Source organism: Hymenobacter polaris (assembly GCF_012927305.1).
Taxonomy (GTDB): domain Bacteria; phylum Bacteroidota; class Bacteroidia; order Cytophagales; family Hymenobacteraceae; genus Hymenobacter; species Hymenobacter polaris.
The window spans coordinates 2,278,571-2,336,241 of record NZ_JABBGH010000001.1 but is presented as its reverse complement, the minus strand read 5'-3'; the positions used below and the strand labels follow the sequence as shown (position 1 = coordinate 2,336,241).

Here is a 57,671-nt window from a genome sequence, read left to right as displayed (position 1 = left end):
GGCCAGCTGCTACATGCAATGAGGAGCCGCGCGAGGCAGTAGCTACCAGCTTGCCGGCCCAGCTAATTGCCGCGCACCCCGGTCCAGTCCTGCACGTAGCAGCGAGCGGAGCGGTCGTGTACGCTAACGCCGCCGCGCAGGCCCTGGGGCCCGCTGCCCTCCTGCCCACTGGGCCGCTGCTGGCTTTGCCCTGCGTAACCCAGCGCCAGCGGGCCACCCAACTGGTGCAAGTGGCCGGCCACTCCTACACGCTGGATGCTGTTCCCGATACGGCCGGCCTTGGCCTTACCCTGTACTTGACCAGCCGCCAAGCCCACTGCCACGCCGAGCAGCAGCTGACGAAGCAGCGCGACCACTACGAAACTATCCTGAACGCCTTGGCCGTAGAGGTAGCCGTATTCGACGACCAGTACCGGTTCTGCTTCACCAACTCCGCTGCCATTAAGAACCCAGCCGTGCGCGCGTGGGTAGTCGGCAAAACGAATGCCGAATACAGCGCCGAGCGCCAGCAATCCGCCCTGGTGGCGGCTGAGCGCCAGCGCCGGTTCGAGGAAGCTGCCCAGGCCAGAACCATCATCCAGTGGGAAGAGACGCTGCCGTCGGGAAACGGCCCCCAGCAGTGGTTGCGAGTTATTCAACCGCTCTTTCACCCCGATGGCACGCTGCGTTTGCTAGTGGCCACGGGCACGAACATCACGGCTCGCCACCAAGCCGAGCAGCAGATGGTAGAGCAGCGCGCGTTCTACGAATTCGTGCTAAACCAATTGCCTTGCGACATAGGAGTATTTGACGCGCAGTATCGCTATTTATTTGTAAACGAACGGGGTATTAAAGACCCAGGCGTGCGCGATTGGGTCATTGGCAAAGACAACTTTGAGTACTTCTCCCGTACGGGGCGCCCCTACAGTATGGGGGAAGAGCGCCAGGCCCGGCTAACGCAGGCTGCCCGCGAGCGGCAGCTCGTAATGTTTGAAGAGAGCTTCGCGAACCCTGATGGAACGCGCCACTTGCTACGCTGCCTGCAGCCCGCCTTTCATGCCGACGGCTCGCTCCATATGATTGTGGGGTACGGGCTGGATATCACCGAACGAGTTCGGGCCGAGCAGAGCCTGACGCAGGCCAAGCTAGCCGCCGAAGAATCGGCCCGGGTGAAGGAAGCTTTCTTGGCTAATATGAGCCACGAAATTCGCACTCCCATGAATGCCATTCTAGGCATGAGCCAGCTGCTAGCCAAGACTCCCTTGGCGGCTGAGCAGCTCGGCTACCAGCAAGCCATTGCCACTTCGGCCGAAAATCTGCTGGTTATCATCAACGATATACTAGACTTATCAAAACTGGAAGCCGGTAAGCTAGCATTGGAGCTGATTGGGTTCACGCCGGCCCACTTGCTAGCACAAGTCGAGCAGACGCTTACGTTTAAAGCGGCTGAAAAAGGCTTAAGTCTAGTAACCGTACTAGACCCGCAAGTGCCTTCCGTGTTGCTAGGCGACCCTCACCGCATCCGGCAGGTCCTGCTGAATTTGGCCGATAATGCTATAAAGTTTACGGCTAAGGGGGCCGTTACGGTGCAATGCACCCTGCGCCCAGCGGCGGCTGACGCGCCAGCCGATACTGCAGCCGTCGAGTTTTGGGTAAGCGACACGGGCATCGGCATTGAGCCAGAGTACTTGGCTACCATGTTCACGAAATTTAGCCAGGCCGATTTATCCGTGACGCGGCGCTTTGGGGGAACGGGCCTAGGGCTGAGCATCTGCCGCGACCTAGTGCGCCTGATGGGCAGCGACATTGAGGTGAACAGCCGTAAGGATAAGGGCACGACCATGCGCTTCACCCTGCGCTTGCCCACCGGGTCGCTCCAATCCGTTACGCGCCGCAAACGACCCGTCGATGCTGCTGTGTGGCAGCAGCAACTGACTGGCAAACGAATATTGCTCGTGGAGGATAATTTATTTAATCGCCAGATTGCTAAATCCTTTATGACGCAGCGGGGTGTACTGGTTATGGAAGCCGAGCACGGCGCCCAAGCCGTAGAGCTGGCCCGGCATCAGCCCTTCGACCTAATTTTAATGGACGTGCAAATGCCGGTCATGGATGGGTACGTGGCGACGGCGGTGCTGCGCCAGCAGCTAGGCCTCACCATCCCCATCGTGGCTTTGACGGCAAATGCCATTGCTGGGGAGCGGGAAAAGTGCTTGGCCGCGGGCATGAATGGCTACTTAACCAAGCCTTTCCAAGAAGAGCAGCTGCTACAGCAACTAGTTGATTCGCTGACGATGGTGCCTGCTACCACGCTAGTGGCCGCCCCCTTATCCGTGCAGATTAGTCCGACCTTATACAGCATCGATGACCTGCTCAAAGCTGGTCAGGGCGACGCGGATTTTGTCGTTTTCATGCTGCACACCTTCTTGGAAAGTTGTGAGGAAGCAGTACGCGACCTGCATACCGGGCTTGATACGGCCGATTTGCCCTTGCTAAAAACTACGGCGCACACGCTCAAGCCTAGCCTGCAGCACCTCAACGCGTGGCAGGCGCTGCCTCCCGTGGAAAAACTAAACAAGTGGGCGGGTGATTTTGAATTAGCCCCGCTGCAAGCGTTAGTTGACTTGGTTAAGCAGTTGCTACTGGAAGTGAAGAACCAGATGCTGCTTGATTTGGAGCAGAACTTGGTGATGACGCGCGTGCTGGCCGCGTAGCTACGCAGTGCCCGTTTACTTAACAGACTTGTTCCCAAACAAAACTTCCCGAAAAGAACGTCCTGCTGAGCTTGCCGAAGCATCTCTCCCGCGTAAGTAATCCTAACGTCAAAAGTTAGTTACGTGGGAGAGATGCTTCGGCAAGCTCAGCAGGACGTTCTTTTCGGGAAGTTTTGTTTGGGAACAAGTCTAATGCTTACCACCTAGCACTCCAGCAACCGCTTAAGGGTTAACTAAACAGACAACTTTCATTTCGCAGGGGAAACCGCCTCGCAAACGTCTCCTGCCTTATAGAAGCCTTCAAATAGGCTACTTCAAGGCTGAGCCGGGGTTATAGAAGTTGGCTATAAATGGGGTGGCATTGCCAGCTGAATGCGGCGTAAGTACAAATAATCTGCTGATTCAGTCTTATGACTCGGAAGTGCGGCAGGTAAGCGCCGCACTAGCAACAGTGCGTGTAGTACCGGCGTAAGCTTCGGTAATCAACTCCATCGGCTGCGCCAGCGTTGTTGCCCGCCAACTGCCCCTAGGCCCTGCTGGCGTACCAGCTTACGCGCTTAGACGCACGCAACCAACTACCAACCATGCAAGAAGAACAAAATTTCAGCCGCCGCCAAGTGCTCAGTGGCCTGGGTGCCGGCTTGGCTGCCGCTGCCGTAGCGCCCGTGCTGTCGGCCGAAGCCGCCCCTGCGCCGCCCGCCGCCGTGTCCCTCACCAACCCCACCACTAAATATCCGCGGCCGCCCTTCAAGGGGCAGTCGCAGCCTTTTCCGGGCTTGGCCAGCCAGATGGACCCTAGGCCCGACCACGGCGAAACCAGCTACAAGGGCTCGGGCCGCCTGCAGGGGCGCAAGGCCCTGATTACGGGCGGCGACTCGGGCATGGGCCGCGCCGCCGCCATCGCCTACGCCCGCGAGGGCGCCGACGTGGCCATCAACTACCTGCCCGCCGAGGAGCCCGACGCCAAGGAAGTAGTGGCCCTCATCAAGGCGGCTGGGCGCAAGGCGGTGGCCATTCCGGGCGACTTGCGCGACGAAGCCTTCTGCAAGCGCTTGGTTGACGAGGCCGTGCGCGGCCTGGGCGGCCTCGACATTGTGGTGAGCAACGCCGGGCGCCAGCAGCAGCGCGAGTCGATTCTGGACCTGACGACCGAGGACTTCGACGCGACGATGAAAACCAATATCTACGCGCCGTTCTGGATTATTAAAGCCGCGCTGCCCCACATGCCGCCCGGCTCGGCCATCATCGCCACCACCTCCGAGCAGGCCTACGACCCCTCGCCCAACCTCTACGACTACGCCCAAACCAAGGCGGCCACGATGAACTTCGTGAAGTCGCTGGCCAAGCAGCTGGGCCCCAAGGGTATTCGGGTGAACGGCGTGGCGCCCGGCCCCATCTGGACGCCCCTGCAAGTGGCCGGCGGCGCCACCCAAGACAAGCTCAAGGAGTTTGGTGGCAGCACGCCCCTAGGGCGCCCCGGCCAGCCCGCCGAGCTAGGCAGCATCTACGTGCAGCTGGCCGACCCCGGCGCCAGCTACGCCACCGGCCAGGTGTATGGTGCCGCTGGCGGTGGCGGGCAGCCGTAGGGCTTTATAATGAAGGATTAGCAGTTAAAAAGACGGTCATGCTGAGCTCCGCGAAGCATCTCTACCGCGTCGTTCGGGTGACGTTTGGTAGAGATGCTTCGCGGAGCTCAGCATGACCGTCTTTTTGTTTTGCATAGCCAACCCTACCCTGCTAATCAGGGTACACCCGCGCTACTAAAGCGAGCTGACTATGGAAGAACGGATAATACGGTTTCTGGACCTGTTCCCGGATGAGATAACGACGCTGGTAGTCATCGGGGCGGCGCTGCTGGGCGGGTGGCTGATTAAGGTGGGGCTATTAGCGGCCCTGCGGGTGTACGAGCGGCGCACTGGCTCGCTGGCGGCGCGCTCGGTGCGGCGGCACCTGGGGCGGGCGCTCACGTTTTTTGTGCCGCTGCTACTGCTGTCGGTGGTGCTGCCGCTGGCCCCGCTGTCACCCAAGCCCTTCGAGGTCGTGCGCCGCGCGGTCGAGATTTCACTTATCATCAGCTTTGCCTGGGTGCTGGTACGCACCGTATCGGTGCTCGAAGACCTGGTGCTGGACCACTACCACCTCGACCAGGACAACAACTTGGCAGTGCGTAAGCTGCTGACGCAGTTGCAGTTCGTAAAAAAGATAGCCGTGTCGCTCATCTTCTTCGTGGCGGCGGCCCTGGTGCTGATGAGCTTCGCCACGGTGCGCCGCATTGGCACGGGGCTGCTCACCTCGGCGGGCATTGCCAGCGTTATTGTAGGCTTTGCGGCGCAGCGCTCCCTAGGCAATTTGCTGGCGGGCTTCCAGATTGCCTTCACCCAGCCCCTGCGCATCGACGACGTGCTGGTGGTGGAGGGCGAGTACGGCCGGGTGGAGGAAATCACCTTCACCAACGTGGTTATGCGCCTCTGGGACGAGCGCCGGCTGGTGTTGCCGCTCACCTACTTCATCGAAAAGCCGTTTCAGAACTGGACGCGCACCTCGTCGCAGCTCACGGGCACGGTGTTTCTGTACCTCGACTACTCGGTGCCAGTAGAGGCGCTGCGCACTGAGCTGCAGCGCCTGCTGGCCGCCAGCCCGCACTGGGACCAGCGCACCGGCGTGCTGCAAGTAACCGACGTGAAGGAGCACACCCTGGAGCTGCGCGTGCTGGTGAGCGCCGCCGACGCGCCCACCACCTTCGACCTGCGCTGCGAGATGCGCGAGAAGCTAGTTGCCTTCGTGCAGCAGAACTACCCCGAATGCCTGCCCAAGACGCGGGCGGTTTTGGGGTGAGTTAAGAGTTAAAAGTTAAAAGGGAAGAGTTAAAAAGGCGGTCATGCTGAGCTTGTCGAAGCATCTCTACCAAACGATACCCTAGGGACGCGGTAGAGATGCTTCGACAAGCTCAGCATGACCGCCTGTTTTAGCTTTTAATTCCTAACTCACCCTAGCCCCCTAGTTGCCGCCAGCCCCTCAGCAAGATACCCACGTCGCGGCCCGGCTCATAGCTCTGGGCGTAGAGTCGCTCCAATCGGAAGCGTGTCGGAAACTCAAGCTGCTTGGTGTGCGAAGTCACGTCGGCGGGCGAAAGCACGGCGGGGTGGGCGCCAGCTTCGGGCAGGTAGCGCAGGCCCACCCAGTTGCGGCGGCCTAGTAGCACCTGCCAAACGCTGGGCAGCAGCCCGGCCGGGCGATGCTGAAAAAGTAGCAGCACGGGGCTGCTGACCAAGATGCCCAGGCAGGCTACCACATCCAGCACGCGCTTGCTGCGCCGGTTGGCGGGCCGAAACAGGGGCCAGGCCTGGTCGAGGACGTAGTAGTCGCCGTTGGCATCCTTGCGGCTGCTGCCGATGATGTAGTCGCTGCCCGCCGGCAGAATGCGGTACGACACCGGGGGCCGGGCCGGCAGGCGCTGCATTAGCTCAATGATGGTGGCGGCGGGCAAGTCCTGGCCACAAAAAATCAGCTCCGTGAGGCTATAGAGGCGCAGCAGCTGGGGCAACTCGGGCAGGGTGCCCAGGCAGTCAGGGTCGGCCGGCTCGGCTAGTTCGGTAGGCGCAGGGGCTTCGGCAGGGGAGGGGGGGCTAGGGGCCACGCGGCCCACCACGGTGGCCGGCACGCGGGCGGCGGCCAGCAGCTGCCGGGCCCGGCGCGCCTCGGCGGCGCTGCCCACGATGGCCAGCGTCTTAGGCTGGGTTTCGCTCAGGCGCCAGTGGCCGTGGCGCAGCCAGTGCGAAAGCAGGCGCCGGCCCACCAGCGCCGCCACTGCCCAGGCCCCGCCCAGTACGATGAGCGCCTTCGAGAAGCGCCAGTTATCCAAGAAGTTAGAGACGGCCGAGATGAGCACCGTGCCCACGGCCACGCCGCGCACCACCCGGCCCGTGCGGGTGGGCAGGTCGTAGCCGCCGCTCAGCCACACGGCCGCCAGCCAGGCCGCAATGTAGGCCGGCACCGCCACCAGCATGTACTGCGGCGGGTAGGGCATACGCACGTATTTCTGGTTGACTTCCCAGTACGTTTTGAGAGCGTACATACCCGCGTAGAGCAGGCCCGCATCGAGCAGCACCGGGGCGGCGGCGGTAGCCAGGCGCTGCCCTAGGGCGGCCCCCGCCCGCAGCCAGATGGCCGTGTTCAGCAGGGCTGAGAAGGTGCCCGCCCGGCCCGGCGCGAAGTGCTTGCGGGCAAAAATGACCATGGCCCGGTAAAACACCAGCACGTAGTTGACGCTGGTGCGCCGGGTGCTTTCGCCCTTGTAGTGCAGCACGCGCACCGTGGGCAGGTAGTAGTTGCGCCAGCCGCCCCGCGTCAGGCGGTACGAGAGGTCAATGTCCTCGCCGTACATAAAATAGTCCTCGTCCAGCAGCCCCACCTCATCCAGCGCCGCCTTGCGCAGCCACATGTAGGCGCCGCTCAGCACGTCAATCGGGTGGGTGTCGTCTTTCGACAAAAACCCCAGGTGGTAGCGCCCAAAGCGGCGCGAGCGCGGCAGCAGCGCCGCCAGGCCCGTCACCTTGTAAAACGCCACGGCCGGGGTGGGCAGCCCGCGCTTGCTTTCGGGCAGGAAGCGGCCCTGCCCATCGAGCATTTGCACCCCTAGGCCCCCGGCGTCGGGGTGGGCATCCATGAAGTCGCAGCAGCGCCGAAAGGCGGCTTCCTCCACCAGCGTGTCGGGGTTGAGCAGCAGCTGGTACTGGCCGGTAGCCAGGCGCAGGGCCTGGTTGTTGGCCCTGGAGAAGCCGGGGTTATCTTGGTTTTCAATAAGATGCACTTCCGGGAAGCGCGCCCGCACCATGGCCACCGAGCTGTCGGCCGAGTGGTTGTCAACTACGAACACCTCGACTGGCTCGCCCAGCACTTGCGCCGCCCGGCGCACCGACAGCAGCGCCTGCTCCAGGAAGTAGGCGACGTTGTAGCTGACGATAACGACGGAGAGCTTCACCACGGGAAAGCGAAATTAGGGGCCCTAGGGCAATGCACCCCGGCCCCTTGGCGCGGCGGCTAGGCTTTGCGCAGCACCCACACATCCTGGCTGGCGCCCTCACCCAGCCAGCGGCCCGGCTCGTGGTGCAGCACCAACAGCCGCTCGCCAAACAGCTGCCGCAAAAAAGCCGGGGGCTGAAAGGCAGCAAACACCCGGTGGCCCTCGCGCACCTGGCGCCGCTCTACCAGCTCGCCCGCCGCGAAGCGCGCCTGCTCGGCGGGCAGCAGAATAGGTTGAAACGCGGCGCCGTGAGTGGTGAGCAGCAGCACCCCGCCCGGCCGCAGCACCCGCAGCAGTTCGGCCAGCCAGCGCGCGTGCCCGGCGGCCGAGAGGTGCGTGAAAATGGAAATGCCGTAGGCGGCATCCACGGTATTATCGGCCAGCGCCAGCGGCGGGCTTATGCCATTGTGCAGAAACGTGATGCCCGGCAGGTGGGCCCGGCACCAGGCTACCGACTGGGCGTTGACGTCGGTGCCGGTGAACTGGCACCCCTGGCCAATGACCTCGGGCAGGTGCCGCACGACGCGGCCCGGCCCGCAGCCCCAGTCCAGCACGTGCTGGCCCTGCAGGCTGGTGTAGGGGGCCAGCTGGCTTTTTACCCACTCCGCCGTTTCGCGCCCGCCCTCGTAGTAGTTGCGGTAGCGCAGCTTAAACGACTCGTACATGAGGTAGTCGGGCGGCAGGGCCACGGTAGGCCGGGCTGCCCGAAACGCCTGATTTTCGCGGCGATAGCGCGTGCGCAGCACCCAGAAGCGCAAGTTATCGGCCAGGTGCAGCAGGCGCGTCCGCCGCAGCCAGGTGCTGAGGGTGGCTTTGTTCATGGGGCCAATATCGAGGTAAAGCGCGCTGGCCTACGCCAAGCCCGGCTGCGGACCAGCCGGCGAGCCCACCCCAGCGCGGGGCCAAGCGTCCACCTAACGCACCTGGCGCTGGCGCTCTACTATCGAGCGGCCTAGGGTAATCTCATCGGCGTATTCCAGCTCGCCGCCCATCGGAATGCCGCGGGCGATGGTGCTGATGTTGACGCCCTCCACATCGCGCAGGCGGCGCGAGAGGTAGAAGGCCGTGGTGTCGCCCTCCATGGTGGGCGAGATGGCCAGAATCACCTCGCGCACCTCCGAGTTTTCGGCCGCGGCGCGCTCTACCAGCGAGTCCACCTTGAGGTCGGCCGGACCGATGCCCTCAATGGGCGAGATGACGCCGCCCAGCACGTGGTACACGCCCTGGTACTGCCCGGTGTTTTCGATGGCGATGACGTCGCGCACGTCAGCCACCACGCACACCGTGCTGTGGTCGCGCAGCTTATTGGCGCAAATGCTGCACTCCGCGCTGTCGGAAATGCTGTAGCAGGTGCCGCAATAGGTGATGTCGAAGCGCATTTTGGCCAGCGCCTCGGCCAGGTTGGCGGTGGTGTCGCTCTCAGCTTTCAGCAGGTGCAGGGCCAGGCGCAGGGCCGTCTTTTTGCCGATGCCCGGCAGCCGCGACAGCTCTACTACGGCATTCTCGATGAGCTTAGAGGGGAAATCCATTTTTTAATGGGCAGGATGTGAGAATGTGCTAGATGTGAAAATGAACGTGGGAGTGCGCAAATGCCCAGCTGGGTATCTGCCATTTTCACATTTTCCACATTCCATCCATCTGCACATTCTAAACAATATCGGCCGAAATGCCGCGGTCGTGGATGGCCGAGCAGCGGGGCTCCAGCTCCTCAAACGTGCCGTTCTTGACGGCGCACTTGCCCTTGTAGTGAATGAGCAGCGTGCACTGCTCGGCCTGCTCGGGCTCGTGGTTGCAGACGTCAATCAGCGTCTGAATGACGTGGTCGAAGGTGTTCACGTCGTCGTTGTACACGACGAGCGTGCGCAGTTCCTGCTCTTCATCGAGCAGCAGCACGTCATCTTCGTAGTCAATTTGCGGACGGGTAGCGGGGAAAGCCATGGCACAAAAATACGCCAGCCAAAGCCGACGGTAGCACTTGTTAACCCTTGCGCCGATGGTTTCGTTTCGCGCCGCCAGAAAGTAAGCAACGGGTAGGCGGGCGGTGGAGCCTATGGGCCGAAAAGCTAGCCTGGCGAACCAGTCCTGAGCTTCTCATCTCCCTGCTACCTAACCGCCTGCCTACCCGCTGCTGCTTACTTCTGCCGGTCGCCGCCCGTGAATTGCAGCATCCAGCCAGGATACTCGGGGGCGAGCTGGCTCACCTCATCCAGCTCCTTTAGCTCGTCGGGCGTAAACTGCACGTCCACCGCCGTGAGGTTGTCGTCGAGCTGGTTCATTTTCTTGGCCCCAATAATCACCGTGCTCACTACCGGCTGGTGCAGTAGCCAGGCCAGCGCCAGCGCGGCTACCGTGCTGCCCTTGGCCTCAGCCAGCGGGCGCAGCTTGTCGAGGACGTTGAAGGCCAAGTCTTTATTGACGGGCGGAAAGTCGAAGCTGCCGCTGCCGCGGCGGCCTTCGCCCTGCTGGTTTTCGCGGGTGTACTTACCGCTGAGGAAGCCACCGGCCAAGGGGCTCCACACCATGAGGCCCACTTGCTGGTCGAGCAGCAGCGGCACCAACTCGCGCTCCAGGTCGCGCCCGGCAATGGTATAGTAGGCTTGCAGCGACACGAAGCGCTCCAGGTGCTGGTAGTGCGAGATGTCGAGGGCCTTCATCAGCTGCCAGGCGGCCACGTTGCTGGCCCCTATGTAGCGCACCTTGCCCTGGCGCACTAGGTCGTCGAGGGCGCGCAGGGTTTCCTGCAGCGGCGTGAGCGGGTCGTAGCTGTGAATCTGGTAGAGGTCGAGGTAGTCGGTGCCCAGGCGCTTGAGGCTGGCCTCGGCCTGCTGCATGATGTGCTTGCGCGTGAGGCCGCTGTCGTTGGGGCCGTCGCCCATCTTGCCACGCACCTTGGTGGCCAGCACCAGGTCGTCGCGGCTCACGCCGAGGTTGCGGATGGCCTGGCCGGTCATTTCTTCCGACTGGCCTTCGGTGTACACGTTGGCCGTGTCGATGAAGTTGACGCCCGCGTCCAGCGAACGCTTAAGCAGGGCGTCGGCCCCGGCTTGGTCTACGCCGTTGATGGCGGCAAAGCGCCCGCCCTGGCGGCCGAAAGTCATGGTGCCGAGGCACAGCTCCGATACTTTCAGGCCGGTATTGCCTAGGAGGTTGTATTTCATGGAAAAAGGTAGGGGAGGGAAAAGCCGGTAGCTACTTGCGCCCCAGCCTAGGGTAAACCGCCCAGCCGCCGCAGGGTTGCGGCCGGGCCGGGCGCCGTAAGTTTGCTGGGTTCGCTTGCTTGCCGCCATGCCCCCGCCCTCCGCCGAGTTTAAGAAGGCCCTAGGCCGCCTGTCCGAAAAGGAAAAAGAAGCCCTGGTGCTGCGCGCCGTGCGCCGCGACGCCGAGCTCTACGACACCTTCCGCTACGAGCTGCTGGCCGACGTGACGCTCGAAAGCCTCTACGAAGCGGCGGCCGACCGCATCCACGAGCTATTTCAAGTAGCCGTGACGGGGCGCCTGCTCAACCGCAGCCTGGTGAAGGCCCTGCGCGAGGCCAACCAGGAGGCCGCCCGCGCCCGCCGCATCACCAAGAGTAAGCAGCTGGAGGTAGACCTGGGCATGTATACACTGCGGCTGATTATGGACAACTACTCGGGCCAGTTTGACAGCCCGTACCCCGGCTTCTTTACCTACACCGCGCGCCTGGCCACCCGCCTGGTGGGCCTCATCACCAAGAGCTTACACGAGGACCTGTGGCTGGAATACAAGGGCGAGCTAGACGGCTTTCTGCAAGCCCTGTACGGCCGCAAGCGGGCTAGGGAACTGAAATTTGAGCTGCCGCGGGAGCTGGTAGTAAATGGGTAATAAGCACAATGAAAAAGGCAGTCATGCTCATCTGGCGTCCGCTTGTCGAAGCAACTCTACTACGCAAGTAATCCTAACGATTGGAGTTGGTTACGCAGTAGAGATGCTTCAACAAGCGGACGCCAGATGAGCATGACCGCCTTTAGTACCCGTTACTCCCATTGCCCATGCCCACTTGGCCCCGCATTCCGCGCTGGACTACCCTGCGCCAGTCCCTGAAGATGGCCCGCGACCCCATCGGCAACCTGAACCGGCTGCTGGCCGCGCACGGCGACACGGTGCGCCTGTACCTGGGCGGCGTGCGCGACTCGGTGGTGACGCGCGACCCGGCCCTGGCCCAGCACATCCTGCAAAAAAGCCACCGGCGCTACGTCAAGTCCGACCTCACCCACGGGCTGCTGCGCTACCTGGGGCGCGGCCTGCTCACCAACGAAGGCGCCGACTGGCTGCGGCAGCGGCGGCTCATTCAGCCCGGCTTTCACCGGCAGCGGCTGGCGGGCCTCACGCGTCTGATGCGGGCCGTGGCCGACGAGTGGGTGGCCGAGCTGGAGGCGCAGGTGGGCCCTAGGGGCAGCGCCGTGCTCGACGTGCACCCGGCGGCCACGCGGGTGGCGTTTCGGGTGGTGGCGCGCTCGGTGTTTGGCAGCAGCCTGGGCGAGGAGCAGCTGCAGCTGCTCAGCGACTGGCTGACGGCCATTCAGGCGTTTTACGTGGGCACCATCCGGCAGCCGTACTTGCGACCCTGGCACTGGGTGCGCGGCCGCTACGACCACCACGACGAGCTGGCCCGCCGCCTGCGCCAGCTGGTGCTGGCCGCCGTGGGCCGGCACCGCGCCGCCACGGCCGCCGCCCACCCCGGCACCCCCGCGCCCGACGACCTGCTGCAGATGCTGCTGGAGGCGCGCTACGAAGACACCGGCGCGGCCATGCCCGAAAACCAGCTGCTCGACGAGCTGAACATCTTGCTGGTGGCCGGCCACGAAACCTCGGCCAACGCCCTGGCCTGGGCCTGCTACCTGCTGGCCCGCCACCCCGAAGCCCAGGCGCAGCTGCTGGCCGAAATTGAGCGCGAACTACCCTTAGGGCGTGCGCCCGAGTTTGAGGACCTGTCGCGTCTGCCCTACGCCTTACAAGTGGTGCAGGAAACCATGCGCCTCTACCCGCCCGCCTGGGTGCTCGACCGGGTGGCTACCGAGGCCGATGAGTTTCAGGGCCAGGCTATTGCGCCGGGCACGCTGTTTTCCATCTACCTCTACGGCCTGCACCACCACCCCAGCCTGTGGCCCGAGTCCGAGGCCTTTCGGCCCACGCGCTTTGCGCCGGGGGCCGCGCCGGCCCCGCCCGCTTTTGGCTACCTGCCGTTTGGCAGTGGGCCGCGCCTGTGCGTGGGCAATCAATTTGCCCTCACCGAGCTGCAGCTGGTGCTGGTGCAGCTGGTGCGCCGCTTCCGCCTGGCGCTGGCCGAAGAAGCCGCGCCCACCCTAAACCCGCTGGTGACGCTGCGCCCCGGCGGCGAGCTGCCGCTGCGCTTCGAGCGGCGCTAGGCACCAGCCAACGGCCGGGCCAGGCCCTGCGTAAAGGCGGGCAGTACGCCACCTACCCCGCTGTTTCATGCGTTTTTACCTGCCCTTGCTCGCGCTGGCCGTACTCGGCTGCACCGCCAATACCAACCCCAACGACACCCCGCTGGGTACTGCCCCAGCCGCACCCGCGCCGGCTATGCCCGCTACGCCAGCCGTTGCCGACTCTAACCAGCCCGCCAGTGCGCGCAATACCGTGGCCGCGCCGCAGGGCGTTGCCTGGCCCATGCCTTTTGCGCCGGCTGCGGGCCTAGGGTGCACGCGCGTGGCCAAGCGCGCCGTCACCATCCGGATGCGCCCCGGTGCCGGGGCCGCGCAGTTTGGGCAGCTGGCAGTAGGCGACAAGGTGCGCCTGGCCGCCCGCACCGCCGACGGCTGGGTAGGCTTTAACCCCGGCACGGCCCAGGCAGCCAACGTGGGTATTTTCCGGCTGCGCTGGGTGCGCGCCAGCGAGGCCTTTGCCCCCAGCGACAGCTGCGCCCGATTGCCCGTGGTGCAGGCACCGCCGCCCCTGTGCTGCCTGCTGATGGCCGCCCGCGCCACGCCGGTGCATCCGCACCCGGCCCCCAGCACGGCGCGGCTAAGCATCATTCCGGCCGGCAGCTACGCTCAGGTGGTGAAGACCGCCGTGGGCCCCGGTAAGTGGACCGAGGTGCTGGTGCCGGGCAGCACCGCGCACGGCTACGTAGCGCCAGGCGATGTCAATTTCAGCGGCGACTGCCAGTAAGGGAAGTTAAAAGTTAAAGGTGATGAGTTAAAATCTGCCTGTCTGAATTTTAACTCATCACTTTTAATTTTTAACTCATCACTCCTCACTTCACCAGGTCGGCGTATTCGGCGTGTTGCTGAATGTATGATGCGACGAAGGGGCAGGTGGCGACGACCCGCATAGCGTGCTGGCGGGCGTAGTCGAGACCGGCTTTGGCCAGGGCCGAGCCTACGCCCTGCCCTTGCTCGCCGGTAGGCACCTGAGTATGTACAAAATCAATTACTCCCGGCGCGGGCAGCTCGTAAGCGAGTTCGGCCTGGCCGTCGGTGAAGGTGTGCTGGCTGGGATTGTGGTGAATGCTCATGGAAAGAAGTTGGTGGTGTGGTAGCGCTCCGCTATACGGCTGGCCGGGCGCCGTAGCCAACCCCGGCCGGCAACTATCTGGGTGCGAGCAGCCTGCCTAACCCAAGCAACCCCAGTTGCTAAAAACCAGTAAGCACCAAGCCGGGCCTGCCCGCTTCCTCCCACGCTTTCCCATCTCTCTTGCCATGAGCACTGCCGAAAATGACCCCCGCCCCGCCGACCAGCGCGAGGCTGCCGACCGCGCCCACCTCACGCCCGATAAGCAAGCCGACCAGGCCGAGGCCGGTACCCCGCACTACGGCGACTTCGGCAAGCCCGGCACCCAGGCGCCCCCCACGCCCCGCGATGGCTCAAATGACAACCCCGACGAGTTCAGCGAGTTGCGCGATGCCAATAAGTCGGTGCCCAAACCCGATAAAGATGTGCCCGGCGCCTACGCCACCGACTCGCCCAATGCCAACCCCACCAGCCAGCCCGGCCACGTAGTGCAAAACCGTGACCCTCAGGCCGTACGCCATGCCCAGGGCGACACCGCCGGTGAAGCGCAAAAAGAAGAGGACAACACCCGCCAGGCCTGGGCCCAGGACGACGAGCGCTACGCCGGCGGCCACGCCAAAGCCTCGTGGACCGAGCAAAACGACAGCGAACACGATAATAGCTAACCACTTATTCCTATGGCAACTTCCCCCCAGCCGGCCCCCGGCAATAACGGCGATAACGTACCGGCCGACGACAAGCGAGCCGCCGCCACCCTGACGGTTGACGTGCAAGCCGACGAGAGCAATGCCCACACCGCCACCGAAAAGGAGTCGGACGCTTTTTTGAACGCCCAAACCAACGGCCAGACCTACGACGAAAATGAAAGCGGCCAGGCCGGCCCTGACGAGATGGACGACTCGCGCCGCTCGGAGTACCAGTCCCCGGTAGGCAAGGCCCCGGCCAGCGCCGACAACCTGCCCGACCAGCTCACCCACCCCAGTGAAGCCGGCTACACCCTGCCCGAAATGCAGCACCAGGGCCGCACCCTCACCGCTGAAAGCGACGACCAGAAGTAAGCAGCCCGTTTGAGAAGACCAGCCCCTAGCCCTCCGGTTAGGGGCTTTTTTGTGCAATTAGGGGCCTAGGAGCATCGGTAAGAAAACTGCTTGCCATGCTGCTCCTACGCCCCTCTCGCCATTATCATCGCCCCTTGCTGCTACCGCCCGGCTGAGTGGCCCTAGGGTGGCTGCTGCTGGTCGGGTGCTTGGCGCTACAAGTGCGCTGGCGGCAGATGCGGCCGGTTAATGTGCTACAGATTACAATGCCGCCTATGAAGCCTAACGCTTCCTTACTGGCCTATTATCGACCATTTGGTCGGATAGATACAGCTGCTGAATACAATCCTTATGTTGATAGCGGTGACAGGGATGCCCAAGCAAGAATCAACCATATGCGTCCTTGGCACACCGTTGATTTTGGCGGGCAACCATTGGTTGATTTTTTCAATGCCCAAGCAATCGAATCTGCCATCCGGTTAATCAACGCCGACTCCAGCCGCGCGGGCGGTGTACGCATCCGCTTTCGGGCCGGCACTACTTACGCCAATCTGGTAAAGGTGCTGGATATGATGAACTACACAAACCAGAAAAAATACTGGCTTGATAATCGGCATCAACCCGCGACGTTCTATGCAATAACCCTACGGCCGCCAACTTTAGCTGAGCGTCGCCAGAACTCAGCTATGTTCCTCGGAATGATTGACAAGTCAGCGGACTTCACCTATGTATTTCCCCCGCAAACATTTTCCCAGCAACTCAAGCAGTTAAACTCACCCTGGCGCCGACCGCAGGTATTGTTAGCCAGCGCAGTTGGGGCGCTGCTGCTGGCGCTGTTAACAGCCACTTTGATAGCCGCCCGCCTGGCAATTCGTTGAGGTGATGCCATCTGCGCGCTAGTTTTACCGCCCCATGCCCGCCTTGCCGCCCGACTTGCGCCGCGCCCTTTTTGCCCTGCCCGAGAAGGAGAAAGACCAGCTGCTGGCCCGCCTCGTGGCGCAGGATGCAGTGCTGACCGAGCAGCTCGCCTACCGCCTGCTTGAAGGCCCCGACGCCCTCGAGACCCGCCGCGAAGCCCTGCGCCGGCAAGTGGACGACCCCGTGCGCGGCTTCCACCAAACGCCTAACGACCTGCTCGTTATCCTGCGGCAGCTGCAGGCGCGGCTGGCCTACCACGCCCGCATTACCCAAGACGACTGGGGCGAGCTGGAGCTGAGCTTGCGGCTGCTGGCCAATGTATTCGAGCACCAGGCCGCCGCCGTAGCGCGCCTGCACGGCCCCACCCAGCCGCTGCTCCAGCACCTGGTGCGCCGTACCCAGGAGGTCCTTAAGCACGCCCAGCGCCTGCACCCCGACCTGCACCTGGAGCTGGCCACGGCCGTGCAAGCGGTGCTGGCGGGCCTGTATGCCAGCGGCGCCGCCCCCCTGGCGCGCGAGGCCGGGCTGCCCCACCACTGGCCAGCAGCTACTTAGGAGGATTACCGGTCAGTGATTCCTAAAGTGAATCTGCAAGCAGTATCTGGTAGGGGCGGGGCTCGCCCCTACCAGATACTGACCCTAAAACTGCCCTAGGAGGCTAGGAAACGCCGCGCCCTACTGGTAAGCAGCTGGAGCCAGGAGGCAAGCCAGCTAGGGAATTATTGCCGCTGATGATTATCCGAGCTTATCTTTACAATCCTATTTTTAGTGGGCTTTAAATTATTATGAGGCAATTATTTACTTTAATAATACTACTTGGATTAGTCCCGGCAGCCTGGGCCCAAGCCATGCCGCCCACCGAGCCCGGCCGCCTGCTGCTCAAGCTGAAGCCGGGCGCCACGCCCGGCGCCAGCCTGCCGCTGCTGGCCGGGGCGCTGCGGGCCCTAGGCGCCACCAGCCTCACGCAGAAGTTTCCGCGCAGCCTGCCGCCCAGCCCCGAGCAGCCGGGCAGCGTCGATTTGCGCCTGGTGTATGAGGTGCAGGTGCCGCCGACGGTGCCCCTAACCCAGGCCCGCGCCCAACTGCTGGCTACCGGCGGGGTCGAGTACGTGGAGCCGGCCTACGTGCGCCAGCCCCAGTACCAGCCCAACGACCCGCTGGCCGACTCGGCCGGCACCACCCCGCAGTACCACCTCAAGCTAACGCAGGCGTACCGGGCCTGGGACTTCACGCGCGGCGATACCAGCATGGTAATCGGCCTCACCGACACGGGGATGCGCGTGAGCCACGAGGACCTGGTGCGCCAGCTCAAGTATAATTACGCTGACCCCATAAATGGCCTCGACGACGACCACGACGGCTATGTGGATAACTTTCGGGGCTGGGATACCTCGCACGGCAACAACGACCCCGCGCCCGAAGACCCCACCGTGACGCACGGCTCGACGGTGGTGGGCATTGCCGCCGGGCAGGCCAACAACGGCCTAGGGGGCGCGGGCGTGGGCTTCAACTGCAAGTACCTGCCGGTGCAGGTGTTTCCGAGCGACGGCACGGGCACCTTTGCCGGCTACGAGGCCATCGTGTACGCCGCCGACCACGGCTGCCGGGTCATCAATATGTCGTGGGGCGGCGAGGGCGGCTACTCGCGCTACGAGCAGGACGTGTGCGCCTACGCCGCCATCAACCGCGACGCGGTGCTGGTAGCCGCCGCCGGCAACTCGGGCCGCACCGCGCTGTTTTACCCCGCCAGCTATGACTACGTGCTGGCCGTGGCGTCTACCGATGCCGCCGACGCCAAGGCCAGCTCTGCCACCTACAACTACCGCATCGACCTGGCGGCTCCCGGCATGAATATCCGCAGCGTATTCGGGCGCGGTAGTGCGTCGGCGGCGGGGCCCGTTGACCAGGACTACTGGGTTGGCTCGGGCTCGTCGTTTGCCTCGCCGCAGGTGGCGGCGGCGGCGGCCCTGGTGCGGGTGCGCTTCCCGCAGCTCACGGCCGAGCAAGTGCGCGCCCAGCTGCGCCGCGCCGCCGACCCCGCCCTGTACCAACTGCCCGCCAACGCCGCCTACGCCGGGCAGCTGGGCGCGGGCCGCCTCAACGTGGCGCGGGCGGTGGCCGCCATCAGCCAGCGCGAGGCTCGGGTGGTAGCCAGCACGTTCGCGCCCAGCCAACCCACCGGCTACAACGCCGGCGACACCCTGCAGCTAAGCGCCACGGTGCGCAACTTGCTGCTGCCCATCAGCGGGTTGCAGGTAACGCTGACTTCCCTTTCACCCTACCTGGTGGTGCGGCGCGGCAGCTACCCTGTGGGCAGCCTGGCCACCCTAGGGCAGGCCAGCAACGCGGCGCAGCCCTTCCGGCTGGCTGTGGCCGCCGCCGTGCCTACCAATACCGTGGCCACCCTGCGCTACCGCCTCACCGCCCCCGATGGCTACCAAACCGACCAGTACCTGGACGTGCTGCTAAGCCCCGATTTTGCGCAGCTCGACGCCGGCGACTTGGTTGTGAGCCTGACTGGCCGGGGCAACATCGGCTACGAAAACCCCAACGGCACCGGAGGCCTGGGCCTGGGCTATAAGCAGGATGCGCAGCTGCTGGCCGAGGGCGGCTTGCTGCTGGCCACCTCGCCCACCCGCGTGGCCGACCGCCTGCGCGCGGCGCCCGGCACCACGCGCCAATCGTTTTACGAACTGGGGGCCCTGCGCCGCCTGCTGCCCGGCCCCCGCGCCGACCAGCAGTTTACCACCACCTTTCGCGACTCGCTGCCCGACCCGCAGCGCCCGCGCTCGGTGGGCGTGCGGGTGCGCGAGCGGGGCCAAAGCTGGGCCAGCCCCGCCGCCCGCCGGGGCGTCATCCTGCTCGACTACGTGCTGCGAAACCTGACGGCCGACACCCTGAAGCCACTCTACGCCGGCCTGTTTATGGACTGGGACCTGCCCGGCAGCGCCAACCGCAACGTGGCCCGCTACGACTCGGTGCGCCGCTTAGGCTACTGCTACGACCCCACCGATACGCGGGTGTACACCGGCGTGCGGGTGCTGAGCGCGCAGCCCGCCAGCGCCTACGCCATTGATAATAACGCGGCCAGCGGCAGCCCCCTCTACCTGGGCGATGGCTTTAGCCCCGCCGAAAAATACCTGGCCCTGAGCGGCGGCACCACCCGCGCTACTTGGTCGGCCGGCCCCGGCGACATAGCGCAGGTGCTGAGCGCGCGCGTCGCCCGTCTGGCCCCCGGCGACTCGGTAGCCGTGGCCTTTGCCTTGGTGGCCGCCTCCACGCTGCCCGCGCTGCAAGCGGCCGCCGACGAAGCCCAGCGCACCTACCAGCAGGTGCTGGCTGCCGCGCCGCCGGCGGCGCCCGCCGGCTGGCAGCTGTACCCAAACCCCACGGCGGGGCCTTTGCGCGTGGGGTTGCCCCTAGGGGCCGGCGCCGTGATGATGGAGGTGCTAAACGAGCTGGGCCAGCTGGTGCGGCGCCAGGCGCTGCCCGCCGGGGGCGGCGAGCTATCGCTGGCCGGGCTGCCCGCCGGGCTGTACTGGCTGCGCGCCACTGGCGGGGCCGGCACGCCCCTGCGGGGCCGCGTGGCTAAGTACTAGCCACCGCCCTCACTTGCCCTGGCCGGTGCGCACGCCGAGCGTGGCGGTGCCGCGCAACGGGGTGCCCGCGCTACTCAGGCCCTCGGCTACAACTTGGAAATCGCCGGTGGCGTCGGAAGTGAAAAAGCTGAGCTGAGCCTGGCCGCTGGCATCGGTGCGCACCTCGGGCACCCAGTACAGCGTGGTGTAGCGCGGGTCGGGTGGCGGGGCGGGGGCGTCGTAGCGCGGGGCGTAAAACTCGCGGGCGCGGTAGTAGCCCGGCACCCGCACCGAGAGGGCGCCCGGCCGCGCCGCGCCGAAGCCCGCCTGCGCATCGAGCGGAGTAGGAGCGTTGCTGCGGCGCGAATGCAGGGCAATAACCCCGCCGTAGCCCTGAATGCCGAACAGCCCCGCCGCGCTTTGGTTGAGCACGTCAATTGTCTCAATCTCGCGCACCGGATAGCTGATAAATGTTTCGGCCGGCACAATAGCCCCGTCAATCAAGTACAGCGGCTCTACAAAGCCAAAGCCGCCGGTGTCTTGGTTTTGCATGGAGGCCGCTTGGCGAATGTTGATTCTACCGCCCGATACGGCCACGCCCGCCACGCGCCCTTGCAGGTATTGTAGCACCGAGCGGCTGTCGCCGGTGCGGGCCGCGTCGGGCACTTGCAGCACCACCGCGCTGGCAGTCGAGTAGGGGCGGGGGTGGGTATCGGCCGTCAGGCGCTGGCCGCGCACGCGCACGGTGCCCAGCGCCACGGTGCCCGCCCCCAGGTGGTAGCGCTGCTCTAGGGCCCGTTGCTGCTGGCTGCGGCGCACGTAGTCGGCCAGGGCGCCGGGCGCGGTAGCGGCCTGCTGCACGTCGGGCAGCGGGGCGGCGGGCGGTGGCGCCAGCAGGCGCAGCGTCAGCGGGGTCGCCCCCTTCGCCGGGGCCACGCGCAGGAGCACCGCCGTCGTATCCAGCCCGTCGAGGCCCCGAAACCGGAAGCGCCCCGTCGCGTCGGTTAGCTGCTGGCCCTCGCGGGGCGGATTGCTTTGCAGGTAAAATACCGTCTGCCCGGCGGCGGGCTGCCCGGCGGCCGTCAGCACCTGGCCGCTCACCCCTAGGCTCTGCTCCAGCGCAAACTCGCGGCCTGGCAGCTGCCCGGCCAGCAGCTCCTTCCACACGAAGCGCCGCCAGCCCTGAGTGAGCAGCAAGTCATTAAGCGCTAGCTTAATTTCGGGGGTTTGGGGCTCGCGGAAGTAGTAGCTGGGGTCTTCCAGCGTCCCGCCCAGGTCGGCGCCGAGCAGCAGGTGCGAGACGATGGTGGGGCCATCGGCGCCCAGGGGCGTGGCGGCCGCCACCGCCACCGAAAACTGGCCCGCCACCGGCTGGCCCGCCACGTCGGTGGCGGCCAGGCGCAGGCGCACGGCCTCGCGCGGGCCGTAGGCCGGCTTGTCGGCGCTGAGCGTGAGGTGGGCGCCGGGCGGGTTGGGCGTGAAGACCAGCCGCTCGCACTGGGCCACGCCCTGCGCATCAAACAAAGTAATTTGGGCCAGGCCCGGCGCAAACTTGGCCTTGGGCAGCCGGGCCACCACGGGGGGCGCGCCGCCTAGGGTAGCCTGGGCTGCAAAGGCCACCTGGCCGCGCACCTGGGCCAGCAGCAGGGCCGGGCCGCCGGGGGCCGCGCCCGCAGCCACTTGCTGGCGCATCGTCACCACAAAGTCGGTGGGGGTTTCGGCTACGTGCAGGGTGTAGCCGGCTAACTGGCTGGCCGGCAGCGGGTACTCGGTTTGCCGGCCGCCGGGCAGCGTCACCACGGCCCGGTAGGCCTGCCCCGCCGCGGGCGTGAAAGCAAAGGAGCCCATGCCGGCGTGGCGGCTGGCGAAGCTGACTACTGGCCGCCCTTGGGCATCGAGCACGGTGCCTTGCACGGCCACACCACGGCCGTGCGCATCCACCGCTTTCAAGCCCATTTCGCTGGGCTGGCCGGCTACCAGGCTGCCGCCCTCCGGAAAGAACTGCACGTCGATGTTGGCGGCGGGGGGGCCTAGGGGGCTGCTGCCCGCCGCGCTGCTAATGGCCAGGGGGCGCGTGAAGAAGAACGCGGCGCCCGCGTTGCGCATCCAGCTGGTGTAGGCCCGCAGCTGGTAGGTGCCGGCGGGCAGCGTGTCGGGCAGGGCCAGGTCGCCGGGCGCTAGGCCGCCGCGCAGGCGCAGGGTGCGGCGCGCCTGTACCTGCCCCCGCGCCGAAAGCAAGTCTACGTACAGCACCTTGCTCAGGGTATCGGGGCGGTGCGAGTCGGCCTCCACCACGTAGGCCTGAAACCAGATGGTTTCGCCGCTGCTGTAGCTGGGCCGGTCGAGGTGCAGGTAGGCTTTTTCGGGCAGGGTAGTGCCGTAAAAGCTCAGCAGGCTTTTCACTACCCGTTGAAAAAGGCCCTCCTCGGCCGGGGGGCGAAGGGCCAAGGCCAGCGAGCAAACGAGCAGGCCCAGCAGCCGGCCGCGCCAACGATACAGAGGTGCCAAGGGATAGCAGCAAAAAGGGTGGGCCCTAAAGGTAGCAGCCAGCCGGGTGCCCTAGGCCCCACCAGGCGCTAGCAGGGGCAAGAGCCGCCGCCGCCGGAAATAAAAGTTGTATACTGCTAACTCATACTTAGTTTTAAGCTGCCATGCGGTTTTTCTCTTTGCCAGTGTTCGTGTTGCTGGCCCTGCTGCTGGGGCCGCAGCTAGCCCCGGCTCAAACCGGCGCCAGCACGAGCGGGCTAGTACGCGATGCCCGTACCCAGCGCCCGCTGGCCTATGCCAGCGTGTTTCTGGCCAATACCACCTACGGCACCACTACCGACTCGACGGGGCATTTTGTGCTCGACGGCGTGCCGGCCGGGCAATATGAGTTCACGGTGTCGCACGTGGGCTACGAGCTGTATAAGCAGGTGCTCGATTTACCGGCTGCCGCGCCGCTCACCCTGGCCCTGCGGCCGGTGGCCGTGTCACTGGAGGAAGTAACCGTGCGGCCCACCAAAAACCGGCCGGCTGATTTTCAGCGGTTCGTGCGGCAGTTTCTGGGCAATAGCACCCTGGCGCAGCAGTGCCGCATCGAAAATCCGCAGCAGGTGGTCGTTTCTTACGATAAAGCCGCGAACGAGCTAACGGCCCTGGCGCCCCGCAACTTGCAAGTAATCAACCAGGCGCTGGGCTACCGCATTATCTACCACGACTTTAGCTTCAAGATAGATTACCGGGCCAACCGCGTTGTGTTTGTGGCGGCCCCGCTGTTTGAGGCGCTGCCTAGTGCCAGCCCCAAGCAGCAGCGGCACTGGGAGGAAAACCGCCGCCGGGCCTACGCTGGCTCGCTGCCGCACTTCCTGCGCAGCGTGCGCGAAAATCGCCTGGTGCAGGAGGGTTTCCTGGTGCGCCGGCTGGTGCTAGCTCCCAGCTCCGAGCAGTTGCAGCAGCAACTAACCCAGGCCAGCGACTCGCTGGTGGCGGTGTTTGCCGCCGGGCCCGGCGTAACGGCCCGCGTGTATAAGCAGCCCGTGAGCGCCGCCCAAATCTGCCGCGTCCAGGCCAACCCCCCGCGCACGCTGCTCCGCTTTGCCGATGCCCTGCAGGTAACCTACCAAAACGAGCAGCCCGACCCCGTGTACACTGCCTACACCAGCCTGGCCGCTGGCCGCGCCCAAGTCGACGTGAGTGCTAGCCGCGTGGCAGGCTCGCGGAGTAGCGCCCCCCTAGGCCAGGCCGCCGCCCGTCCCGCCGCGCTCGAGGTGTCGGAGCTGCGCCTGCTGGGGCCCGAAGCCCTGATTTTGCCCACCGGTAACCTGCGCAACCCGCTTAGCGTGCAGGTCGATGGCTACTGGGCCTTCGAAAAAGTAGGCGAAGCCCTGCCGCTCGACTATGCCCCTGGCCTCACTAACCAGCCCTAGGGCACGCAAAAGGCCAAACCCGTTTAGGGCTTGGCCTTGGCTGTTGAGGGATGGCTCGGGGCGAGGTGCCACCGGCAAGCAGGAAAATTACATGCGGGCGCTGTCCTTCGCCATGCCTTTTTTCATGCCTTTGTGGTCCATTTTCATAGCCTTGCGGTCCATCTTCATTTGGTCGCGGTCAGCTTTCATGTCGCCTTTGCGGGGCTTGGTGTAGGCCTTCATGCGGTTGCCCTGCTCATCTTTGCCCTTCACTTTCATCTTGCCATCGCCCGGGTCCACTTTGGTTTTAATGGTCATGCCATCAACCACCTGCTTGGTCTTGTCGCCGCCGTCTTCTACTTTCACGGGGGTGGTTTGGGCCAGGGCAGCAGTGGCAGAGAACAAGCAGATAGCTACGGCAGAAAGAATCGTCTTTTTCATGGTGTAGGGTCGGAAAAAAGGTTTGGCCGCTATACGCGGGGCGCGGGGCAAAAGGTTGTACCCTCGTGCTGGTGCCCAATGCAAAAGCCCGGCCACGTTTTGCGTGGCCGGGCTTTTGCATTGGTGGGGGCCGTGTCGCACGGGCCTAGGGCCGGCGGTTCACGGCATTCAAATCTTCAAACGCCTGCTTGAGGCGGGTAGTGATGGTTTTCTCGCCCTCGCGCAGCCACACGCGCGGGTCGTAGTACTTCTTATTGGGCGAGTCGGGGCCGCTGGGGTTGCCAATCTGGCTTTGCAGGTAGCCCTCGTTCTTCACGTAGTAGTTCTTGATGCCTTCCCAAAAGGCCCACTGCAGGTCGGTGTCCAGGTTCATCTTGATGGCGCCGTAGCTAATGGCCTCGCGAATTTCCGCCTGGCTCGAGCCCGAGCCGCCGTGAAATACAAAATCAATCGGCATTTCATCCTCCAGCACGTACTTCTCGCGGATGTGCTTCTGCGAGTTGCTCAAAATGATGGGCTGCAGCTTCACGTTACCGGGCTTATACACGCCGTGCACGTTGCCAAACGCCGCCGCGATGGTAAAGCGCGGGCTCACTTCGCTCAGCTGCTCGTAGGCGTAGGCTACCTCCTCGGGCTGCGTGTAAAGCTTCGAGCTATCGACGTTCGAATTATCCACGCCGTCTTCCTCGCCGCCGGTCACGCCCAGCTCAATTTCCAGCGTCATGCCAATCTTGGCCATGCGCTCGAAGTACTTCTTGCTGATTTCGAGGTTTTCCTCAATCGGCTCCTCCGACAAGTCGAGCATGTGCGAGCTAAACAGCGGCTGGCCGTGCTCGGCAAAGTATTTCTCGCCCGCTTCCAGCAGCCCGTCAATCCAGGGCAGCAGCTTTTTAGCGGCGTGGTCGGTGTGCAGAATCACGGGCACGCCGTAGGCCTCGGCCATGAGGTGCACGTGGTGGGCCCCCGAAATGCCGCCCGCAATGCTGGCCTGCTGCTTGTCGTTGGGCAGGCCCTTGCCGGCAAAAAACTGCGCCCCCCCGTTCGAGAACTGAATGATAACCGGCGAGTTAAGGTCGCGGGCGGTTTCGAGCACGGCATTCACGGTGTCGGTGCCCGTCACGTTCACGGCCGGCAGGGCGTAGCCGTGGGCCTTGGCGTGGCGGAAGAGTTCCTGCACTTCATCGCCGTGCAGCACGCCGGCGCGCAGGCCGGTGAGGGTGGAAGTTGCCATAGTAGGTAGTGGGCGCGGGCAACGAGCCCGCGCATCCGCAAAGAAAACAGCTAAGCGGCAGTTTTAACTCCTTCGGCTAGGCGGTAAAGCAGTGCCAACCTGATAAAAAAGGCAAAACAGAGTAATCAGCTATTCTAGTAGTGGCAGCTCGCCGCTTGCCCGCTAGGGGCTGGGGGAGGGCCTAGGGCCCGGCGAGGCGTATAGTCCCAGCGGGAGGCAGTCCGGGTTTTTGCCGCTGCCAAGCTTGCAACCCAGGCAGGCTGCTGGCTTGGCAGCAGTGCGCTGGCGCATTAAATGACCCGCATTGGCGGACGTGCCTAAGTAGGAAAATAGTTTGATTTTCAATAAAGATTAAACAGTTAAGTTATTATAAAACAAAATATTAAGCTAGGTTTTTGAAAATTCGGTTTTGATTGGTGCTTGATAATTTTTGGTTGGTTGAGCAGCCCTCTTGCTTTGCTATACTCCGCAGCGGTCTGCTAGCTGGAATCGATTGCATCGACCCAGCGGCCGCTACCGGCTGCTGCCCTGCTCACCACCAATTCTCCCACCCATGCCGGTACTGCTACCGCTGCCGCCGCCCGCGCGGCATATTTCCACGGCGCTGTTTCTCGCCACCCTAGGGCTATTCTCCACGAGCCGCGCCTTGGCCGCGCCGCGGGCCGTTGCGTCACCTGTGAGCTTCACCGTCCGCCCGGCCCCGGCCGCCGATGGCACCGTGAACGGGCGCGTGGTGGACAAGCAGGGCGAGGGCCTGCCGGGCGCCACCGTCATTATTGAGGGCACCAGCCTGGGCAACAGCACGGCCACGGATGGTACTTTCTCGATAGCGCATGTGCCGGCCGGGGCGCACACGCTGGTGGTGTCGTCGGTGGGCTACACCACCGTGCGCCGGCCCATCACGGTAGCCGATGGGCAGAGCCTGCGCCTGGACGTGCAGCTGGCCGACGACGCTACTTCCCTCAGTGAGGCGGTGGTGGTGGGTTACGGCACCACCCGGCGGCAGGACGTGACCGGGTCGGTAACAACCGTCACGGCCAAGGACTTCGTGAAGGGCCAGATTACCTCGCCCGAGCAGCTGGTACAGGGCAAGGTGGCCGGCGTGCAGATAACCACCGGCGGGGGCGCGCCGGGCGAGGTGAGCACCATCCGCATTCGGGGCGGCTCGTCGCTGAACGCCAGCAACGACCCGCTCATCGTGATTGACGGGGTGCCGGTGGACAACCAGGGCATCAACGGGGCCGGCAGCCCACTGACGCTGGTGAACCCCAATGACATTGAGAGCTTTACCGTGCTCAAGGATGCCTCGGCGACGGCCATCTACGGCTCGCGGGCCTCGAACGGAGTAATTATCATCACCACCAAGAAGGGGGTAGACGGCGAGAAGCTGCGCGTAAACGTCAGCTCGCAGGTGTCGCGGGCCACCAACTACGGCAAGGTGCAGGTGCTCGACGCCGACGCCTACCGGGCGCTGATGAACCAGGCCATCGCCAACGGCACCATTCCGGCTAGCAACGCGCAGTTTCTGGGGCCGGCCAACACCGACTGGCAGAACGCCATCTACCGCCCGGCCTGGACTACCGACAACAACGTGAGCTTGACGGGCAGCGTGCGGCACATGCCCTACCGGGTGTCGGTGGGTTACCTCGACCAGCAGGGCACGCTCAAAACCGGCAACCTCGGCCGCTACACGGCGTCGGTGGGCCTGTCGCCCAGCTTCTTCGACAACCACCTGCGCCTCAACGTCAACGTGAAGGGCACCTCGGCCAGCTACCGCTTCGCCGACCAAGGGGCCATCGGCGGGGCCATCCGCTTCAATCCCACGCAGCCCATCTACAGCGGCAACGACAGCAAGTTCAACGGCTACTTCGAGTGGCTGGACCCGGCCAACGGCGTCAACCCCTACCCGCTGACCGACCGCAACCCGGTGGCCCTGCTCAACGACAAGCGCGACCACAGCACCGTGCGCCGCAGCATCGGCAACCTCCAGCTCGACTACAAGGTGCACTTCCTGCCCGACCTGCGGGCCAACCTCAACCTGGGCTACGACATCTCGCGCAGCGCGGGCAGCGTCGATGTGCCGGCCTCGTCGTCCATCGCCTACACCTTGCAGGGGCTGCAAAACCACTACCGGCAGGAGAAGAACAACAAGCTGCTGGAAACCTACCTCAACTACAGCAAGCAGCTGGGGGCGCACCACGTGGAGGCGCTGGCCGGCTACTCGTACCAGGACTTCTACACCTACAGCCCGTTCTACTTCTCGCTCACGGCCGCCGGCACCCGCCTCGACCCCACGGCCCCAGCCCAGAACCCCTTCAAAACCCAGTACACCCTGCTCTCGGTGTACGGGCGCCTGAACTACAACTACCAGGAGCGATACCTCTTCACCGGCACTTTCCGGCGCGATGCTTCCTCGCACTTCAGCCCCAGTACCCGCTGGGGCAACTTCCCGGCGGCCTCGGTGGCCTGGCGCATCAATAAGGAGGCGTTTCTGGACGGCAACAGCACCGTGTCGGAGCTGAAGCTGCGGGCCAGCTACGGCATCACCGGGCAGCAGGACATTACGGGCGTGGCCGGCGACTACCCCTACCTGGCTAAGTACACCATCGGCGCGCCCCAGGTGCGCCAGATTTTCGGCCGCGACACGGTGTATACCTACCGGCCGGCCGCCTACGACCAGAACCTGAAGTGGGAGCAGACCACCACCTACGACGTGGGCCTCGACTACGGCTTCTTCGGCAACCGCCTCACCGGCACCGTGGACGTGTACGTGCGCAACACCGACGACTTGCTGGCCGTGATTCCGGTACCGGCCGGCTCCAACCTCTCCAACACGCTGCTTACCAACATCGGCAGCCTGCAAAACAAGGGCGTCGAGTTTGCCCTCAACTACGACCTGGTGAAGAAGGAGCGCCTGAGTTGGTCGGTGAACTTCAACACCACCGTTAATCGCGGCAAGATTACCAGGCTCAGCCAGGTGCAGGACCCCACTTACCTGGGCACGCCCACCGGCGACTTGGGCAACTTCCAGTTTGCGCAGATTAACGCCGTGGGCTACGCGCCCAACACGTTCTTTCTGTACCAGCAGAAGTACGACGACAACGGCAAGCCCCTGCAAGGGCCCACGGCCAGTCCCAGCCCGGTGCAGTACGTGGACCAGAACAACGACGGCATCATCAACGAGCGCGACAAGGTGTACGGCAAGTCGCCGGCCCCCAAAGTCATCCTGGGCTTCAGCTCGAACCTGCGCTACGACAAGGCCACGCTCGCCTTCACGGTGCGCTCGAACCTAGGGCAGTACGTGTACAACAACGTGAACGCCGGCCAGGGCAACTACTACGGCCTGAACACGGGCCTGCAATACTCGGCCAACGTGGTGCCCAACATCTACGCCACGAACTTCAAGTACGGCCAGCCCTTCAGCGATTACTACCTGGAAAACGCCTCGTTCGTGCGCCTGCAAAACGTGACGTTCGGCTACGACTTCGGTAGCCTGCTGCGTGAGGGCACCACCCTGCGCCTGACGCTGGCCGGCCAGAATCTGCTGGTACTCACCGGCTACTCGGGCCTCGACCCCGAGCGGGCCTTCGGCATCGACAGCAACTTCTACCCGCTGCCCCGCACCGTTACCCTAGGGGTGAACGTGGGCTTCTAACGTCTTACGCGCTTACCTCCCGATATGAAATCCCACCCTGTACTGCGGCGGCTGGCCCTAGGCCTGCTGCTGAGCGGCGGCCTGGCGGCCTGCACCAAGGACCTCGACCGCTCGCCCTTCTACGACCTGAATACCGAGTCGGTGTATAGCGACCCGAACAACTACATCAAAGTGCTGGCCAAGCTCTACGCGGGCTTCAACCTGGCGGGTCAGGGCACCACCGGCTCGCCCGATGTGTTTGCTGGCGCGGGCAAGGACGAGGGCGAAACCTCATACCTGCGCGCCTGGTGGTACTTGCAGGAGCTGACCACCGACGAGGCCGTGGTGGCCTGGAACAGCGGCCCGCTGCAAGAGCTGAACACCGAAACCTGGTCGTCGAGCAACGACCTGATAAACAACAGCTACACCCGCATCTTCTACGAGGTGGCGGCTTGCAACGAGTTTATCCGCGAGAGCAGCGACGACAAGCTGGCCAGCCGCAACATCACCGGCGCGGATGCCGACGCTGCCCGCCTCGACCGGGCCGAGGCGCGGTTTCTGCGGGCGCTGGCCTACTACCACGCCCTCGACATGTACGCCAACGTGCCCTTCGTGACCGAGGCCGACGCGCCAAGCAAGAACCTGCCCAAGCAGATTAAGCGCGCCGACCTGTTTACCTACGTCGAGAGCGAGCTAAAAGCCATCGAGCCGCTGCTCACGCCCGCCCGGCAAGGCCCCTACGGCCGCGCCGACCAGGGCGCCGCCCAGACCCTGCTGGCCAAGCTTTACCTGAACGCGGAGGTGTACACGGGCACCGCCCGCTACACCGACTGCCTGACCTACTGCAACAAGGTGTTGGCCGCCGGCTACAAGCTGGCCCCCGAGTACCGCCTGCTCTTCTTGGCCGACAATAACACAGCGGCGGCCTCTGAAATCATCTTCCCCATCGAGAGCGATGGCCTGGTGTCGCAGACCTACGGGGGCACCACCTACCTGATACACGCCGCCGTAGGGGGGCGCATGATTGGCAGCACTTACGGCATTAGCAGCGGCTGGGCCGGCAATCGCACCCGCCAAAACCTGCCGCTGCTGTTTCCGACCGCTGCCAGCGGTACCGACAGCCGATTCATGTTCTTCCGGCCTGGCCAGCGCCTGAACGTCGATACGCTGACCGTATTCAGCAACGGCTACGGCGTCACGAAATGGAAGAACGTGACCTCAACCGGCGTACCCGGCCACGACCCCACCGGCACCTTCGTGGACACCGACTTCCCGATGTTTCGCCTCGCCGACGTGTACCTGATGTACGCCGAGGCGGTGCTGCGCGGCGGCCAGGGTGGCTCGCAGGCCCAGGCCCTTGCTTACGTGAACGCCCTGCGCGACCGCGCCTACGGCAACGCCAGCGGCGGTACCGACGGCCGCATCGCGGCCAGCGACCTCACCACCAGCTTTATCCTCGACGAGCGCGCCCGCGAGCTGTACTGGGAGGGCACCCGCCGCACCGACCTCGTGCGCTTCGGCCGGTTCACGGGCGGCACCTACCTCTGGCCCTGGAAGGGCGGCGTGGCTGGCGGCAAGGCCCTTGATGGCACCCGCAACATCTACCCCATCCCCTCCACCGACATCGTGGCCAACCCCACGCTGACCCAGAACCTTGGCTACTAACCCCCTCCGAAACTCCGGAGCCTGGTACGGCCTGCCCCCGTCTGGTATGGGACTCCCAGGCGGCTGGCGCACCGGCCGGTAAATCCAGGCTTCGGGGTTTGGGCAACCCTACCCCCTAGCCTCCTCCCCCGCAGGGGAGAGGGCTACCATCTGCTTTCTCCCACCTTCACCCATTTCCTCCATGAAAAAAATAACTACCCTTACCCTGGCCGTCACCCTCGCCACGGCCGCGCTGAGCGTCCGTGCCCAGGTTACGCTCGACGGCACCATCACGACGGCCGAAATCGGCACCACGGCCGGCAAGTACCAGTCGCTCGGCAAGTTCACGACTTCGCACATCCCCGTAACCGGCGGCCCAACGGGTTTTGGCAACGCGGGGCTGTTGCAGCTGTACGGCGCGAACAGCGCCACCAAGCTCTACATCGGCATCGCGGGCACTATCGAAACGGGCGGCAATAACTTCCAGCTGTACATGGACTTGCCCAACAAAACTGGGGTGCCCGTCGGCACCGGCCTGCCCAGCATTGCGGGCGCTTCGACGGTGTTCGGCACCTTTTCGGGGGGCAGCATCGGGGGCACCAAGCTCGACCTGGAGGCCGATGCCGCCATTGCCACCACGGGGCAGGGCGACGTGCAGGCCGCCATCTATAAGTCGGCCACTTCGGCGGTGGCCAAGTCGCTGGGTGGCGGCGCGGCCATCCTGCTCGACGGTACGCCCAACCCCGTGTACGACGCCACCGGCGACTACGCCCTCTTCGCCAATACCCGCGTGGCCTACAAGCAGTCGGCCACTGGCCTCAGCGGCAACCCCGGCAACGCCAACGGCGGCGGGGCCGGCTCTTACGCCCTGGAATACGAATTTGACCGCACCGCCCTAGGCCTGCCTTCGGGCGCCTCGATTGTGAAAGTATTTGTGGCCTACGTGAGTGGCGACGCCTACTGGTCGTCCGATTTTATTCCCGAAACGGTGGGTAACGGAAAAGACAGCGGTGGCCTTTATAACATCGGCTTCTCGCCCGACTTCACCGACCAAACCCGATTCCCCGGCACCCAGGCCGCGAGCGTCAATGTGCTGGTGCTCAGCAGCCGCCAGGCCGACGAGGCCGTGGTAGCCATGAGCGTATTTCCGAATCCGGCCGAGAGCCGCGCCACCGTAGCCTACCAGGTGCAGGGCGCCGCGCAAGACGTGTCGGTGCGGGTGCTCGACCTGCTGGGCCGCGAGGTGCGCACGCTGCTGAGCGCCAAGCAAACTCCCGGCTTCCACGACCTGGGCGTGCCCACCGACAACCTGGCCGCCGGGGCCTACCTGGTGCGCGTGCAGGTGGGTGACAAGGTAGCCACCCGCCAGCTGGCCGTCACGCGCTAGCGGTGCGGGTTTACCTCACCCCCTAGCCCCCTCTCCTTGGGGAGAGGGGGAACTAGCTCTAAAAAGCTAGCTGCTAGAAATTAAAGCTAAAAACTAGTTCCTCCTCTCCCCAAGGAGAGGGGGCTAGGGGGTGGGGGAAACTCACCCCCACCAATCCTCTTCCATGCGCCCCTACCTTTTCCTGCTCCTAGCCCTAATTGCCACCGCCGCCCACGCCGCCAGCCCGCCCCTCACGGCCCGCCTAGGCCAGGTGCAGCTCACCTTCGCCCTGAACGCGGCCGGGCAGCCGACCTACGCCGTGCGCTACGGCCAGCGGCCGGTCGTCAATGCCTCGCGGCTGGGCGTAGCCTTCGCGGGCGGCGGGGGCTTTGATGGGCCGCTGCGGGTGCTGGGCAGCGAAGTGACTGATGTGGACAACACTTGGCAGCCGGTGTGGGGCGAGGTCAAAAGCATCCGCAACCACTACCAGCAGCTGACGGTGCACCTGCGCCAGCCCGCCGCGCCCGGCCGCCGCCTCGACGTGGTATTCCGGGTGTTTGCCGACGGCGTGGGCTTTCGCTACGAGTGGCCCCGGCAGCTGGCCCTAGGTAACTTCGTGGTGCAAGACGAGCTGACCGAGTTTGCCCTGCCCGCCGACCACCAAGCCTTCTGGATACCCGGCGACTACGACACCAACGAGTACCTCTACACCCGCTCGCGCCTGAGCGCCGTGGACAACGCAACCCAGGTGCGGGCCTCGACCGAGATTGCCGTGCGCGACGCGCCCGACGCGCAGGCCGTAGCCACGCCCCTGATGCTCAAGGCCGACGACGGGCTGTACGTGAACATCCACGAGGCGGCGCAGGTCGATTACCCGGCCATGCAGCTGCACGTGGACCGCGCCAGCCACGTGCTCACGGCCCAGCTGGTGCCCAACGCGGTGGGCAGCAAGGCCTTTCTGCACGCGCCCGCCCACACGCCCTGGCGCACCATCGTGGTGAGCGACAAGGCGCCCGACATCCTGGCCAGCAAGCTCATCCTCAACCTCAACGAGCCGAGCAAGCTGCCCGACACGGGCTGGATACGGCCGATGAAATTTGTGGGCGTGTGGTGGGAGATGCAAACCGGCCGCAGCGACTGGAAGTACGCCGAAAGCGCCGACACGCTTGGCGCCCAGGGCCAGCTCATCCCCACCGGCCGCCACGCCGCCACCACCGCCAACGTGAAGCGCTACCTCGACTTCGCCGCCGCCCACCGCATACCGGGCGTGCTGGTGGAGGGCTGGAACGTGGGCTGGGAGGACTGGTTCGGCGCCTGGAAAGAGCACGTGTTCGACTTCACCACGCCCTACCCCGACTTTGACCTGCCGGCCCTGGCGGCCTACGCCAAGGCCAAGGGCGTGCAGCTGATTATGCACCACGAAACCAGCGGCGCGGCCACCGGCTACGAGCAGCGCTTCGACTCGGCCTACCAGCTGATGAACCGCTACGGCTACCCCTCGGTAAAAACCGGCTATGTGGGCCGCATTATCCCGAGGGGCGAGCACCACGATGGGCAGTGGATGAGCAACCACTTCGTGCGGGTGGCCGAGATGGCGGCCCGCCACCGCGTAACCGTGGACATGCACGAGGCCGTGCGCCCCACCGGCCTGCACCGCACCTACCCCAACTGGCTGGCCGGCGAGGCCGGCCGCGGCAACGAGTACAACGCCTTCACTGACACCGGCAACCCGCCGGCCCACGAAACTATCTTGCCCTTCACCCGCTTCATGGGCGGGCCGATGGACTACACGCCCGGCATCTTCAAGCTGCGCGGCTACCAGGCCCAGCACCCCGCGCGCCAGGTGCGCACCACTCTTTGCAAGCAGCTGGCCCTGTACGTGGTGCTCTACTCGCCACTGCAAATGGCTGCCGACCTACCCGAAAACTACGAGGCCCACCCCGACGCGTTCAAATTCATCGAGGACGTGCCCGTGGACTGGGACGACACCCGCGTGCTGGAGGCCGAGCCGGGCGAGTACATCACCACCGCCCGCCAAGAAAAAGATAGTCAGCGCTGGTTCGTGGGGGCCATCACCGGCGAGCACGCCCGCACCGCCACCCTCGACCTGGGCTTCCTGCCCAAAGGCAAAACTTACCGCGCCACCATCTACGCCGACGCGCCGGGCGCCGACTGGCATACCAACCCCGAAGCCTACCGCATCAGCCAGCAGACGGTGCGGGCCGGCACCCGCCTGCGCCTGCCGCTGGCCCCCGGCGGCGGCGCGGCCGTGAGCCTGGTGCCGGCCGAGTAGCTAATGCTTGCTGATTATCAAATCACTATGTTGTATAGCGTCCTGGCTGACAGCGTAAGATTTCCTTTTTTAACATCCCTGCGCCGCCGTCGCCGACTTGGCCTGCCTTGCGCCTAGGGGTTGTCATTACTTGCATCTTTATTCCTTTTCCAATGAAATCTCGCCTCTTTGCCTGCCTGCTCTACGCCGGGCTGCTGGCCGCCTGCAAGGCATCCGACCCCACGCCGGCCCCGACGCCCACGCCCACTCCGACCAACCCCACTACGACCACGCCCGTGCAGTACGGCACGCCCTTCAGCGGGGTGCCCAACCGCGAGGACGCCCAGATTTACCAGGTCAACATGCGGGCCTTCAGCCAAGCCGGCAACTTCGCCGGCGTTACGGCCCGGCTCGACTCAATTAAGGCCCTAGGCGTGAACATAGTGTACCTAATGCCTATCTACCCCGTGGGGCAGGTGCGCTCCGTCAACTCACCTTACTGCGTGAAGGACTATACCAGCGTGGGTAGCGAGTTTGGCACCCTCACCGACCTGCGGGCACTTGTGGACGGGGCGCACCAGCGGGGCATGGCCGTGATGCTCGACTGGGTGGCCAACCACACCAGTTGGGACAACGCCTGGATTACGGCCCATCCTGACTGGTACCTTAAAGATGCCAACGGCAATATTGTGAGCCCGCCCGGCACCAACTACACCGACGTGGCCCAGCTCAACTTCCAGAACGCGCAGATGCGCCTGGCCATGATTGCCGCCATGAAGTCGTGGGTGTACACGGCCAACGTCGATGGCTTCCGCTGCGACTACGCCGACGCGCCCACCATCGCGGCCAGCCCCTTCTGGAAGCAGGCCGTGGATACGCTACGCAGCATCCGCACCCACAAGCTACTGCTGCTGGCTGAAGGTACTAACAGCGCCAACTTCACCAGCGGCTTCGACTACAACTTCGGCTTCGGCTTCTACGGCGGGCTCAAGAGTGTGTACGGCAGCGGCAACGCGGCCAGCAGCCTCAGCAGCTTTAATACCAGCGAGTATGCGGGGGCTACGGGTACCCAGCAGGTGGTGCGTTACACCACTAACCACGATGTGAACGATTCGGACGGCACCCCCGTGCAGCTGTTTGGGGGCAACGCGGGGGCCATGTCGGCCTTTGTGGTGGCGGCCTGCTTCAAGGGCGTGCCCTTCGTGTACGACGGCCAAGAGGCGGGCATGACCCAGAAGATTCCCTTCCCCTTCACGACGGTAAAAATCCAGTGGGGCGCCCACCCCGACGTGACCCGCGCCTATACGGCTCTGCTCAAGGCTCGCGCCGCTAGCCCCTCGCTTAGCCACGGCACACCCACCGCCTACAGCACCGCCGACGTGGTGGCCTTCAGCAAAACCAACGGCGTGGAAACCACCGTGGTGCTGGCCAACGTGCGCAATAGCGCCGTGAGCTACGCCGTGCCCGCCGCCCTGGCCGGCACTTACACCAACCTGCTGCAAAGCGGCGCCTCGGTAAGCCTGGGCGGCACCTACCAGCTGCCCGCCTACGGCTACCTGGTGCTGCGCAAGTAGCCGGGTGGGGGAAGAGGCATAAGGGCAGGGAAGTACTTTTGAGTACTTCCCTGCCCTTATTTCCCACCGTGTTCGTGCGAATCTGCCTGCTTTTCTGCTTTCTGCTGTTGCTGCCGCCGCCGGGCTGGGCCGCTGCCGGCCCCACCGACCGGTTGCTCGACCAGCTCAACGCGGTGCTGCTGCGCAAGGCCGACTACATGCGCCAGCGCCAGGACTCCATTGCCCTGCTCACCCGCGCCTTCAGGGCGCAGCCCGTGGGCCGGGCGAAATTTGCGCTGGGCCAGCGCGTGTTCGAGCAGTACAACACGTTCAAGTACGACTCGGCCTTTGCTTACGCCCTGAAGCTGCGGCAACTGGGCCAGCAGCTCGGCGACGAGCGCCTCACCGAGCGGGCGCAGCTCAGTCTAGCTCAAATTCACTTGTCGGCGGGCATGTTTACGGAGGCCTTCGAGCTGGAGCGGTCGCTGCAACCGGCGCTGCTCGACTCGGCCAGCAAGCAGGCGTTTTACTTCCTGGAGGCCCGCAGCTACAGCGACCTGGCCGACTACAACAACCCCGTGGGCTATTACCGGCCCGCCTACACGGCCCGGGCCGTGGCCTGCCTCGATACGGCCCTGCGCTATTGCCGCCCCGGCACCTACGACTACCTAGCCCTGCTGGGCTTCCGGGCGCTCAAGCAGGGCGACTTGCCGCGCAGCCGCGCCCTCTACGGCCAGCTGCTGGCGCTGCCGGGCCTCTCGCGGCACCAGTTCGCCATCACGGCCAGCACCTTATCGTTTGTGGAGGAGCAGCTGGGCCGGCCGCAGCTGGCCATCGACCTGCTCATCCAGGCCGCCATCGCTGACGTGGAAACGGCCACCACTGAAACCATTGCCCTCTTCAAGCTCTCCGACTTCTGCTACCGGCGCGGTGACCTCAAGAACGCTTACACTTTCATCAACTTCGCCCGCGAGGACGCGGCCTTCTACAATGCCCGGCTGCGGCAGATTCAGATTGGGGGCATCTACTCCACCATCGAGAGCCAGCGCATTGGCATTATCGAGCGGCAGCGACGCTCGCTCACCATCTACGCCTTCGTGTTTACGGTGCTGCTGCTAGTGGTGGTGGGCTTCGCGGTGCTGCTGTTTCGGCAGCTCCGCAAGCTCCAGCGGGCCGATGCTGTCATCTCAGTCATCAACCAGGAGCTGCAAGCCAATAACCAGCAGCTCAGCGACTTCAATCAGCGCCTGAGCGGCCTCAACCAGACCCTGCACGAAACCAGCCGCATCAAGGACGAGTACGTAGGCTACTACCTCAACGCCAGCTCGGAGTATATCGACAAGATTGAGCGCTTCAAGCAGGCCCTGGAGAAGACGCTGCTCACCAAGCAGTACGCGGGCACCCAAAAGCTGGTCGATAGCCTCAACATCAAGCGCGAGCGCAGCGAGCTGTTCCGGGGCTTCGACCAAGTATTCCTCAAGCTGTTTCCCAACTACGTGGCCGCCTTCAACGCCCTGCTGCGCCCCGACGAGCAAATCGCGCTGGCCGACGACCAATTGCTGAACACCGAGCTGCGCATCTTCGCCCTCATCCGCCTCGGCATTGACGACAGCGAGCGCATCGGCCGCATCCTGGGCTACACGGTCAGCACCATCTACACCTACAAGACGCGGGTCAAGAAGAGGTCCCTCTACCCCAGCGAGGAGTTCGAGCCGCGCGTAAAGGCCATCCAGGTGGCCTAGGGTACCTGGTTGCTGGGCAGTGTGAACACTGTCAGGATTTCCCTAAGATGCTGCTGGAGCTGGCTTTTTGGAAAGAGCCATAAGCAATTGATAAAAAGTAAGTTGCTCGAAACAAACTAACTCGAGCAACTTCTAAGCACGTTGCTTCTATTTATCCCGCGTTGCGGCTAGCGGCCCGCTCGGTGGTAGGGCGGTAATACTTGAAGAGAGGGAAATGAATCCTGTATGAGCCCCGCCAGCTTCCCTAGGGCTGCCTACACGAGGCCCGCCCAGCCACGAGTGGGGAGCCGCCAGCAGGGCCGGGGGCCAGGGCTACTAGCGAGGCAACTGATTAAACGCGGCGCTGCTTTCGACATCTCACTAGGCATAGACCAGGTTGTACGGACAATTAGCGTAGCCAAAGCAGCGCGCAGATGAAGTGTACAAAGCCGAGGTAGCTACTAGCCGTTCTGTCGTAGCGTGTAACCAGTCGACGAAACTGTTTGAGCCGGCTCATCAGCCGTTCAATCTGGAGGCGACGGAAGTGGCGAAATCCAAAAAGGGCAAAAAAGGCGTCGCCGCCAGCCCGCCCACACGGAGGAGGTAACCAATTTTGGCCTTATGAGCTGGAACCTGGCGCTGCCCGCGAAGGTGCGCGTGGGCCACGTCACCTTCGGAGCCACCTACAACTACGTGCTACCCATCAAGCTGCCGCACGAAGACGAGGCAGCCGGTTTTGGCCCCAAGAGCTACCTCAGCTTTTCGCTCAGCTACAGCCTAGGCGGCCATTAAGTACTCGTGCATACGTAAACATAATTTATGAAGCATTGATTAACAAGCACTTGATGCAAAAAAACTGCTAGCTTCACTTAAACCCTAGGCCCGCCTCAGCTTCCAACCAACACACCCGCACCTACCAGCCCGGCTGGCGGTGCCGGGGCCAGGCTGGCCGCAACGGCCTCGCCCCAATCACCGTGTTGGGGCCAGCCGGTAGCAACCTGCCCGCCAGCCCCTAGGCCAGGCTCCATCCGGAGGGAGCTTTGAGCTGGAGGAGGCAACTAGGGCGCAGGCTTGCCAGGGTTATCAATCCATTCACCCCTCCACATAAAAAGTTTATGTTGGCTGCCCTCGTCTGTTTCGGCGGCTACGCGGGCTGGGCCCAGGGCCTGCAGCAGGACGAGCACAACTTGCAGCAAGCTAAGGAGCAGCCTGCCAAGCTATAAGTGGAGATTGCCAGCACCCAGTCGAGCCTGCGCCAGGACGATGCCAACATCAGCGCGGACAAGGCCACCGTCAAGGCCGAGGAAAAGCGCGTGATGGCGCTGGAAAAAGTATTGCGCGAGCAGCGGGCCGACGTGCGGCGCGGGCGCCAGGACCTGGCCCTTGACCGCGCCGACCTCAAGCTGGACCGCGCCAATGAGCCCGCCGATAAGTCGTTGCTGACAGGCGACAACCAAGCCCTGGCTACCGACCACTCGGCGCTGCAGCGCGACCGCAGCGCGGTGAAGACGGATGCTGAAAAAGTAATAGCCGACGTAAAAGCTGGGGCCTCGCAAACCCAAACCGATGCCGATGAGCCGGCCCTGGCCACGGCCACGGCCGGCCTGGCTACCGCCAAAGACAAGCTGGCCAAAGACCTGAGCACCCGTGAATACGACCGCCAGCTGCTGGCCCGCGACACCAAGCAGTGCCAGGCCGACAAGAGCACGCTGCACAAAGATGAGCTGGCCTACAAACACCACGAAGCCAGCCTGGCGAAAGGTAAAGCTGCCGTAGAAAGACCATAGATAAGCTGGCTGCTACTAAAGCCGACCTCAAAGCCGACCGCCAGGATGCCAAAGCCGCCCACCAAGAGCAGGCCCAGGACCAGCGCGAATTGGCCCGCGAACGCCTATAGAAGGTACGCGACCAGCGCGAGATTCAGCGCGACAAGAATATGCTGGCGCATCACTTTAGGGCCGCCGCTGCCAAATGCCTAACGTAGCGCCGGGTCCCTAGGGGTTCGGCGCTACGTTAGGCATTTGGCAGCAGACTAAAACGAAAAGCATGGGTGTCCTGCAGTTGCCCGCCTTCAAACCAGCGCCTAGGGTGCCAACCGGTCCGAAACGCTTGCGCATAACGCATTAAAGCGCAGAATTTTTGTTCGCTGATTCGCAAGGCATCCGGCCGCCGCAACGGAAATCCTTGCCCAACCCGCACAAAGGATTCGTAACAATGCCGTAGCTTTGCGGCATGCTTCAACGGAAAAACGTGTTGGCGAAGCGTGGGACCCTGCTCAGCAAGGAACCGCGAGTAGGCCGGAAGGCCTTCGCCACCAGCGATTTTCCCGATTTTGCCGCTGGCGTTTCCGTTGTTTTTTTCAGGTGTTGCCCCGCTACCGTTTCGGAATCCGAAACGGTTTTTTTATGCCCGTTGCATTTGGCGGCGACCTCGGTGCCGCCAGACGGCTTCTACGCCAGGGCCTAGGGTGGGCAAGACCGGAAAATGTTATTTTTAAGCTAGTTAACCCTCTTTTTCCTCCTCTTCGGTATGGCACGCAAAGACCTGCTCGACATCGCCTCCCTCCACCGCGAGGAAATCGAGTTCCTGCTCGACCAATCCACGTCGTTTAAGAAGCTGTTCACCCGCTCGGTGAAGAAGATTCCCGCCCTCGAAGGCAAATCCGTGCTCATGCTGTTCTACGAGGCCAGCACCCGCACGCACTCCTCGTTCGAGGTGGCGGCCCGGCGCCTCTCGGCCGAGGTTACCAACTTCGACGTGGCCCACTCCTCCATCACCAAAGGCGAGTCGGTGCGCGAAACGATTGAGACGCTCCAGGCCATGCGCACCGACTACATCGTGGTGCGCCACAGCCACTCGGGCCTGCCCGGCATGATTGCCCGCCAAACCACGGCCTCGGTCATCAACGCCGGCGACGGGGCGCACGAGCACCCCACCCAGGCCCTGCTCGACGCTTTCACCATCCGGGAGAAGTTTCCCGACCCTAGGGGCCGCAAGGTGCTCATTATCGGCGATATCTTGCACTCGCGCGTGGCCCGCTCTACCAGCACGCTGCTGCAAAAGCTGGGCATCGAGGTGGCCTACCTCGGGCCGGGCTCGCTGGTGCCCAAGTACGGCCCGGCCAGCATCCCGCGCTTCACCGACTACGAGGCGGCCATGGCCTGGGCGCCCGACGTAGTGTACCTGCTGCGCGTGCAGCTCGAGCGCCAGGACGTGCAGTTCTTCCCCAGCGTGCGCGAGTACCACCGGGTGTACGGCATCACCAACACCCGACTGACCGAAATCCGCGACCGCGGCCTCTACATTATGCACCCCGGGCCCGTGAACCGGGGCGTGGAGCTGTGCGACGCCGTGATGGACTACGAGCGCAGCCTCATCACCAACCAAGTCGAGAACGGCATCTCCATCCGCATGGCTGTGCTCGATTGGCTCACGCCGGGCGGGGAGTTTCCGCGGCAGCAGGCCTACGCCGCCCAGCCGCGCGCCGGCTCCAAGGCGATGATGCCCTAAAAGCTGTTTTCTTACTGAAAACGGTCATGCTTATCTGGCGTCCGCTTGTCGAAGCATCTCTACCGCGCCGGTAGGATTACTAACCCAACGGCGTGGTAGAGATGCTTCGGCAAGCGGACGCCAGATAAGCATGACCACCTTTTGAGACTTGATACATTACTAAATAGCCATACCATAGCCCCTTCATGCTTCTTCTGCAAAACGCCCGCATCGCTTCCGAAAATTCCCCCGTGCTGCGCGAGGGCGACGTGCTGATAACCGACGGAAAGATTCAGGCCATCGGCCCCAACCTCGCCGCGCCCGAGGGCGCCCGGGTCATCGACGCGCGCGGCCGCGTGCTGCTGCCAGGTATGTTTGATGCCCACGTGCACTTCCGCGCCCCCGGCTTCGAGAACAAGGAAACCATTACCACCGGCAGCGAAGCGGCCATCAACGGCGGTGTGACCGGCGTGGTGATGATGCCCAACACCCGCCCGGCCCTCGACTCAGCCACGGCCATCGCCACGGTGCTAGAAAACGCCCGCGACCGGGCCCGCATTCCGGTGTATACCTCGGGCTGCGTCACCAAAAATCGCGAGGGCAAGGAGCTGGCCGAAATAGAGGGCATGCGCGAGCTGGGTGTGAAGATGCTCACCGACGACGGCGATACCACGGCCGACCCGGCGGTGCTGCTGCGGGCCATGCAGTACGCTACCGAGTTCGGGATGTTCTTCGCCAGCCACTGCGAGGTACCCGAGCTGGCCGGGCCTCGTGCCCTCAACGAGGGGGTGATGAGCTACCGGCTAGGCATCAAGGGCTCACCGGCCTGCGCCGAGGAAATCATCATCGACCGCGACATCCGGCTGGCTCGGGCGGCAGGCGCGCACGTGCACATCCAGCACGTATCGAGCAAGCTCGGCATGGAAACCATCCGCTGGTGGAAGTCGCGCGGCGATGTGCAAGTGACGGCCGAGGTGGCCCCGCACCACCTGCTGTTCACCGACGAGCACATCGGCGACTACGACACCAACTACAAGATGAACCCGCCGCTGCGCACGCAGGCCGACTGCGACGCCCTGCTTGAAGGGCTTATCGAGGGCGTCTTTGACCTCATCGCTACCGACCACGCGCCGCATACGCCCTACGAAAAAGCCCAGGACTTCATCAGCGCCCCCAACGGCATCACCGGCCTCGATACGGCCCTGGTATCGCTCTATCACCACTTCGTGCAGCCCGGCAAGTTCAACTGGGACCTGCTGGTGAAGCGCTACTCGGCCGAGCCGCGCCGCCTGATGGGCCTGCCGGTGGCTGCCATCGAGGTCGGCCAGGAAGTTAACTGCGTCCTGTTTGATACCGAGGCGGAAACGACCTTCACGCGGGACTTTATGAAATCCAAGTCCCAGAACACGCCCTTCATCGACCAGACCCTGCAGGGCCGGGTAGACCTGGTGCTGCTGGGGTCGGAAATCCTGCTCGAGCGCTAGCCATCCCTAGGGCCGGGCCCTGAGCTAGACTAGGCAGAGGCACCTGAAATTTCGGACTGGCGCCGGGCAGCCACTTCATCTGCAAGGCCCATTAAGTGCATGAAGAGTTCCTCTTCCGCAAGGGTGGATTTATACGCTATGCTACCGGGTCGCCGCGACGGTGCAGCGGGCGGGGCGGTGTGGTGGGCCGGGTTGGAAGGAATATTTTGCCGAGTCGATGGATGTGCTTGTAGCGACTAGGTAAAAGGCATTCCAAGGCGTAAGACGGTGGCTAAGTGGCGTGAAAGCCTCACCTCTCAGATGCGCGCAGGAAACCCGAATCAGTTGCAACGGCGCCTAGTGCTGCGCAAGAAGTTGTCGCCGTGGCCTTTAGCGCCATACGTTGCTGCTGCTAGATGATGGCCGCTGCGCGCTGCCGGCCACGAGGCCGCACTTCGCGCGCTCGGTGTTGCACCGGTGTTTGCAAGGCCACAGCATTAGTCGTCTGCCACTGAATTTATTCAAAACCCCCTCCGCCCCAAGCTGAGACTAGTATCTGGGTCGATAAAGCAGTGCTCGTAGCCTAGGCGGCGGAGTGGCCAGCCAGCTCCGCCACTTCTAGCTGCACTAGCTGAAGGCGCGAGTGGCTTAGCAGATAGAACGCGGGTAAGATAAACAAATTGAATATCCCCACTACGGCGTAGTAAATGCCTACGTAGCGCAAGTAAGAAGCCGGCAGTAGGTACAGGACCCCGCCAATTAACGCGCTTAAACCTAGAACAACCAGCAGTAGGCGGGATGAAAACGAAAGAGGATACGAGCTAGACATTACGGTGACGGGTGGGAAAAGAGCTAGAATTGCGAGGACTGCTGCGGTAATATCTGGCGAAATTTGAGATAATGCCGGATAGTAGGAATGTGCGTGCCGACGGCAAGTGCGGCGGCCCGCAGCTGCTCTTCGGTGCAGTTTAGTACGTTAAGCCAGTGGGCTACTTCTTGAGGATTGGCAAAGTAGACGTGCGGCTCACGAGGCGAGCCAAATTGCTGGGAAGGCATGATAAGGATAAGAATAGCAAATTCAAGGATAGAAACGGATGCGAAAAAAAGCACGGAAATAAGCCGCCTGGCTGCTAGCTGGCGCACCGCGCCAAATAGTGAGTCCCTAGGCTACTAGCGAGCCAGTAAGGCCGGGGGCAGGACTGCCAGGCGCAATAGGATTTTAGTAGAGGCGGTGGCGCCTTAAACAGGCTGCCAAAATATAGGAAAGGTGGCGAATATACTGCGCCGCTATGATATTACAGCAAAGACTTTTAGGTGGTTTATCTGAAATAGCCAACGTGCCGCTACAGTTCAGAAAAAATGTTGAATATTCCGTCTAATGTAATGGGTTATCCTACGAGAAGAAGCTCATTTCTGAAAAGAGATAAGCTATTCGAAAATCACCTAACGAAGGGATATAGCAACTGGCAGCAAGACGAGAAAAAGGAACTATGCTGCTTGCCGAAGGCTAGGGTAGCAGTAGGTGCCTAGTCGGCTATGCTCAATACTGAGCGTTGGACTGGAAAGATTTAGTTGATTCTAGGTAATATACAACTTCGTCGATGGTAAGGCGCCCGCGCTGAAATAGAGTTAGGTAGTGTTGCTCCTGGGGAGTTGAAAAAGGGTTGACGCCACTGGCAGTGTAAGTGAGAACTGCGTTTAAAAGCCGCTGGCGGCTTTGTTCAGTGGTGAAATGTGGAACTTGCATGGGTGAGAAGGAAAGGAAGAGTGAATATAAGATAGCAGTTGAAAAGAAAATTAGCCTGTACTTTATAAAGAATAAGTGTACTAGTTAAATCCAATTAATCGAAATCTACAAACTTTTCCAGTAAGTGCAACTATTTTTTTTGACTCGTTTCTTGCTAAGCGACGTGTAGTATAGTGGCTGCGTGCGTTACTGTGCAGGCTATAAGCTATTTATGTGAATTTATTCGGGCTGAATAGCTAGCATTACCCCCGCAATTTTTCTATTCTAGATGCACAACGTTGTGCTACGTAGCAACGCACCAGCACGCGCCCAGCCCTGATTTCCTAGCGTACTGGTGAATTTGCTTCTAGCCCGTGCCGATGGCGGGCTCACAACGACCTCGCTGTTGCTGCCTGCGCGGATGCTGCTGGCAAGCCCCCGCAGTATTTTGTGCTTTGTAAGCAAGATGCGCTGAGCGAAAATACCTGCGCAATACCGTTGCGCGTTTAGTGAGTAATACGCAGGAGAAAAGGATGAAAGTGCTTGCTAGCATCAGGAAGTGCCTATATGACGACTTTGACGCTTGAGTATGCGCATCGCCCTTGCTGCCCGCGCGATAGCTTAGGACCCTTCGGCGACCTGATAGTAGCGATGCTGACCAAGGCGCAGTTTCAGGACCTGATTTAAGATACCCGGGAATACCAAGGCAGCCCTGGCCAAGCAGAAAGCCGATGGCCAGAAACTGGGCGCACCCACCAAAAGCGTAGAAATAACCAAGCAGGTGCGCTGCTTGAGAGAGGAAAGTGCTTCCGCCCAGGCAATGGTGCGGGCGCTGAAAACGTCACCGAGCGTGGTAGCCAACTACTTGGCCAAGTAAAAACCGCCCCCTGAATAAATAAAAAAGGCCCTCTCGCTAGCGGGAGGGCCTTTTTAGTGGTCTCGTTAGGAATCGAACCTAAATCTAGAGCTTCGGAGGCTCCTATACTATCCGTTGTACTACGAGACCCGGTGAGGGGGCTGCAAAGGTAGCCCGAAATGGCGCTACAGCCAAACCGGGCCTCCTGCGGCCCTAGGCCCGTGGGGCAACACAACCTTCGGGGCGCAAAACCAGTTTGTCCTTTCTACAGCATTGCTAAACTCCTACGTCCACATGGAATCCCCTAAAAAAAACCTCTACACGGCCGATGCGACGGCCATAGGCGGCCGCGACGGCCACGTGCGCTCAGCCACCGGCGTCATTGACCTCGATATGAGCGTGCCCGAGGGCCTAGGTGGCAAAAAAAACGCCACCAACCCCGAAGAGCTGTTTGCCGCTGGTTACTCCTCGTGCTTTCAGCAGGCCCTGCTCGTGATTGCGCAGCGCGCCGGCGACAAGCTCGACCCCAACACGGAAGTGAAATGCTCGGTGACGCTTTTCCAGGAAGGCGAAGGCTACGGCCTCTCGGCAATTCTGGACGTGGACCTCAAAGCGTTTGACCATGATAAAACCATTGAGATGGTGCGCCAGGCCCACAAAATTTGCCCCTACTCGGTAGGTACCCGCGGCAATATGGAAGTGGAGCTGCGCGTGCAGGGCGAAGCCATTCCGGTAGATGCCAGCGAAAACGCCGGCGTGGCTGAAGGCAAGTAGTTTCTTAGTTAATATTTAGCTGCTAGTTCTTTACACTTGCAGCTAAAGATAAAAAAGGACCCCCTAGGTTAATCCAGGGGGTCCTTTTTTGCTTGATGGCAGCTGGTCAGTTAGCGGCTTACTTCGCCTCCGCCAGCACTTCTTTTACTTTCTCGGCCGCATCCTTGAGCAGCACGGCCGATTTCACTTTCAGGCCGCTTTCGTCGATGATGCGGGCGCCTTCCTCAGCGTTGGTACCTTGCAGGCGCACGATGATGGGCACACGGATGTCGCCGATTTTCTTGTAGGCCTCCACCACGCCGTTGGCCACGCGGTCGCAGCGCACGATGCCCCCGAAGATGTTAATCAGGATGGCCTTCACATTAGGGTCTTGCAGGATAATGCGGAAACCGGCTTCTACGGTCTGCGCGTTGGCTCCGCCGCCCACGTCGAGGAAGTTGGCGGGCTCGCCGCCCGAGAGCTTGATGATGTCCATGGTGGCCATGGCCAGGCCGGCGCCGTTCACCATGCAGCCCACGTTGCCGTCGAGCTTTACGTAGTTCAGGTTCGAGGCAGAGGCTTCTACTTCCAGCGGGTCTTCCTCGTTGAGGTCGCGCAGGGCGGCGAAGTCCTTGTGGCGATACAGGGCGTTGTCGTCCAGGGTCACCTTGGCGTCTACGGCCAGGATTTTATTGTCCGACGTTTTCAGTACCGGGTTAATCTCGAACATCGAGCTGTCGGTGTCGTCGTAGGCCTTGTAGAGGGCCGTCACGAACTTCACCATCTCCTTCTGCGCCTCGCCTTCGAGGCCCAGGTTGAAGGCAATTTTGCGGGCCTGGAAGCCCTGTAGGCCCACGGCGGGGTCAATCAGCTCCTTCTGGATTTTGTCGGGGTGCGACTCGGCCACTTCCTCGATGTCCATGCCGCCCTCAGTGGTGTAGATGATGACGTTCTTGCCCGACGCGCGGTCTAGCAATACGCTCATGTAGAACTCCTTGGTGGGGCTTTCGCCGGGGTAGTACACGTCCTGGGCCACCAGCACCTTGTGCACCTTGCGGCCTTCGGCGCCGGTTTGCTTGGTTACGAGTTGCATGCCAATAATCTGGCCGGCAATGTCCTTCACCTGCTCCAGGTTTTTGGCCAGCTTCACCCCGCCGCCCTTGCCGCGGCCGCCCGCATGAATCTGGGCCTTGATAACGTACCAGCTGGTGCCGGTTTGCTCGTTCAGCTTTTGGGCGGCTTCTACAGCCTCTTCGGCGGTGTCGGCGGTAATACCTTCTTGCACGCGCACGCCGTATTTCTTCAGTATTTCCTTGCCTTGATACTCGTGAATGTTCATCTCAGGAGGGGAGGGGATGATGTCAGTATTAGGCGCGAAGGTAGGGGGTTAGGGCCTAACGACTAGTGCTAGGTGGCGAATGCTACCGCGACGGGGCTAGAAGCAGCTGGTAGCCAGCTACCTGAGCGCAACGCGAAGTAGCAAGCGCCGTTTCAGGGCCTAGGCCCGCTGCTTATGGCCGCTCAGCCGCTAGCTACTAACGCCCTATCTTCGTCCTAGCTAATATATTCCTGTTTTGCTGCAAGCTATTAACCTCCGTAAAAGCTATAATTCGCTGGACGTGCTTAAGGGCATCGACCTCACCATCGAGCGCTCCGAAATTGTGAGCATCGTGGGCTCGAGCGGGGCCGGTAAGAGCACGCTGCTGCAAATTCTGGGTACGCTCGACACGCCCGACGCGGGCGAGGTGCTGTTTGAGGGCCAGTCGGTAAGTGGCCTGGGGCGCAACGCGCTGGCTAAATTTCGCAACCGCCACATTGGCTTCGTGTTTCAATTTCACAACTTGCTGCCCGAGTTCACGGCCCTCGAAAACGTGTGCCTGCCCGCCTACCTGGCCGGGCGCGAGGAAAAGGAAGTGCGCGTGCGGGCCCGCGAGCTGCTGGGCTTGCTGAACCTGGAGCACCGCACCGACCACAAGCCCAGCGAGATGAGCGGCGGCGAGCAGCAGCGCGTGTCGGTGGCGCGCTCGCTCATCAACTCGCCCGAAATCATCTTCGCCGACGAGCCCAGCGGCAACCTCGACTCACGCAATGCGCAGGAGCTGCACGAGCTGTTTTTCTGGCTGCGCAAGGAGTTCGGCCAAACGTTTGTGATTGTAACCCACAACGATACGCTGGCCCAAATGGCCGACCGCACCATCGTGATGCGCGACGGCCACATTCTGGAGGAAGCTAAACCAGCGGGGGTGGTGGGGTAGCGGATAGAGCGAAAATCCTAAAAGGCGGTCATGCTGGGCCTGCGAAGCATCTCTACCGAATCGTAACAACGACACGGTAGAGATGCTTCGCAGGCCCAGCATGACCGCCTTTTTAGTAAAACCCTTGCGCGACTAACCAGTTTGGAAAACGGTCGCTAAAAAATATTTCTTATACCTGTTTGCAACGTGCTAAAAATCAGCACTAAAATCTACTAATAAAATTGGTAAATCATGGCACGTTTTTGGTCTGGCGATAGTTAAGATATCGTACTACAGAACCAAACTGGCCTAGGGCCAACCCCCGCCATGAGCGACACCACCAAAACCCCCGCAAAGGAAACCACCGCCAAGAAAGCTACTCCCCGCGTGGAGAGCTACGACATCGCCCGCTCGGACGAGACGCTTGACCTGGCTAAGGATTTGGCCAAGTTTATCAAGGAAAACAAGCTCAGCACCCAGGTGCAGGGCAAGGAGTTTGTGAACGTGGAGGGCTGGCAGTACGCCGGCTCACGCCTGGGTATCGTGCCCATCGTGGAGCACGTTATTAACGTAAGCAGCGAGCAGGAAATTAAGTACCAGGCCAAAGTGACGCTGTTTGACATGCGTTCGCAGCACACGGTAGGCGCTGGTTTCGCTATCTGCTCGAACAAGGAAAGCGGTAAGAAATTCTACCAGGAGTTTGCCATTGCCAGCATGGCGCAGACGCGCGCCATCGGCAAGGCCTACCGAAACATCCTGGCCTGGATTATCCGCGCCGCGGGCTACGAGCCCACCCCGGCCGAGGAGATGGAATACACCGGTAACGTGCCCACGCCCGCCGCGGCTCCGGCCCCAGTAGCCGCCGCTGAGCCCCAGCCCGTGATGCGCGCCATGACGACGGCGCCGGTAGCGGCCACCGAGCCGGCCACTGATGCCCCCGCCACGCCGGTGCACTACGCCACCGCCAGCCAGAAGGAGGAGATTATTCGCTTGCTGAACCACCCGCTCATCACGCGCCAGGAGAAAACCAAGATGCTGCTCAACATCAACCGCCTCGATGAGGAGCGCGCCACCCAGGCCATTGCCAAGCTGCGCAAAGCCATTGAAGACCGCGAAGGCACTTCGGCCGTAGCCGCCTAGGGCCTCGCCGCAACACCAAAGCCCGGTGCCGCAAGGTGCCGGGCTTTTTTGCGTTCGCGCCCTAGGGCTGCGCTTCGCCCGCAAGCCCTAGGGACTAATTCAGCGACGGCTATTAACGGCGGGCTGCTACCTTGTGCAACTTCCTCTTGGGCAGACACTATTGCTGCCCGAAAGTTTCGCCCTACGTTATTCTGCCTCCATGCTGCACCATCCCACCCTTATGCCCGCGCTGTTAACGGCGGGCTTAGCTACCCTGCTCGGCCTCACCGCCCAGCAAACGGCATCTACCGCCGCGCCGCCCGCCGATGAGCTGGGCATTACCTACGTGCCCAACGTGGGCGGGCCGACCCTAGGGTACTCGGCCAAGTCAGGGGTGAAGGTGCTGACCGTGGAGGGGCGCTCGTTTAAGGACTTGAACAAGAACGGGCAGCTCGATGCCTACGAGGACTGGCGCCGGCCGGTAGATGAGCGGGCGGCGGACCTGGCCCATAAGCTGAGCGTGGCGCAGATTGCGGGGCTGATGCTTTACAGCGGCCACCAGGCTATTCCGGCCGGGGCGGGGCCCTTTGCGGCGGGCACCTACCAGGGCAAGCACTTTGCCGATGGCGGCATCGACGCGGCGGCCGTGACCGACCAGCAGCGCGACTTTTTGCTGAAAGACAACCTGCGCCACGTGCTCATCACGCAGGTGCAGAGCCCGGCCGTGGCCGCCCGCTGGAACAACAACGTGCAGGCCCTGGTGGAGGGCAGTGAGTTTGGCATTCCGGCCAATAACAGCTCGGACCCGCGGCACGGCACCAACTCGGGCGTGGAGTACACGGCGGGCGCGGGCGGGCAGCTGTCGCAGTGGCCCGACGAGCTGGGGCTGGCCGCCACCTTCGACCCGGCCGTGGTGCGGCAGTTTGGCGGCATCGCGGCCCAGGAATACCGCGCCCTAGGCCTCACCACGGCCCTTTCGCCCCAAATTGACCTGGGCACCGAGCCGCGCTGGTCGCGCATTTCGGACACGTTTGGCGAGGACCCGCAGCTGGGCGCCGATATGGCGCGGGCCTACGTCGATGGCTTTCAGACCTCGACCGGGGCGCAGGAGCTGGCCGGTGGCTGGGGCTTTGGCAGCGTGAACGCCATGATGAAGCACTGGCCCGGCGGCGGCCCCGAGGAAGGCGGCCGCGACGCGCACTACGCCTACGGCAAGTACGCGGTGTACCCCGGCAATAATTTCGACGAGCACCTGGTGCCCTTCGTGGACGGCGCCCTGAAGCTGCGCGGCAAAACCCAGATGGCCGCCGCCGTGATGCCCTACTACACCGTCTCGTCGGGCATCGACCAAAAGAACAGGGAGCAAGTGGGCAACGGCTACAGCAAGTACCTGATTACCGACCTGCTACGCGGCAAATACGGTTTCGACGGGGTGGTGTGCACTGACTGGTCGGTGACGGCCAACGAGGGCGCCACGCCCGCCGTGTTTGCCGGCAAGTCGTGGGGCATGGAGGGCAAGTCGGTGGCCGAGCGGCACTACAAAGTGCTGGAAGCCGGGGCCGACCAGTTTGGAGGCAACAACGCCGCCGGGCCGGTGCTGGAAGCCTACGCCCTAGGGGTGCAGGCGCACGGCGAGGCCGCCATGCGGGCGCGCTTCGAAAAGTCGGCGGTGCGGCTGCTGCGCAATATTTTCCGGGTGGGCTTGTTCGAGAATCCCTACCTCGACCCCGACAAGTCGCAGGCGCTGGTGGGCCAAGCCGACTTTATGCGGGCGGGCTACGCGGCCCAGCAGCAGTCGGTGGTGCTGCTCAAGAATGCCGGCCAGGCGCTGCCCCTGCCGGCTAAAAAGACGGTGTACGTGCCCCAGAAATTTATCCCGTCCAAGCAGGGCTTCTTCGGGCCGCCGAGTGCCGAGCGCTACGAGGACGTGGCCAAAGCCGCCGTGCTGGCCCGCTACTTCACCGTGACCAACGACCCGGCCCAGGCCGACTACGCGCTGGTATTCATTGGCAGCCCCAGCGGCGGGGCCGGCTACGACGCGGCCGACGTGCAACAGGGCGGCACCGGCTACGTGCCCATCAGCCTGCAATACGGCCCCTACACCGCCACCGCCGCCCGCGCCCACAGCCTGATGGCCGGCGACCCCGCCGAGCCCACCGTCACCGACCGCAGCTACCGCGGCAAAAGCGTGCGCAGCGGCAACCTACAGGACATCAGGATTATCGAGCAGACGTACGCTGCCATGAAGGGCAAGCCCGTCATCGTGGCCGTGGATGCCAGCAAGCCGTTCGTGCCGGCCGAGTTTGAGCGCTACGCCAGCGGGCTGGTCGTTAGCTTCGGCGTGTCGCACCAAGCGGTGCTTGATGTGCTCACGGGCCAGGCCGAGCCTAGGGGCCTGCTGCCCGTGCAGCTACCAGCCAGCATGCTCACCGTGGAGCAGCAAAACGAGGATATTCCGCACGACATGGAGTGCTACCGCGACGCGGCGGGCCACCGCTACGACTTCGGCTACGGCCTTAACTGGCGCGGCGTCATTCAGGATGCGCGCACGGCCAAGTACGCCAACCGCGTGGCTAGGCCCCTCATCAGCCTCAAGGGTAAGTTAGTAAGCATCAGCTGCCCCACCCCGGGCGCCAAGGTATACTACACTACCACGGGCGCCACGCCGGCCTTCACTGCCGCCAATGAGTACCACGGGCCGTTTGCCCTGCCCCAGGGCGCCACTGTGAAGGCGCTGGCCAAAGTGGCGGGCGTGGACAACAGCAGTTTGGTGAGCTACGCGGCAGCAGTCCTAGCCAAGCGGCCGTAGCCCACCCAACCGGGTGAGGCCTTATGCTTATTCAAGCTAGCAAAGCATCTCCTTCAGCCTAGTAGCTCGCTTTTGAAGTAGGCTGCTGGCGCCTGCCCGGTAAAAGCGCGAAAGGCGTGAATAAAATGCGCCTGGTCGTAAAAGCCCGTGGCGTGGCTCAGCTCGGTAAGCGACTGCCCGGCGCGGTACTGGCTGATAGCATGCGTTAGCTGCACAATGGACGCCACTTTTTTGGGAGTGGCCCCTAGAGCACGCCGAAAGCGCTTTTCAAGCGGACTGCTGCTCGTGCCAAGCTGCCGGGCCAGCGTTGTCATCCGCACGAGGCCGTTGGCGTGGTAGATGCTGCGCAGGGCAGCTTGCACCAGCTGGTCGGGGCCGGTAGGCTGCAGCTGCGCCAGCAAGAAGGCTTCAACTAACCGGACCCGCTCATCCGCCGCCTGGGCCTGGTCCAGCTGCTCCTGCAAGTGCGCGAGTGCGGGACGCGGGACTACATCGGCCAGCGCTATACTCTGCTGGAACAACTCGTGCAAGGAAGAGCGAAAGAAAGGGGCCGCGCCGCCGGGTTTGAAAACTACTAGTACCGTACCAGTATGCGGGCTGTTTTCAAACACCCGAAATTCGCTACAAATACCGGTGATGCCGGCCGTCGCCAGCTCTGTTCGGGCGGCGGCGTAGTAGGCCAGCGTCCCCCGATATTGAAAGCCAAGGACCACCTTTGGCGATGGCAGCACCGTATAGGCCTGCGACCCGGTCGTTTCCTGGACGGCTAGCAGCTCTACGTAGGGCTGCAACGAGGCGCAGGGCTGGTACTGGTGAAAGCTCATTAAGCGCAGCTGATAGACTCAAATTTACGGTAGTGGAATGCGCTCAACAAGCAGCTCCATTGCTTGGCGGTCGTAATAGGTGCAGGTCATTTCCAGGATGTTAATCGTCCATTTTTCCACGCCAGCCTCGGCAGCTTGGTGGCAGAAAGTAGGGTAATCGGTCAGGCCTTGCTGGTGATTGCCCAACGCCTGGGTTAGTTGCGCAGGCGAACCAGATGCGGCGATAGTCAAGCAGTTCGGCCCGGGTGCTGATGCCAGCGAGTAGCCTTGGGGGCCAACGTACTCGGCGTGCCCATCTGCTACGTAGAGGTCGTAGCGTAGTACGCCTAACGCCTTCAATTCCTGGACGTACTGCGGAAAATCGGCGCCGCTTTTCACGCGGCTATGGATAGCTTTTATTTGGTCGAGGGTAAACATGAAGAGGGTTGTTGCTGAAAACACTTGATTGCTTTCTGCATGCAAAATTCGCGTAGTGCTGCCGGGCAGAATTGTAAAAAAACGTTTACTTGCGCGCACCGGGCGGCTGGCCCGGCAGTAGGGAAGGGCGTGGGCCACCCGTATTTTTGTTGTGATGCCTACCCTGTCCACTGCCACGCCCCTAGGGCTGCTCCGCCAGCACTGGGGGCACCAGGAGTTTCGGCCGGGGCAGCAGGAGATTATCGAGGCGGTGCTGGCGGGGCGCGATGCGCTGGCGCTGCTGCCCACGGGCGGCGGCAAAAGTGTGTGCTTCCAGGTGCCGGCGCTGGCCCGACCGGGCATTTGCGTGGTGGTGTCGCCGCTCATCGCCCTCATGCGCGACCAGGTGGAAAACCTGCGGCGGCGCGGCATCCGGGCCGAGGCGGTGTACGCGGGCCTGAGCCACCAGGAAATCGACCAGACGCTCGACAACTGCGTGTACGGCCGCGACATCAAGTTCTTGTACGTCAGCCCCGAGCGTCTGCTCACCGACCTGTTTCGGGCCCGCGTGGCGCGCATGCAGGTAAGTTTGCTGGCCGTGGATGAGGCGCACTGCCTCTCGCAGTGGGGCTACGATTTTCGGCCGCCCTACCTGCGCATTGCCGAGCTGCGGGCCCTGCTGCCGGCCGAGGTGCCGTGCATTGCCCTCACGGCCACCGCCACGGCCCAGGTGCGCGCCGACATTGTGCAGAAGCTCGCCTTTCGGCCCGGCTACGGCGTCTTTGTCCAAAGCTTTGCCCGGCCCAAGCTCTCGTATTCGGTGCTGCCTACCGAGGACAAGCAGAAGCGCCTGCTGGAAGTGCTGCGCGGCATCGGGCCGGGTAAAACAGGCATCGTGTATGCCCGCACCCGCCGCCAGGCCGAGGATACGGCCACCTGGCTGGTGCAGCAGAAGCTGCCCGCCGCCGCCTACCACGCCGGCCTAGGGCCCGAGCAGCGCATCCGCGTGCAGGAAGCCTGGCTAGCCGATAAGACGCGCATCATCGTGGCAACCAATGCCTTCGGCATGGGCATCGACAAGCCCGACGTGCGCGCCGTGGTGCATCTCGACGCGCCCGCCACCTTAGAGGCCTACTACCAGGAAGCCGGCCGCGCCGGGCGCGATGGCCTCTACGCCTTCGCGGTGTTGCTGCGCGGCCCGGCCGATGCCGACACGCTGCGTCGCCAGGCCGCCCTGGCCCACCCGCCGCCCGACGTAGTGCGGCGCGTGTACCAGGCGCTGGCCAACTACTCGCGCACGGCCGTGGGCGGCGGCGAGCTAGTGGCTTTTGACTTCGACCTAGGCCTCTTTGCCGAAACTTACCGCCTCAAGGCCGTGGATGCCCACCACGCGCTGAAGGTGCTGGAGCAGCAAGGCTTCGTGCAGCTTACCGAGGCCGTACGCCAGCCGGCGCGGGTGCAGCTACTCAGCACCCAGCAGGATTTATATCAGTTTCAGGTGGCCAACGAGCAGCACGACCAGCTCATCAAGGCGCTGTTGCGGCTGTATGGCGGTGAGCTATTTGCCGGCTTCCAAGCCATTTCGGAAAGCCAACTGGCCCGCCACTTGCGCCAGAGCACCACCGATGTGGAGCGCCTGCTGCGCTACCTGCACACGGCCGGCGTGCTGCACTACCAGCCCCGGCGCGACTTGCCCCAGGCCCTGTTTCTGACGCCGCGCTACGACGCGCCGCAGCTGCCGCTCGATGAGCGCCGCCTGCGCCAGGCCCGCCAACTTACTGAGCAGCAAACCGCCGCCGTGGTGGAGTATGCTGGCACCACCACCCGCTGCCGCCAGCAGCTGCTGCTGGCGTACTTCGACGAGCCCGATGCCCCGCCCTGCGGCGTGTGCGACGTGTGCCTGGCGCGCAAAAAAGCCCAGCAGGCGCCCCCCGATACCACGGCCCTGCGCGACCAGCTGCTGACCCTGCTGCAAGCCACGCCGCTGCTGCCCCGCGACGTAGTGGCCCGCTACGCCCCCGCCGAAACTGCTGCCGTAACGGCCACCCTGCGCGAGCTGGTAGAACTGGGCGAGCTGGTCTATGCCCCTGACGGACGCCTAGGGGCAATGAGCAACGAACAATAAAGCCCGTCATGCTGAGCTTGCCGAAGCATCTCTACCGAACAGTAATGCGCGGTAGAGATGCTTCGGCAAGCTCAGCATGACGGGCTTTATTGTTCGTTGCTCATTGCTCACTACTTCTCGGCCTGGTAGGCCTGGATGCCGCCCACTAGGTTGCGCACGTTACTGAAGCCGTGCTGCTGCAAAAAGGCCTGGGCCGCGGCCGAGCGGGCGCCGCTTTTGCAATGCACGATAACTTCCTGGTTCTTGAGGTTTTCCAGGTCCTCCAGGTGCTGGGGCAGGCTGCCAAGCGGTAGGTTCTGGCTGCCTTCGATGCGGCTTTCCTCTACTTCCCAAGGCTCGCGCACATCGAGGATGGTGAGGGGTTCGGCGGCTTGCTGGCGCTGGCGCAGTTCGGCGGGGGTGATGTCGAGCATGGGAACTAAAGAGAAGGGGGTAAATTTTCTAGGTCTAGTAAATCCTGGGGCCGGGCGGTGGCGGCCTTAGCCTTGCGCAGGGCCCCTAGGTTGATGTAACGCACCGGAATGGCTTCCATCTCCAGCACCAGCGCGTTGGTGGCGCACTCCGCGAAGCTGACGCCTTGCACCTCCGTAAGCAAATCAATCCATAAATCGGCGCGGCTGAAAGACAAGAAGTTAGGTACGGTCGTGAAGTCGGCTTCCTCAAATTCGCCGCTGGTGAAGCCGTAGGTTTTCAATGCTTCCACCACGCGCCGCGCGTTTTCTACGGTAGGATTTACGAGCAAGTCAATATCGCCAGTGGTGCGCGGAAAGCCGTGCGCGATAACGGCGTATCCTCCCACCACTACATACTCAACGCGCTCGGCGTGGAATAGGCGCAACAGATTTAAATACTCGGTTTCCATGAGCCAGGGGCGGGTTGGCGGGGTTGGCGGCATATACCCGGCGGGCCGCAGCCATGAGCTGCGCCGCGGCGGCTAGGCGCTGCAGCGGCGTTTTGCCCCACCAGTATGCGCGCTGGGCTTGGTCGATGTCGGCCTTGCGCCGCGATTTAAGTACTGGCATACCCTAGGCTTACTGCACCGTGAGGCGGCGCGTGGCCACGCTGCCGTCGGGCAAAGGTAGGCGCACCAGGTACACGCCGGGCGGCAGGGTAGCGGGCAAGCGCAGGGTGGGTTGGCCGGCCTCGGCCGCGGGCTGCTGCCACACCGGGCGGCCCAGCACGTCGAGCAGCGCGGCCGCCCGAAAGGCGGGGCCCGCCACCAGCACCGTACTGCCCGCGGCGGCCGGGTTGGGGTAGAGGCTAAACTGGGCGTTGAGGGCCTGGGCGGCCCGCGTGGCCAGTACCCCGTTGTTCATAACGGCCCGCATTAGCAAGGCGCCCGGCAGAGGCAGCGTAGTGGGCGCCCAGGTGCCGGCAGTTTGCTGGTACACCACGCTGGCGGGCGCGGCGTTGTTGAGGTCGTAGCCGTAGCCCAGAAACTGCCCGCTCGATGCCTGCCCGAAGCCCACGTAGCAGCGCCCCGACACGGGCACCGGCTGGTCGAACACAATTTCCTGAAATACCGGCAGGCTGGTGCCACTATTAGCTGGGTTCAGCGGATTTAGCAGCGTGCCGGTTTTAGTAGCCAGCGGCGTGGCGGCCGGCTGGCCGTTGTTGTCGGCCCACACGGCCACCGTCACGGGTCGGTCGGCGTAGTTCTCGCCCTGGGCCGCAACCGGAATATTGTTGAAGATGGGCGCCAGCCGCACCGATTTCACCGCGTCGTTCTTGTTCAGGTCGAGGGCGTAGGCGAAGTAGCTGATGCCACCCATGCTGCGCGCCGTAAGGTTAAACGAGGCCTCGGCCGTACCATCGTCAAAGGCGTAGTAGTCCGCCAGTTCCAGGTCGCGGCTCAGGCTGTCGTTGGCCAGCGTCAGCGGGTTGGTTTCCTGGGTTTGCAGCTGCAACTGGTAGCGGTAGCGGCGGGTGCCGGTGCTGCTGGGCAGCGGGGCCGTGGTAGCATTGCCCGCAATGGCGTACTGCCGGGCGCCGGCATTGATGGTGCCGCTGCCGCTCAGCCAGGTAGCCGGCCCAAAGCCGCCGCTACTTAGCTCGCGCACCACGCCCTGCCAGGAAATGGGTAACGGGTTGATGGGATTAGCTACGGTGGTAGTGGCCGTGAGGCGGTTGGCCGTGGCCCCTAGGGTGGGGCTTAGCTCCGAGGTGCTGGCGGCCGCGTATTGCCAGGCCGGCAGGCTGGTAAAGCGCCGCAGCGGGTTGCTCAGCCCCTGGCTCAGGGCCACGTCGGCGAAGGTGGTGTCGGCGGCCGAGCGGTTGCTGTTCAGGTAGATGTAGTCGAGCCCAAACGAGTCGCGGCTCAGGTTCTGGTTGCCGGTGGCCCGAAACCGGAACCGGAAGCTGCCGTGGAGATACGCCGCTTGGCTGAT

The 57,671-nt window shown here is 63.3% G+C and carries 44 protein-coding genes and 1 tRNA gene (2 of these 45 running past the window's edge); 27 read left to right on the top strand and 18 right to left on the bottom strand.

What is annotated here, in order from left to right:
• From HHL22_RS09860 to HHL22_RS09850, 3 genes are all read left to right on the top strand, one after another.
• A protein-coding gene (locus HHL22_RS09860) for a hybrid sensor histidine kinase/response regulator (protein WP_169530805.1) crosses the window boundary here: on the top strand, positions 1–2,693 show its 3' portion. 163 nt of this gene lie to the left of the window's left edge; 2,693 of the gene's 2,856 nt are visible here — the last part of the coding sequence; its start codon lies beyond the left edge, outside the window; the stop codon is at positions 2,691–2,693.
• Positions 2,694–3,277: 584 nt separating this feature from the next.
• The gene (locus HHL22_RS09855) at positions 3,278–4,279 is read left to right on the top strand and encodes an SDR family oxidoreductase (protein ID WP_169530804.1); all 1,002 of its coding nucleotides are present in this window, start codon (positions 3,278–3,280) and stop codon (positions 4,277–4,279) included.
• Between the two features lie 190 nt (positions 4,280–4,469).
• A complete protein-coding gene (locus HHL22_RS09850; protein ID WP_169530803.1) occupies positions 4,470–5,528 on the top strand; it encodes a mechanosensitive ion channel family protein in 1,059 nt (352 codons plus the stop codon).
• Positions 5,529–5,682: 154 nt separating this feature from the next.
• Here the strand turns inward: HHL22_RS09850 and HHL22_RS09845 are convergent, their stop codons facing one another.
• The 5 genes from HHL22_RS09845 to HHL22_RS09825 form a co-directional block, all read right to left on the bottom strand.
• Positions 5,683–7,677, bottom strand: a complete 1,995-nt coding sequence (locus HHL22_RS09845) for a glycosyltransferase family 2 protein (protein WP_206680702.1) — start codon at positions 7,675–7,677, stop codon at positions 5,683–5,685.
• A 56-nt stretch (positions 7,678–7,733) separates the two neighbouring features.
• On the bottom strand, positions 7,734–8,537 hold the full coding sequence (locus HHL22_RS09840) for a class I SAM-dependent methyltransferase (RefSeq protein WP_169530802.1): 804 nt from the start codon (positions 8,535–8,537) through the stop codon (positions 7,734–7,736).
• 93 nt (positions 8,538–8,630) lie between these two features.
• On the bottom strand, positions 8,631–9,245 hold the full coding sequence (gene recR, locus HHL22_RS09835) for a recombination mediator RecR (RefSeq protein ID WP_169530801.1): 615 nt from the start codon (positions 9,243–9,245) through the stop codon (positions 8,631–8,633).
• Positions 9,246–9,363: 118 nt separating this feature from the next.
• Complete coding sequence (locus HHL22_RS09830) at positions 9,364–9,654, bottom strand: ATP-dependent Clp protease adaptor ClpS (protein ID WP_169530800.1); 291 nt, start codon at positions 9,652–9,654, stop codon at positions 9,364–9,366.
• A 194-nt stretch (positions 9,655–9,848) separates the two neighbouring features.
• Positions 9,849–10,874 carry an aldo/keto reductase gene (locus HHL22_RS09825; RefSeq protein WP_169530799.1) on the bottom strand — a complete coding sequence of 342 codons (1,026 nt, stop codon included), beginning with the start codon at positions 10,872–10,874 and terminating at the stop codon, positions 9,849–9,851.
• A 127-nt stretch (positions 10,875–11,001) separates the two neighbouring features.
• On the opposite strand from HHL22_RS09825, the gene HHL22_RS09820 reads away from it, so the two are divergent.
• From HHL22_RS09820 to HHL22_RS09810, 3 genes are all read left to right on the top strand, one after another.
• Positions 11,002–11,559 carry a hypothetical protein gene (locus tag HHL22_RS09820; protein ID WP_169530798.1) on the top strand — a complete coding sequence of 186 codons (558 nt, stop codon included), beginning with the start codon at positions 11,002–11,004 and terminating at the stop codon, positions 11,557–11,559.
• A 167-nt stretch (positions 11,560–11,726) separates the two neighbouring features.
• The gene (locus HHL22_RS09815; RefSeq protein ID WP_169530797.1) at positions 11,727–13,103 is read left to right on the top strand and encodes a cytochrome P450; all 1,377 of its coding nucleotides are present in this window, start codon (positions 11,727–11,729) and stop codon (positions 13,101–13,103) included.
• 67 nt (positions 13,104–13,170) lie between these two features.
• Positions 13,171–13,866: a hypothetical protein gene (locus HHL22_RS09810; RefSeq protein ID WP_169530796.1), complete on the top strand. Its 696-nt coding sequence runs from the start codon at positions 13,171–13,173 to the stop codon at positions 13,864–13,866.
• A gap of 85 nt (positions 13,867–13,951) precedes the next feature.
• Here HHL22_RS09810 and HHL22_RS09805 read toward each other — a convergent pair whose 3' ends face one another.
• The gene (locus HHL22_RS09805) at positions 13,952–14,212 is read right to left on the bottom strand and encodes a GNAT family N-acetyltransferase (RefSeq protein WP_169530795.1); all 261 of its coding nucleotides are present in this window, start codon (positions 14,210–14,212) and stop codon (positions 13,952–13,954) included.
• Positions 14,213–14,396: 184 nt separating this feature from the next.
• On the opposite strand from HHL22_RS09805, the gene HHL22_RS09800 reads away from it, so the two are divergent.
• From HHL22_RS09800 to HHL22_RS09780, 5 genes are all read left to right on the top strand, one after another.
• Positions 14,397–14,873 carry a hypothetical protein gene (locus HHL22_RS09800; protein ID WP_169530794.1) on the top strand — a complete coding sequence of 159 codons (477 nt, stop codon included), beginning with the start codon at positions 14,397–14,399 and terminating at the stop codon, positions 14,871–14,873.
• A 12-nt stretch (positions 14,874–14,885) separates the two neighbouring features.
• Positions 14,886–15,266, top strand: a complete 381-nt coding sequence (locus HHL22_RS09795) for a hypothetical protein (protein WP_169530793.1) — start codon at positions 14,886–14,888, stop codon at positions 15,264–15,266.
• Between the two features lie 254 nt (positions 15,267–15,520).
• Entirely contained in the window at positions 15,521–16,123 is a 603-nt protein-coding gene (locus HHL22_RS09790; RefSeq protein ID WP_169530792.1) for a hypothetical protein, read from the top strand.
• Between the two features lie 34 nt (positions 16,124–16,157).
• A complete protein-coding gene (locus tag HHL22_RS09785; RefSeq protein ID WP_169530791.1) occupies positions 16,158–16,718 on the top strand; it encodes a hypothetical protein in 561 nt (186 codons plus the stop codon).
• A gap of 293 nt (positions 16,719–17,011) precedes the next feature.
• Positions 17,012–19,762: a S8 family peptidase gene (locus HHL22_RS09780; protein ID WP_169530790.1), complete on the top strand. Its 2,751-nt coding sequence runs from the start codon at positions 17,012–17,014 to the stop codon at positions 19,760–19,762.
• A gap of 9 nt (positions 19,763–19,771) precedes the next feature.
• Here the strand turns inward: HHL22_RS09780 and HHL22_RS09775 are convergent, their stop codons facing one another.
• Positions 19,772–22,249 (bottom strand): hypothetical protein, encoded by a 2,478-nt coding sequence (locus HHL22_RS09775; protein ID WP_169530789.1) that lies wholly within the window; start codon positions 22,247–22,249, stop codon positions 19,772–19,774.
• A gap of 143 nt (positions 22,250–22,392) precedes the next feature.
• Between HHL22_RS09775 and HHL22_RS09770 the strand changes: the two genes are divergently transcribed.
• Positions 22,393–23,649: a carboxypeptidase-like regulatory domain-containing protein gene (locus HHL22_RS09770; protein ID WP_169530788.1), complete on the top strand. Its 1,257-nt coding sequence runs from the start codon at positions 22,393–22,395 to the stop codon at positions 23,647–23,649.
• 87 nt (positions 23,650–23,736) lie between these two features.
• On the opposite strand, the gene HHL22_RS09765 is transcribed toward HHL22_RS09770, so the two are convergent.
• Both HHL22_RS09765 and fbaA read right to left on the bottom strand, forming a co-directional pair.
• Entirely contained in the window at positions 23,737–24,069 is a 333-nt protein-coding gene (locus HHL22_RS09765) for a PepSY domain-containing protein (protein WP_169530787.1), read from the bottom strand.
• A 145-nt stretch (positions 24,070–24,214) separates the two neighbouring features.
• Positions 24,215–25,300, bottom strand: a complete 1,086-nt coding sequence (gene fbaA, locus HHL22_RS09760; RefSeq protein WP_169530786.1) for a class II fructose-bisphosphate aldolase — start codon at positions 25,298–25,300, stop codon at positions 24,215–24,217.
• A 553-nt stretch (positions 25,301–25,853) separates the two neighbouring features.
• Here fbaA and HHL22_RS09755 point away from each other — a divergent pair.
• From HHL22_RS09755 to HHL22_RS09705, 10 genes are all read left to right on the top strand, one after another.
• A complete protein-coding gene (locus tag HHL22_RS09755) occupies positions 25,854–28,955 on the top strand; it encodes a SusC/RagA family TonB-linked outer membrane protein (RefSeq protein ID WP_169530785.1) in 3,102 nt (1,033 codons plus the stop codon).
• A gap of 24 nt (positions 28,956–28,979) precedes the next feature.
• Positions 28,980–30,599, top strand: a complete 1,620-nt coding sequence (locus tag HHL22_RS09750; RefSeq protein ID WP_169530784.1) for a RagB/SusD family nutrient uptake outer membrane protein — start codon at positions 28,980–28,982, stop codon at positions 30,597–30,599.
• Positions 30,600–30,780: 181 nt separating this feature from the next.
• Complete coding sequence (locus HHL22_RS09745; RefSeq protein ID WP_169530783.1) at positions 30,781–31,965, top strand: T9SS type A sorting domain-containing protein; 1,185 nt, start codon at positions 30,781–30,783, stop codon at positions 31,963–31,965.
• A 163-nt stretch (positions 31,966–32,128) separates the two neighbouring features.
• A complete protein-coding gene (locus HHL22_RS09740) occupies positions 32,129–34,237 on the top strand; it encodes a glycoside hydrolase family 97 protein (protein ID WP_169530782.1) in 2,109 nt (702 codons plus the stop codon).
• Between the two features lie 152 nt (positions 34,238–34,389).
• Entirely contained in the window at positions 34,390–35,790 is a 1,401-nt protein-coding gene (locus tag HHL22_RS09735) for an alpha-amylase family glycosyl hydrolase (RefSeq protein ID WP_169530781.1), read from the top strand.
• A 38-nt stretch (positions 35,791–35,828) separates the two neighbouring features.
• Positions 35,829–37,511, top strand: coding sequence for a DUF6377 domain-containing protein (locus tag HHL22_RS09730; protein WP_169530780.1), 1,683 nt, complete (start codon positions 35,829–35,831; stop codon positions 37,509–37,511).
• Positions 37,512–38,111: 600 nt separating this feature from the next.
• Positions 38,112–38,282 carry a hypothetical protein gene (locus HHL22_RS09720; RefSeq protein WP_169530778.1) on the top strand — a complete coding sequence of 57 codons (171 nt, stop codon included), beginning with the start codon at positions 38,112–38,114 and terminating at the stop codon, positions 38,280–38,282.
• A gap of 431 nt (positions 38,283–38,713) precedes the next feature.
• The gene (locus tag HHL22_RS09715) at positions 38,714–39,277 is read left to right on the top strand and encodes a hypothetical protein (protein WP_169530777.1); all 564 of its coding nucleotides are present in this window, start codon (positions 38,714–38,716) and stop codon (positions 39,275–39,277) included.
• 742 nt (positions 39,278–40,019) lie between these two features.
• Positions 40,020–41,000, top strand: a complete 981-nt coding sequence (locus HHL22_RS09710) for an aspartate carbamoyltransferase catalytic subunit (protein ID WP_169530776.1) — start codon at positions 40,020–40,022, stop codon at positions 40,998–41,000.
• Between the two features lie 185 nt (positions 41,001–41,185).
• A complete protein-coding gene (locus HHL22_RS09705; RefSeq protein ID WP_169530775.1) occupies positions 41,186–42,463 on the top strand; it encodes a dihydroorotase in 1,278 nt (425 codons plus the stop codon).
• Positions 42,464–43,294: 831 nt separating this feature from the next.
• Here the strand turns inward: HHL22_RS09705 and HHL22_RS09700 are convergent.
• The 3 genes from HHL22_RS09700 to HHL22_RS09690 form a co-directional block, all read right to left on the bottom strand.
• Positions 43,295–43,498, bottom strand: a complete 204-nt coding sequence (locus HHL22_RS09700; RefSeq protein WP_169530774.1) for a DUF3606 domain-containing protein — start codon at positions 43,496–43,498, stop codon at positions 43,295–43,297.
• Between the two features lie 1,291 nt (positions 43,499–44,789).
• Positions 44,790–45,029 carry a hypothetical protein gene (locus HHL22_RS09695; RefSeq protein ID WP_169530773.1) on the bottom strand — a complete coding sequence of 80 codons (240 nt, stop codon included), beginning with the start codon at positions 45,027–45,029 and terminating at the stop codon, positions 44,790–44,792.
• 73 nt (positions 45,030–45,102) lie between these two features.
• Positions 45,103–45,174, bottom strand: a tRNA-Arg gene (locus tag HHL22_RS09690).
• Positions 45,175–45,318: 144 nt separating this feature from the next.
• On the opposite strand from HHL22_RS09690, the gene HHL22_RS09685 reads away from it, so the two are divergent.
• Positions 45,319–45,798: an organic hydroperoxide resistance protein gene (locus HHL22_RS09685; protein ID WP_169530772.1), complete on the top strand. Its 480-nt coding sequence runs from the start codon at positions 45,319–45,321 to the stop codon at positions 45,796–45,798.
• A 118-nt stretch (positions 45,799–45,916) separates the two neighbouring features.
• On the opposite strand, the gene sucC is transcribed toward HHL22_RS09685, so the two are convergent.
• The gene (sucC, locus tag HHL22_RS09680) at positions 45,917–47,116 is read right to left on the bottom strand and encodes an ADP-forming succinate--CoA ligase subunit beta (RefSeq protein ID WP_169530771.1); all 1,200 of its coding nucleotides are present in this window, start codon (positions 47,114–47,116) and stop codon (positions 45,917–45,919) included.
• Positions 47,117–47,351: 235 nt separating this feature from the next.
• Here sucC and HHL22_RS09675 point away from each other — a divergent pair, with 235 nt between their 5' ends.
• From HHL22_RS09675 to HHL22_RS09665, 3 genes are all read left to right on the top strand, one after another.
• Positions 47,352–48,032, top strand: a complete 681-nt coding sequence (locus HHL22_RS09675; protein ID WP_195809236.1) for an ABC transporter ATP-binding protein — start codon at positions 47,352–47,354, stop codon at positions 48,030–48,032.
• 306 nt (positions 48,033–48,338) lie between these two features.
• Positions 48,339–49,151, top strand: coding sequence for a hypothetical protein (locus HHL22_RS09670; RefSeq protein WP_169530770.1), 813 nt, complete (start codon positions 48,339–48,341; stop codon positions 49,149–49,151).
• Between the two features lie 220 nt (positions 49,152–49,371).
• Positions 49,372–51,939 (top strand): glycoside hydrolase family 3 N-terminal domain-containing protein, encoded by a 2,568-nt coding sequence (locus HHL22_RS09665; RefSeq protein WP_169530769.1) that lies wholly within the window; start codon positions 49,372–49,374, stop codon positions 51,937–51,939.
• Between the two features lie 53 nt (positions 51,940–51,992).
• Here HHL22_RS09665 and HHL22_RS09660 read toward each other — a convergent pair whose 3' ends face one another.
• Together HHL22_RS09660 and HHL22_RS09655 are read right to left on the bottom strand one after the other, a co-directional pair.
• A complete protein-coding gene (locus tag HHL22_RS09660; protein WP_169530768.1) occupies positions 51,993–52,763 on the bottom strand; it encodes a helix-turn-helix domain-containing protein in 771 nt (256 codons plus the stop codon).
• Between the two features lie 24 nt (positions 52,764–52,787).
• Complete coding sequence (locus HHL22_RS09655) at positions 52,788–53,180, bottom strand: DUF1398 domain-containing protein (protein WP_169530767.1); 393 nt, start codon at positions 53,178–53,180, stop codon at positions 52,788–52,790.
• Positions 53,181–53,334: 154 nt separating this feature from the next.
• On the opposite strand from HHL22_RS09655, the gene HHL22_RS09650 reads away from it, so the two are divergent.
• Entirely contained in the window at positions 53,335–55,284 is a 1,950-nt protein-coding gene (locus HHL22_RS09650; protein ID WP_169530766.1) for a RecQ family ATP-dependent DNA helicase, read from the top strand.
• 110 nt (positions 55,285–55,394) lie between these two features.
• Here the strand turns inward: HHL22_RS09650 and HHL22_RS09645 are convergent, their stop codons facing one another.
• The 3 genes from HHL22_RS09645 to HHL22_RS09635 form a co-directional block, all read right to left on the bottom strand.
• The gene (locus tag HHL22_RS09645; RefSeq protein WP_169530765.1) at positions 55,395–55,697 is read right to left on the bottom strand and encodes a rhodanese-like domain-containing protein; all 303 of its coding nucleotides are present in this window, start codon (positions 55,695–55,697) and stop codon (positions 55,395–55,397) included.
• A gap of 5 nt (positions 55,698–55,702) precedes the next feature.
• On the bottom strand, positions 55,703–56,146 hold the full coding sequence (locus HHL22_RS09640; RefSeq protein WP_169530764.1) for a nucleotidyltransferase family protein: 444 nt from the start codon (positions 56,144–56,146) through the stop codon (positions 55,703–55,705).
• A gap of 169 nt (positions 56,147–56,315) precedes the next feature.
• Positions 56,316–57,671 carry the 3' portion of a T9SS type A sorting domain-containing protein gene (locus HHL22_RS09635; protein WP_169530763.1) on the bottom strand. Its footprint extends 627 nt past the window's final position, so the window shows 1,356 of its 1,983 coding nt (coding positions 628–1,983); its start codon lies off the right edge, out of view; it ends in the stop codon at positions 56,316–56,318.

Bases quoted from the DNA above. Each gene is read 5' to 3' on its own strand.
- HHL22_RS09650 (WP_169530766.1), top strand. From the start codon at position 53,335: ATGCCTACCCTGTCCACTGCCACGCCCCTAGGGCTGCTCCGCCAGCAC.
- HHL22_RS09785 (WP_169530791.1), top strand. From the start codon at position 16,158: ATGCCCGCCTTGCCGCCCGACTTGCGCCGCGCCCTTTTTGCCCTGCCC.
- HHL22_RS09660 (WP_169530768.1), bottom strand. From the start codon at position 52,763: ATGAGCTTTCACCAGTACCAGCCCTGCGCCTCGTTGCAGCCCTACGTA.
- HHL22_RS09670 (WP_169530770.1), top strand. From the start codon at position 48,339: ATGAGCGACACCACCAAAACCCCCGCAAAGGAAACCACCGCCAAGAAA.
- sucC (WP_169530771.1), bottom strand. From the start codon at position 47,116: ATGAACATTCACGAGTATCAAGGCAAGGAAATACTGAAGAAATACGGC.
- HHL22_RS09665 (WP_169530769.1), top strand. From the start codon at position 49,372: ATGCCCGCGCTGTTAACGGCGGGCTTAGCTACCCTGCTCGGCCTCACC.
- HHL22_RS09720 (WP_169530778.1), top strand. From the start codon at position 38,112: ATGAGCTGGAACCTGGCGCTGCCCGCGAAGGTGCGCGTGGGCCACGTC.
- HHL22_RS09685 (WP_169530772.1), top strand. From the start codon at position 45,319: ATGGAATCCCCTAAAAAAAACCTCTACACGGCCGATGCGACGGCCATA.
- recR (WP_169530801.1), bottom strand. From the start codon at position 9,245: ATGGATTTCCCCTCTAAGCTCATCGAGAATGCCGTAGTAGAGCTGTCG.
- HHL22_RS09805 (WP_169530795.1), bottom strand. From the start codon at position 14,212: ATGAGCATTCACCACAATCCCAGCCAGCACACCTTCACCGACGGCCAG.
- HHL22_RS09855 (WP_169530804.1), top strand. From the start codon at position 3,278: ATGCAAGAAGAACAAAATTTCAGCCGCCGCCAAGTGCTCAGTGGCCTG.
- HHL22_RS09780 (WP_169530790.1), top strand. From the start codon at position 17,012: ATGCCGCCCACCGAGCCCGGCCGCCTGCTGCTCAAGCTGAAGCCGGGC.
- HHL22_RS09790 (WP_169530792.1), top strand. From the start codon at position 15,521: ATGAAGCCTAACGCTTCCTTACTGGCCTATTATCGACCATTTGGTCGG.
- HHL22_RS09810 (WP_169530796.1), top strand. From the start codon at position 13,171: ATGCGTTTTTACCTGCCCTTGCTCGCGCTGGCCGTACTCGGCTGCACC.
- HHL22_RS09825 (WP_169530799.1), bottom strand. From the start codon at position 10,874: ATGAAATACAACCTCCTAGGCAATACCGGCCTGAAAGTATCGGAGCTG.
- HHL22_RS09795 (WP_169530793.1), top strand. From the start codon at position 14,886: ATGGCAACTTCCCCCCAGCCGGCCCCCGGCAATAACGGCGATAACGTA.
- HHL22_RS09705 (WP_169530775.1), top strand. From the start codon at position 41,186: ATGCTTCTTCTGCAAAACGCCCGCATCGCTTCCGAAAATTCCCCCGTG.
- HHL22_RS09755 (WP_169530785.1), top strand. From the start codon at position 25,854: ATGCCGGTACTGCTACCGCTGCCGCCGCCCGCGCGGCATATTTCCACG.
- HHL22_RS09740 (WP_169530782.1), top strand. From the start codon at position 32,129: ATGCGCCCCTACCTTTTCCTGCTCCTAGCCCTAATTGCCACCGCCGCC.
- HHL22_RS09800 (WP_169530794.1), top strand. From the start codon at position 14,397: ATGAGCACTGCCGAAAATGACCCCCGCCCCGCCGACCAGCGCGAGGCT.
- HHL22_RS09830 (WP_169530800.1), bottom strand. From the start codon at position 9,654: ATGGCTTTCCCCGCTACCCGTCCGCAAATTGACTACGAAGATGACGTG.
- HHL22_RS09815 (WP_169530797.1), top strand. From the start codon at position 11,727: ATGCCCACTTGGCCCCGCATTCCGCGCTGGACTACCCTGCGCCAGTCC.
- fbaA (WP_169530786.1), bottom strand. From the start codon at position 25,300: ATGGCAACTTCCACCCTCACCGGCCTGCGCGCCGGCGTGCTGCACGGC.
- HHL22_RS09750 (WP_169530784.1), top strand. From the start codon at position 28,980: ATGAAATCCCACCCTGTACTGCGGCGGCTGGCCCTAGGCCTGCTGCTG.
- HHL22_RS09710 (WP_169530776.1), top strand. From the start codon at position 40,020: ATGGCACGCAAAGACCTGCTCGACATCGCCTCCCTCCACCGCGAGGAA.
- HHL22_RS09840 (WP_169530802.1), bottom strand. From the start codon at position 8,537: ATGAACAAAGCCACCCTCAGCACCTGGCTGCGGCGGACGCGCCTGCTG.
- HHL22_RS09700 (WP_169530774.1), bottom strand. From the start codon at position 43,498: ATGCCTTCCCAGCAATTTGGCTCGCCTCGTGAGCCGCACGTCTACTTT.
- HHL22_RS09765 (WP_169530787.1), bottom strand. From the start codon at position 24,069: ATGAAAAAGACGATTCTTTCTGCCGTAGCTATCTGCTTGTTCTCTGCC.
- HHL22_RS09640 (WP_169530764.1), bottom strand. From the start codon at position 56,146: ATGGAAACCGAGTATTTAAATCTGTTGCGCCTATTCCACGCCGAGCGC.
- HHL22_RS09735 (WP_169530781.1), top strand. From the start codon at position 34,390: ATGAAATCTCGCCTCTTTGCCTGCCTGCTCTACGCCGGGCTGCTGGCC.
- HHL22_RS09645 (WP_169530765.1), bottom strand. From the start codon at position 55,697: ATGCTCGACATCACCCCCGCCGAACTGCGCCAGCGCCAGCAAGCCGCC.
- HHL22_RS09745 (WP_169530783.1), top strand. From the start codon at position 30,781: ATGAAAAAAATAACTACCCTTACCCTGGCCGTCACCCTCGCCACGGCC.
- HHL22_RS09655 (WP_169530767.1), bottom strand. From the start codon at position 53,180: ATGTTTACCCTCGACCAAATAAAAGCTATCCATAGCCGCGTGAAAAGC.
- HHL22_RS09850 (WP_169530803.1), top strand. From the start codon at position 4,470: ATGGAAGAACGGATAATACGGTTTCTGGACCTGTTCCCGGATGAGATA.
- HHL22_RS09820 (WP_169530798.1), top strand. From the start codon at position 11,002: ATGCCCCCGCCCTCCGCCGAGTTTAAGAAGGCCCTAGGCCGCCTGTCC.
- HHL22_RS09770 (WP_169530788.1), top strand. From the start codon at position 22,393: ATGCGGTTTTTCTCTTTGCCAGTGTTCGTGTTGCTGGCCCTGCTGCTG.